This is a genomic window from Thalassotalea algicola (assembly GCF_012932965.1).
Classification (GTDB): domain Bacteria; phylum Pseudomonadota; class Gammaproteobacteria; order Enterobacterales; family Alteromonadaceae; genus Thalassotalea_F; species Thalassotalea_F algicola.
Genome location: NZ_JABBXH010000006.1, coordinates 1 through 57,671, shown reverse-complemented (window position 1 = coordinate 57,671; position 57,671 = coordinate 1). Strand labels below are relative to the sequence as shown.

54 protein-coding genes (1 of these 54 running past the window's edge) are annotated in these 57,671 nt (G+C 38.4%); 41 read left to right on the top strand and 13 right to left on the bottom strand.

The genetic code is table 11. The features are described 5' to 3' along the window. The 10 genes from xrtA to HII17_RS15990 form a co-directional block, all read left to right on the top strand. On the top strand, positions 1 to 1,434 hold the 3' portion of the coding sequence (xrtA, locus tag HII17_RS16035; RefSeq protein WP_169076388.1) for an exosortase A. Its footprint begins 9 nt before the window's first position; 1,434 of the gene's 1,443 nt are visible here — the last part of the coding sequence; the start codon falls outside the window, past its left edge; the stop codon is at positions 1,432 to 1,434. Positions 1,435 to 1,437: 3 nt separating this feature from the next. Continuing rightward, positions 1,438 to 2,580 carry a TIGR03088 family PEP-CTERM/XrtA system glycosyltransferase gene (locus HII17_RS16030; protein ID WP_169076387.1) on the top strand — a complete coding sequence of 381 codons (1,143 nt, stop codon included), beginning with the start codon at positions 1,438 to 1,440 and terminating at the stop codon, positions 2,578 to 2,580. A gap of 18 nt (positions 2,581 to 2,598) precedes the next feature. Beyond that, the gene (locus HII17_RS16025; RefSeq protein ID WP_169076386.1) at positions 2,599 to 4,512 is read left to right on the top strand and encodes an XrtA/PEP-CTERM system amidotransferase; all 1,914 of its coding nucleotides are present in this window, start codon (positions 2,599 to 2,601) and stop codon (positions 4,510 to 4,512) included. Further along, a complete protein-coding gene (locus HII17_RS16020) occupies positions 4,509 to 5,681 on the top strand; it encodes a glycosyltransferase family 4 protein (protein ID WP_169076385.1) in 1,173 nt (390 codons plus the stop codon). The genes HII17_RS16025 and HII17_RS16020 overlap by 4 nt, the downstream gene beginning before the upstream one ends. Before the next feature lie 2 nt (positions 5,682 to 5,683). After that, positions 5,684 to 6,823 (top strand): glycosyltransferase family 4 protein, encoded by a 1,140-nt coding sequence (locus HII17_RS16015; RefSeq protein WP_169076384.1) that lies wholly within the window; start codon positions 5,684 to 5,686, stop codon positions 6,821 to 6,823. 8 nt (positions 6,824 to 6,831) lie between these two features. Then, complete coding sequence (locus HII17_RS16010; RefSeq protein WP_169076383.1) at positions 6,832 to 7,719, top strand: sulfotransferase domain-containing protein; 888 nt, start codon at positions 6,832 to 6,834, stop codon at positions 7,717 to 7,719. Continuing rightward, the gene (locus HII17_RS16005; RefSeq protein WP_169076382.1) at positions 7,719 to 8,987 is read left to right on the top strand and encodes a putative O-glycosylation ligase, exosortase A system-associated; all 1,269 of its coding nucleotides are present in this window, start codon (positions 7,719 to 7,721) and stop codon (positions 8,985 to 8,987) included. The genes HII17_RS16010 and HII17_RS16005 overlap by 1 nt, the downstream gene beginning before the upstream one ends. 3 nt (positions 8,988 to 8,990) lie before the next feature. Further along, positions 8,991 to 10,466 carry a lipopolysaccharide biosynthesis protein gene (locus HII17_RS16000; protein WP_169076381.1) on the top strand — a complete coding sequence of 492 codons (1,476 nt, stop codon included), beginning with the start codon at positions 8,991 to 8,993 and terminating at the stop codon, positions 10,464 to 10,466. A 203-nt stretch (positions 10,467 to 10,669) separates the two neighbouring features. Next, the gene (locus HII17_RS15995; protein WP_169076380.1) at positions 10,670 to 12,367 is read left to right on the top strand and encodes an asparagine synthase-related protein; all 1,698 of its coding nucleotides are present in this window, start codon (positions 10,670 to 10,672) and stop codon (positions 12,365 to 12,367) included. A gap of 55 nt (positions 12,368 to 12,422) precedes the next feature. Further along, the gene (locus tag HII17_RS15990; protein ID WP_169076379.1) at positions 12,423 to 13,517 is read left to right on the top strand and encodes an acyltransferase family protein; all 1,095 of its coding nucleotides are present in this window, start codon (positions 12,423 to 12,425) and stop codon (positions 13,515 to 13,517) included. Positions 13,518 to 13,546: 29 nt separating this feature from the next. Here HII17_RS15990 and HII17_RS15985 read toward each other — a convergent pair whose 3' ends face one another. Then, entirely contained in the window at positions 13,547 to 14,215 is a 669-nt protein-coding gene (locus tag HII17_RS15985; RefSeq protein ID WP_169076378.1) for a tetratricopeptide repeat protein, read from the bottom strand. 80 nt (positions 14,216 to 14,295) lie between these two features. Here HII17_RS15985 and HII17_RS15980 point away from each other — a divergent pair, with 80 nt between their 5' ends. The 14 genes from HII17_RS15980 to HII17_RS15915 all read left to right on the top strand — a co-directional run bounded on the left by HII17_RS15980 (position 14,296) and on the right by HII17_RS15915 (position 30,003). Further along, complete coding sequence (locus HII17_RS15980) at positions 14,296 to 15,561, top strand: glycosyltransferase (protein ID WP_169076377.1); 1,266 nt, start codon at positions 14,296 to 14,298, stop codon at positions 15,559 to 15,561. Between the two features lie 53 nt (positions 15,562 to 15,614). Beyond that, entirely contained in the window at positions 15,615 to 17,429 is a 1,815-nt protein-coding gene (locus HII17_RS15975; protein ID WP_235938872.1) for an asparagine synthetase B family protein, read from the top strand. Continuing rightward, positions 17,419 to 18,363, top strand: coding sequence for a polysaccharide deacetylase family protein (locus tag HII17_RS15970; RefSeq protein ID WP_169076376.1), 945 nt, complete (start codon positions 17,419 to 17,421; stop codon positions 18,361 to 18,363). The genes HII17_RS15975 and HII17_RS15970 overlap by 11 nt, the downstream gene beginning before the upstream one ends. Before the next feature lie 2 nt (positions 18,364 to 18,365). Continuing rightward, a complete protein-coding gene (locus tag HII17_RS15965) occupies positions 18,366 to 19,424 on the top strand; it encodes a DegT/DnrJ/EryC1/StrS family aminotransferase (protein ID WP_169076375.1) in 1,059 nt (352 codons plus the stop codon). Between the two features lie 16 nt (positions 19,425 to 19,440). Continuing rightward, positions 19,441 to 20,463, top strand: coding sequence for a GNAT family N-acetyltransferase (locus tag HII17_RS19345; RefSeq protein ID WP_169076374.1), 1,023 nt, complete (start codon positions 19,441 to 19,443; stop codon positions 20,461 to 20,463). Beyond that, positions 20,460 to 21,470 carry a GNAT family N-acetyltransferase gene (locus HII17_RS15955; protein ID WP_169076373.1) on the top strand — a complete coding sequence of 337 codons (1,011 nt, stop codon included), beginning with the start codon at positions 20,460 to 20,462 and terminating at the stop codon, positions 21,468 to 21,470. Before HII17_RS19345 ends, HII17_RS15955 begins: the two co-directional genes overlap by 4 nt. Positions 21,471 to 21,546: 76 nt before the next feature. Next, positions 21,547 to 21,792, top strand: coding sequence for a phosphopantetheine-binding protein (locus tag HII17_RS15950; protein WP_169076372.1), 246 nt, complete (start codon positions 21,547 to 21,549; stop codon positions 21,790 to 21,792). 2 nt (positions 21,793 to 21,794) lie between these two features. Further along, positions 21,795 to 22,589, top strand: a complete 795-nt coding sequence (locus HII17_RS15945; RefSeq protein WP_169076371.1) for an alpha/beta hydrolase family protein — start codon at positions 21,795 to 21,797, stop codon at positions 22,587 to 22,589. 1 nt (position 22,590) lies between these two features. Beyond that, the gene (locus HII17_RS15940) at positions 22,591 to 23,433 is read left to right on the top strand and encodes a hydrolase 1, exosortase A system-associated (RefSeq protein WP_169076370.1); all 843 of its coding nucleotides are present in this window, start codon (positions 22,591 to 22,593) and stop codon (positions 23,431 to 23,433) included. A gap of 3 nt (positions 23,434 to 23,436) precedes the next feature. Then, positions 23,437 to 24,393, top strand: coding sequence for a sulfotransferase (locus HII17_RS15935; RefSeq protein ID WP_169076369.1), 957 nt, complete (start codon positions 23,437 to 23,439; stop codon positions 24,391 to 24,393). Between the two features lie 53 nt (positions 24,394 to 24,446). After that, positions 24,447 to 26,690, top strand: a complete 2,244-nt coding sequence (locus HII17_RS15930; RefSeq protein ID WP_169076368.1) for a hypothetical protein — start codon at positions 24,447 to 24,449, stop codon at positions 26,688 to 26,690. Then, a complete protein-coding gene (locus tag HII17_RS15925; protein ID WP_169076367.1) occupies positions 26,691 to 27,680 on the top strand; it encodes a right-handed parallel beta-helix repeat-containing protein in 990 nt (329 codons plus the stop codon). It abuts the gene before it with no gap. A gap of 14 nt (positions 27,681 to 27,694) precedes the next feature. Next, a complete protein-coding gene (gene tviB, locus HII17_RS15920; protein ID WP_211185390.1) occupies positions 27,695 to 28,963 on the top strand; it encodes a Vi polysaccharide biosynthesis UDP-N-acetylglucosamine C-6 dehydrogenase TviB in 1,269 nt (422 codons plus the stop codon). 14 nt (positions 28,964 to 28,977) lie between these two features. Continuing rightward, positions 28,978 to 30,003 carry an NAD-dependent epimerase/dehydratase family protein gene (locus HII17_RS15915; RefSeq protein ID WP_169076365.1) on the top strand — a complete coding sequence of 342 codons (1,026 nt, stop codon included), beginning with the start codon at positions 28,978 to 28,980 and terminating at the stop codon, positions 30,001 to 30,003. A gap of 16 nt (positions 30,004 to 30,019) precedes the next feature. On the opposite strand, the gene HII17_RS15910 is transcribed toward HII17_RS15915, so the two are convergent. Continuing rightward, positions 30,020 to 31,027 (bottom strand): NAD-dependent epimerase, encoded by a 1,008-nt coding sequence (locus tag HII17_RS15910; protein ID WP_169076364.1) that lies wholly within the window; start codon positions 31,025 to 31,027, stop codon positions 30,020 to 30,022. 2 nt (positions 31,028 to 31,029) lie between these two features. Continuing rightward, entirely contained in the window at positions 31,030 to 32,376 is a 1,347-nt protein-coding gene (locus tag HII17_RS15905; RefSeq protein WP_169076363.1) for a UDP-glucose dehydrogenase family protein, read from the bottom strand. Between the two features lie 156 nt (positions 32,377 to 32,532). Here HII17_RS15905 and lexA point away from each other — a divergent pair, with 156 nt between their 5' ends. The 5 genes from lexA to HII17_RS15880 all read left to right on the top strand — a co-directional run bounded on the left by lexA (position 32,533) and on the right by HII17_RS15880 (position 38,215). After that, positions 32,533 to 33,147, top strand: coding sequence for a transcriptional repressor LexA (gene lexA, locus HII17_RS15900; RefSeq protein ID WP_169076362.1), 615 nt, complete (start codon positions 32,533 to 32,535; stop codon positions 33,145 to 33,147). Between the two features lie 448 nt (positions 33,148 to 33,595). Next, positions 33,596 to 35,119, top strand: a complete 1,524-nt coding sequence (gene coxB / locus HII17_RS15895; RefSeq protein WP_169076497.1) for a cytochrome c oxidase subunit II — start codon at positions 33,596 to 33,598, stop codon at positions 35,117 to 35,119. 12 nt (positions 35,120 to 35,131) lie between these two features. Further along, complete coding sequence (gene ctaD, locus HII17_RS15890) at positions 35,132 to 36,727, top strand: cytochrome c oxidase subunit I (RefSeq protein ID WP_169076361.1); 1,596 nt, start codon at positions 35,132 to 35,134, stop codon at positions 36,725 to 36,727. A 29-nt stretch (positions 36,728 to 36,756) separates the two neighbouring features. Then, the gene (locus HII17_RS15885; protein WP_169076360.1) at positions 36,757 to 37,299 is read left to right on the top strand and encodes a cytochrome c oxidase assembly protein; all 543 of its coding nucleotides are present in this window, start codon (positions 36,757 to 36,759) and stop codon (positions 37,297 to 37,299) included. Between the two features lie 31 nt (positions 37,300 to 37,330). Continuing rightward, complete coding sequence (locus tag HII17_RS15880; RefSeq protein WP_169076359.1) at positions 37,331 to 38,215, top strand: cytochrome c oxidase subunit 3; 885 nt, start codon at positions 37,331 to 37,333, stop codon at positions 38,213 to 38,215. A gap of 62 nt (positions 38,216 to 38,277) precedes the next feature. On the opposite strand, the gene HII17_RS15875 is transcribed toward HII17_RS15880, so the two are convergent. Further along, positions 38,278 to 38,487 (bottom strand): DUF2909 domain-containing protein, encoded by a 210-nt coding sequence (locus tag HII17_RS15875; RefSeq protein ID WP_169076358.1) that lies wholly within the window; start codon positions 38,485 to 38,487, stop codon positions 38,278 to 38,280. Between the two features lie 18 nt (positions 38,488 to 38,505). Here HII17_RS15875 and HII17_RS15870 point away from each other — a divergent pair, with 18 nt between their 5' ends. From HII17_RS15870 to HII17_RS15850, 5 genes are read left to right on the top strand one after another with little or no spacing between them, the layout of a single operon-like run. After that, on the top strand, positions 38,506 to 39,252 hold the full coding sequence (locus HII17_RS15870) for an SURF1 family protein (protein WP_169076357.1): 747 nt from the start codon (positions 38,506 to 38,508) through the stop codon (positions 39,250 to 39,252). A gap of 1 nt (position 39,253) precedes the next feature. Beyond that, positions 39,254 to 39,814, top strand: a complete 561-nt coding sequence (locus HII17_RS15865) for a hypothetical protein (protein WP_169076356.1) — start codon at positions 39,254 to 39,256, stop codon at positions 39,812 to 39,814. 2 nt (positions 39,815 to 39,816) lie between these two features. Further along, positions 39,817 to 40,809, top strand: a complete 993-nt coding sequence (locus HII17_RS15860) for a COX15/CtaA family protein (protein ID WP_169076355.1) — start codon at positions 39,817 to 39,819, stop codon at positions 40,807 to 40,809. 9 nt (positions 40,810 to 40,818) lie between these two features. Continuing rightward, a complete protein-coding gene (cyoE, locus tag HII17_RS15855; protein WP_169076354.1) occupies positions 40,819 to 41,730 on the top strand; it encodes a heme o synthase in 912 nt (303 codons plus the stop codon). Further along, positions 41,730 to 42,359: an SCO family protein gene (locus HII17_RS15850; protein WP_169076353.1), complete on the top strand. Its 630-nt coding sequence runs from the start codon at positions 41,730 to 41,732 to the stop codon at positions 42,357 to 42,359. Before cyoE ends, HII17_RS15850 begins: the two co-directional genes overlap by 1 nt. On the opposite strand, the gene HII17_RS15845 is transcribed toward HII17_RS15850, so the two are convergent. Next, positions 42,354 to 43,415: a polysaccharide deacetylase family protein gene (locus HII17_RS15845; protein ID WP_169076352.1), complete on the bottom strand. Its 1,062-nt coding sequence runs from the start codon at positions 43,413 to 43,415 to the stop codon at positions 42,354 to 42,356. The genes HII17_RS15850 and HII17_RS15845 overlap by 6 nt on opposite strands. A 103-nt stretch (positions 43,416 to 43,518) precedes the next feature. Between HII17_RS15845 and HII17_RS15840 the strand changes: the two genes are divergently transcribed. Then, complete coding sequence (locus HII17_RS15840) at positions 43,519 to 44,853, top strand: MATE family efflux transporter (protein WP_235938870.1); 1,335 nt, start codon at positions 43,519 to 43,521, stop codon at positions 44,851 to 44,853. A 46-nt stretch (positions 44,854 to 44,899) separates the two neighbouring features. On the opposite strand, the gene nfuA is transcribed toward HII17_RS15840, so the two are convergent. Continuing rightward, positions 44,900 to 45,478 carry a Fe-S biogenesis protein NfuA gene (gene nfuA, locus HII17_RS15835; RefSeq protein WP_169076351.1) on the bottom strand — a complete coding sequence of 193 codons (579 nt, stop codon included), beginning with the start codon at positions 45,476 to 45,478 and terminating at the stop codon, positions 44,900 to 44,902. Positions 45,479 to 45,659: 181 nt separating this feature from the next. Here nfuA and HII17_RS15830 point away from each other — a divergent pair, with 181 nt between their 5' ends. Continuing rightward, entirely contained in the window at positions 45,660 to 48,206 is a 2,547-nt protein-coding gene (locus HII17_RS15830; RefSeq protein WP_169076350.1) for a M14 metallopeptidase family protein, read from the top strand. Here HII17_RS15830 and HII17_RS15825 read toward each other — a convergent pair. Then, complete coding sequence (locus tag HII17_RS15825) at positions 48,203 to 48,913, bottom strand: ComF family protein (protein WP_169076349.1); 711 nt, start codon at positions 48,911 to 48,913, stop codon at positions 48,203 to 48,205. The genes HII17_RS15830 and HII17_RS15825 overlap by 4 nt on opposite strands. Before the next feature lie 80 nt (positions 48,914 to 48,993). Between HII17_RS15825 and bioH the strand changes: the two genes are divergently transcribed. From bioH to HII17_RS15805, 4 genes are all read left to right on the top strand, one after another. After that, entirely contained in the window at positions 48,994 to 49,782 is a 789-nt protein-coding gene (gene bioH / locus HII17_RS15820) for a pimeloyl-ACP methyl ester esterase BioH (protein WP_169076348.1), read from the top strand. 140 nt (positions 49,783 to 49,922) lie between these two features. Beyond that, positions 49,923 to 50,201, top strand: a complete 279-nt coding sequence (locus HII17_RS15815; protein WP_169076347.1) for a hypothetical protein — start codon at positions 49,923 to 49,925, stop codon at positions 50,199 to 50,201. A gap of 2 nt (positions 50,202 to 50,203) precedes the next feature. Further along, on the top strand, positions 50,204 to 51,199 hold the full coding sequence (locus tag HII17_RS15810) for a putative metalloprotease CJM1_0395 family protein (RefSeq protein WP_169076346.1): 996 nt from the start codon (positions 50,204 to 50,206) through the stop codon (positions 51,197 to 51,199). 14 nt (positions 51,200 to 51,213) lie between these two features. Next, positions 51,214 to 51,573, top strand: coding sequence for a hypothetical protein (locus tag HII17_RS15805; RefSeq protein WP_169076345.1), 360 nt, complete (start codon positions 51,214 to 51,216; stop codon positions 51,571 to 51,573). Here the strand turns inward: HII17_RS15805 and HII17_RS15800 are convergent. The 3 genes from HII17_RS15800 to HII17_RS15790 all read right to left on the bottom strand — a co-directional run bounded on the left by HII17_RS15800 (position 51,570) and on the right by HII17_RS15790 (position 54,688). After that, positions 51,570 to 52,070: a SixA phosphatase family protein gene (locus tag HII17_RS15800; protein WP_235938868.1), complete on the bottom strand. Its 501-nt coding sequence runs from the start codon at positions 52,068 to 52,070 to the stop codon at positions 51,570 to 51,572. The genes HII17_RS15805 and HII17_RS15800 overlap by 4 nt on opposite strands. 2 nt (positions 52,071 to 52,072) lie before the next feature. Further along, positions 52,073 to 53,494, bottom strand: coding sequence for a Si-specific NAD(P)(+) transhydrogenase (gene sthA / locus HII17_RS15795; protein WP_169076344.1), 1,422 nt, complete (start codon positions 53,492 to 53,494; stop codon positions 52,073 to 52,075). A 75-nt stretch (positions 53,495 to 53,569) separates the two neighbouring features. Then, on the bottom strand, positions 53,570 to 54,688 hold the full coding sequence (locus tag HII17_RS15790) for a fatty acid desaturase (RefSeq protein ID WP_169076343.1): 1,119 nt from the start codon (positions 54,686 to 54,688) through the stop codon (positions 53,570 to 53,572). 183 nt (positions 54,689 to 54,871) lie between these two features. Between HII17_RS15790 and fabR the strand changes: the two genes are divergently transcribed. Then, complete coding sequence (gene fabR, locus HII17_RS15785; RefSeq protein ID WP_169076342.1) at positions 54,872 to 55,492, top strand: HTH-type transcriptional repressor FabR; 621 nt, start codon at positions 54,872 to 54,874, stop codon at positions 55,490 to 55,492. A 1-nt stretch (position 55,493) separates the two neighbouring features. Here the strand turns inward: fabR and trmA are convergent, their stop codons facing one another. From trmA to HII17_RS18970, 3 genes are all read right to left on the bottom strand, one after another. After that, positions 55,494 to 56,588, bottom strand: a complete 1,095-nt coding sequence (gene trmA / locus HII17_RS15780) for a tRNA (uridine(54)-C5)-methyltransferase TrmA (protein ID WP_169076341.1) — start codon at positions 56,586 to 56,588, stop codon at positions 55,494 to 55,496. 80 nt (positions 56,589 to 56,668) lie between these two features. Then, positions 56,669 to 57,424: a hypothetical protein gene (locus HII17_RS15775; RefSeq protein WP_169076340.1), complete on the bottom strand. Its 756-nt coding sequence runs from the start codon at positions 57,422 to 57,424 to the stop codon at positions 56,669 to 56,671. A 37-nt stretch (positions 57,425 to 57,461) separates the two neighbouring features. Next, on the bottom strand, positions 57,462 to 57,671 hold a 210-nt coding region (locus tag HII17_RS18970), incomplete at its 5' end, for a hypothetical protein (RefSeq protein WP_211185389.1).

Genomic DNA, 57,671 nt, shown 5'->3' with positions numbered 1-57,671 from the left:
ACCAGTACACGATTTCTTGGTTTTCTGTCTCTACTAATTTGCGGATGGTTAGTGCTCTATTGGCAAGGCGTCGTGGCTATGGAAGAGATTTGGCGTCGCTCTGATACCTTCGCACACGGCTATTTCATTCTACCTATTAGTCTTTGGTTAATTTATCGCGATCGAGCTTTTCTTAAAAGTGCAGTTGCTGCTCCTACTGCGATAGCACTATTGCCTTTATTCGGCAGCTGTTTTATTTGGTTGTTCGCTTATGCTGCAGATATTAATGTGCTGTTGCAGCTGGCTACGGTATTTTCGCTTATTTCGATATTATGGATGTGTTTAGGACACCAATTAACCTGGCGTTATAAATTTCCTTTAGCTTATTTGCTTTTTGCAGTGCCGATGGGAGAGAACTTAATTCCATTACTGCAAGATGTGACGGCGTGGATTACCGTATTCTTACTGAAAGTGCATGGCATTCCAGTATTTAGGGACGGTTTATATATTCAAATCCCTAACGGTTTGTTTGAAGTAGCCGTAGCATGTTCTGGTATTCGTTATTTGATTGCTTCGATGGCGGTTGGTACCTTATTCGCCTATCTAAGTTATAGCTCATTTAAAAAACAGATTATTTTTATCGTTTTTTCTTTTGTATTACCGATTATAGCCAACGGTATTAGAGCTTATCTTATTGTGATAATTGCTCACTACTCAGACATGAAGTATGCAACAGGTGCCGATCATTTAGTCTATGGATGGATCTTTTTCGGTTTTGTAATCATGTTGATGTTTTGGGTTGGCGGTAAATTTGTCGACTCTGAAGCTAATAAGGCAACGTTTACTTCAAATGAAGCCGGCAAACATTTTAATAGCAAAGTGCTTCCAACTGGGCTAATAGCTGGTTTGTTTCTTATTGGTACTTGGTCAATTCAACATAATTTACCGGTAATTCAGGCGCCTGAAGAGCCGCAAATAGATATTGCAGGATTAAAAAATGTAGAAAGTTCGAATTGGGGTATTAATTTCGAACAGCCAGTTAGAAAAGCTCATGTGAAACTCGAGCAAGGCGAAGAGATTTTTTATGCAAAATATGGCAATAAGCAAAATAGTGGTGAACTAGTTAATCATGCAAATAAGCTTTATAACCATGATGCATGGACTGTCGTAGAGCGGGTAACCTTTGAACTGGAGAGTCGTAAAGTAAGATTCTTATTGCTAAGAAATACTGCTGGAAGAGAACGTGGCGTAATTTACTGGTATAAAGTTGGGGATTTAACTTTTGTTAACTCAGCGTTCACTAAGCTTTATCAAGCCTTTAGCTTATTATCAGGACAAGCTGATGTCGCTGAAGTATTCGCATTTTCTACTGAACAATTTGATGGCGCGGAACCTATAGAAAAGCTTAAATCTATTGCTCGTACTGGACAATTGCAGTTAGAGGCGATTAGGTAATTTATGTCATCCAATCAAATCCATATCGCGCATGTTGTATATTCATTTGCTACTGGAGGCTTAGAAAATGGCATGGTTAATTTGATTAACCATCTACCTGAAGATCAATATTTTCACAGTATTGTCTGTATAACTGATCATGACGCTGAATTTTTACAACGAATAACAACCACAAATTTCAAAATTTATGATTTAGAAAAGTCTCCAGGACATGGACTCAGTTGGCTATTTCGCTGTTGGAAGTTATTGCGTCAATTAAAGCCTGATATATGCCACTCACGTAATTTGAATCCATTAGAAGCGCAATTGGCAGCGTTTATGGCTGGAGTGAAAGTGCGTATACATGGCGAACATGGTTGGGATATAAATGATTTAGGGGGGAGTAATACTAAGTACCAAAAGCTAAGGCGTTTGCTAAAGCCCTTTATATCTCATTTTATTGCATTGTCGAGTGAAGCTAAGCAATATTTACATAACAAAATTGGCGTGCGATCAGAGAAAATTAGTCAGATTTGTAATGGTGTCAATGTTGAGAAGTTTTCGACAGAGAACAGACCAGCTGTTTTGCCTGAAAACTTTGCTTCTCAAGGCTCTATAGTCTTTGGTACCGTAGGTAGATTAGCCGCGGTTAAGAATCAAACACAATTATTAGAAGCATTTCTTAAGCTGTGGTCTGCGGAAGATAAATATAAAGACACAATAAAGTTGATTATTGTCGGTGATGGCGAACTAATGCCAGAACTAGAAAGATTGGTGGAAGATTATAATGCCCAGCAAGTGGTTTGGCTTGCTGGTCTAAGAAAGGATATACCGGAACTTATGGCCGCAATGGATGTTTTTGTTTTACCTTCGTTGGCGGAGGGTATTTCAAATACCATTCTAGAAGCCATGGCGAGCGGTTTGCCTGTTGTCGCAACCAATGTAGGCGGCACTAGCGATTTGATTTTCCCGCAGCACCAGACAACGCATTTAGTTGATGCAAACAATGTTGTTGCTTTAGCTGACGGGTTAAACATTTATGCGAGCCAGCCAGAAAGAGCGTCAGATGAACAAGCAATGATACGAGATTATTGCGTGGAAAATTTTAGTATTGAGCATATGGTACAAAGCTACCATAGCGTATATCAGCAAACTGCTGGGAAATAATAAACTAAGGACAAAAAAATGTGTGGAATTGCAGGAATATTTCATTCATCAAATGAAGTTGCAGTTGAGCAAAGCCTAATTCAATCGATGAACGACCGACAAAAACATCGTGGTCCTAATGCTGGCGACTATTATTTTGCAGATGGCTTAGCACTAGCACATCGACGCTTATCTATTATTGATTTAGAAGGTAGTCCACAGCCAATGACTAGCGCCTGTGGTAAAGCGGTCATAGTTTTTAATGGTGAAATATATAACTTTAAAGGGTTACATGAAGAATTAAAGTCCAAGGGCTATCGATTTAATACGGTCGGTGATACTGAAACCATTTTAAATGCCTACTTAGAGTGGGGAGAAGAGTGCGTTAGTCATTTACGCGGCATGTTTGCTTTCACTATTTGGGATCTTGAAAAGGAAAAACTCTTTATTGCACGCGATAGGTTAGGTATTAAGCCATTTTATTATAGTATTTTAGATGGTACTGAGTTTATATTTGGTTCTGAATTAAAAGTACTCACAGAGCACCCTAAGCTTGATAAAACAATAAATGAATTAGCCGTTGAAGACTTCTTTGCCTTAGGATATATACCAGATCCAAAATCTATATTTAAATCCGTTCATAAATTACCACCAGGTCATACGCTAACTATAGATAGAGTTTCATTTAAAGCAGAGGTTAAGCAGTACTGGGATGCGACATTCGCTAAACAGTCGAATGAGTCATTTGAATCTTTGCAAGAAGAGCTTATAGAAAAACTTAAAGAAGCGGTAGATATCCGCATGGTAGCAGAGGTGCCACTAGGCGCTTTTCTATCAGGTGGCGTAGATTCAAGTGCGATTGTTGCTTTGATGGCTAACCTATCAAAAGATCCTGTTAATACTTGTTCGATTGGTTTTGACGTTAAAAATTTTAACGAAACTGAATTTGCAGAAATGGTAGCAGACCGATACAAAACTAATCATGAAGTAAAAACAGTCGCGAGTGATGATTTTGATCTTATTGATACATTAGTGGGGGTTTACGACGAGCCTTTTGCTGATAGCTCAGCAATTCCTACTTACCGTGTTTGCCAAATGGCAGCCGAGCAAGTGACTGTGTGTCTATCTGGCGATGGTGGTGATGAATTATTTGCCGGTTACCGTCGTCACCGTTGGCATATGCTTGAAGAGAAAATACGCCAGTTTGTGCCACATAGCTTAAGAAAGCCAGTATTTGGTTTCTTAGGTAAATACTACCCGAAGCTAGATTGGGCACCAAAATTTTTGCGCGCTAAATCGACTTTTCAAGCATTACAACGTAACTCGATAGAAGCTTATTTACATAGTGTATCCGTAACAACTGACGAATTACGCGATAATTTATTTAATAACAAATTCAAGCAAAAATTGGCTGGCTATCAGGCTATATCTGTCTTTAATGAACACGCGAAAAACTTTGATGGCAAAGATCCATTATCGCTCATTCAATATATTGATATGAAAACCTACTTACCAGGCGATATTTTAACAAAAGTAGATAGAGCGAGCATGGCTCATAGCTTGGAAGTGCGTGTGCCAATTATCGATCATAAGTTCTTAGAGTGGTCGAATACCATTCCCGCAAAGTATAAACTGGTTGATCGTGAAGGTAAGTTTGTTTTTAAAAAGTCGCTTGAAAAACATTTGCCGGAAGATGTTTTATACCGAGATAAAATGGGTTTTGGTGTACCCGTGAGTAAATGGTTTAGAGGGCCACTTAAAGAGTCGCTTCGTCAACGAGTGCTACACGGTAAATTAGTAGAACTTGATATTTTTAATCAGGTATTTCTAACCAAGATCGTTGAAGAGCATATTTCCGGCGTGAAAGAACACAGTGCGGTGCTTTGGTCACTGATGATGTTTGAAGGCTTTTTAACAAATATGCTTGGTAAAAGTGAAGACTTAGCTGCATGAAATTGCTTACAGTAACATCGCTTTTTCCGAATCATATTGAGCCAAATTTGGGTATTTTCATCAATACTCGTCTTAGATATTTACGTACTAAGTATCCAGATATTGAGCATACGGTGATAGCACCCGTTCCTTGGTTCCCTTCGAGTAATGAACGTTTTGGGCAGTATGCTAAATATGCGCAAGTAAAGTCGCAAGAAGTGCGTGAAGGTGTGGATGTTTATCACCCTAAGTATTTAGTTATCCCTAAAGTTGGGATGTTATTTACGCCTTTTACTATGGCATTTGCTATTTGGCGGCAATTAAGGCGTTTAAGAAAACAAGGCAAGCAATTTGAACTCATTGATGGTCATTATTTTTACCCTGATGGTGTGGCCATAGCATTAGCGATGAAGCTTTTGAAATTACCTTTTACTTTGACGGCTCGCGGCACGGATTTAAACTTAATCCCACAATATAAATTGCCAAGAAAATTAATTAATTGGGCAGCAGAAAAAGCGGCACATTCAATTACTGTATGTGCGGCTTTAAAAGATGTCCTGATTGAAATGGGGCATGCCAAAGATAGCGTTACGGTGATGCGCAATGGTGTTAATTTAGATTTGTTTTCTCCTGCAAGCAATCGCCAAGCATTAAGAGAAAAGCTAGATATTACTGGCACTACGTTAATTAGTGTTGGTTATTTAATCGAGCGAAAAGGGCATCATTTAATCATTGAAGCGTTAACTGAACTGCCCGATGTTAATTTAGTGATTGTCGGAAACGGACCATGGGAACAGAAGTTACAGCAACTTGCTCTTAGATATAATGTGGCAGAGCGTGTGAAATTTGCAGGTTCATTGCCTCAAAAGCAGGTAGCCGAATACTTTCAAGCTGGTGATATAGGCATGCTAGCTTCTAGTCGAGAAGGTTGGGCTAATGTGCTTTTGGAATCGATGGCTTGTGGTTCTCCTGTTGTCGCGACAAAAGTGTGGGGCACACCTGAGGTTGTTGCTAAACCAGAAGCCGGAGTATTAGTTGAACGAAATGCCAAGGCATTAGCAGATGGCATAAAGCAATTATTAGCACAAGGCATAAATAGAGATAATACACGCGTTTATGCAGAACATTTTAATTGGGATGAAACTTCAGATGCCCAATATCAGCTATTTAATAGGATTTTAAGTTCGTAGCTATGAAAATTTTATATCATCACCGTGTAGCTTCAAAAGATGGCCAATTTGTTCACATTGAAGAAATAATCAAGTCATTGAAAAAACATGGCCACGAAATATTACTAGTTGCACCGAGTATGGGAGAAAACCAGGATTTTGGTGGTGATGGAGGTATCGTAGCCAAGCTAAAAGCGAAGCTACCTCAATGGCTATATGAAGTAGTTGAGTTTAGCTACAGCTTTTATACATTTTTAAAGTTAGCCAAAACAATCGTCAAAGATAAGCCTGTGTTTATTTATGAGCGCTATAACCTTTTTAACCCTGCTGGCATTTGGGCAAAGAAAATATTTAAACTGCCGCTTATTTTAGAGGTAAATGCGCCTTTATTTGAAGAACGGAGCAAATACGACGGGATAAGTTTAAAAGGTTTCGCCAAGTGGACTGAAAATTATACTTGGCGCAATGCTGATATGGTATTGCCTGTAACCAATGTATTAGCTGAACATATACGTAGTGCTGGTGTTAAAGAAGACAATATAGAAGTTATTGCCAACGGAATTAACACCGACGCATTCTTGGGAGAGCCATTGCCTTCGCCACTACTAATAAATACTGACAATAAAGTGGTTATTGGCTTTGTTGGTTTCTGTAGAGAGTGGCACGGCTTAGACAAAATTGTTCGTTTACTTACAATGTCTGAAAACCAGAACTTATTTTTCTTAATAGTCGGCGATGGCCCGGTAATACCTTCCATTAAAGATTTAGCAAAAGAGTTAGGTGTAGAAAAAAGAGTGCATATTACTGGATTAGTAGAGCGCGACGACATGCCTGCTTGGTTAGAACCAATGGATATAGCCTTACAACCCGCAGTTGTTCCGTATGCATCACCGCTTAAAATGATTGAATACCTCGCGAAAGGCAAAGCAATAGTCGCCCCTAGCCAACCAAATATCAAAGAATTGCTAATCGATGAGGAGAATGCTCTGTTGTTTGAGGCAGAAGAGAATGAGCAGTTTATTTCGTGTATTCAACGATTAGCGGCAGATGATGAGCTAAGAAGTCGCTTGTCTGCTAATGCAAAGGCAACAATAGAGCATTTAAACCTAACATGGGATGAAAATGCTGAACGAATTGTAAATCTAGCGATAAAAAAGGTTTAGTAAACACTATGGCTGACTTAAAAGGATTTCCACCGAAAACATTTATTATTGGTGCGCAGAAAGCGGGCACAACTCAGCTTTCTGCTTTGCTTTCTCAGCATGACGAAATTTGCTTGTCTGAACCTAAAGAACCAGACTTTTTTACTCGTAACTATGATAAAGGATTTGATTGGTACAAAAGCTTATTTAATAACCCTGATAAATGTTTAATTGATGCATCAACCAGCTATACAAGCCGTCCATTACCTGAACTTTATGAAAAAGACCAAGCAGAAAGCAATAACCCACTGGTTGGTGTGCCAGAACGAATTTTTAAAGCCTCGCCTGATGCGAAACTTATTTATATTGTGCGCAACCCAGTAAAGCGTGTTTATTCAGGCTATTGGCATCAGGTAACAGCAGGGTACGAACAAAGACCTCTAATACAAGCGATTGAGGAAAGCTCATATTACAAGAGGTTCTCGAAATACGCAGAGCAGCTTCAGCATTATCTAGAATATTTCCCTAAAGAAAATGTACTAGTCGTAGAGTTTGAAGAGCTCATCGAAGAGCCTAAAAAAGTAGTTAACCAATGCCTGTCGTTTATGGGGATACCTGAAAAAGAAAATATCGAGCTAGGGTTACATAAAAATAAGTCATTTCAATTAACAGGTGTCTTGGGCTTTATTAATCAACGACTATTTCGTGTAAAGCCTGTTTTGAAAACGATTAGAAAGCTAATGCCAGATGTTTTAGTTGGATATCTCGGCGACAAGGTTACTGCCAAAGTGCCAAAAATTACTGAAGATGAACATCAATTTATTGCGCAGTATTTCGAAGACGAAATCTCACGTGTTAGGGCACTATCTAATAAAGGCGACATGTTGAAAGAGCCATTAGATAAAGGGCAAAATTAGTGGATCTTCGTAGTATAGTTATAACTTTGGTTATTTTCGTTTTGCTTGCTAGGGCGCTGAAAAAGCCCTATGTGGGAGCACTAGCTATGGTATGGATAGGTTATATGAACCCTCATCGCCTAGTACCATGGGGTTTCATTTATTCCTTGCCAATAGCTTTTTGGGCGTTTCTTGCTACCTTAACTGGCCTCGCTTTTGCTAAAGAAAAAATCCAACTGCCCGAAAGTAAAATGAAAGCGCTGTTGCTTATTTTTTGGTTCTGGTGTGCGGTTTGTACCGTATTTGCGTTTGATACACAACCCGCTTTACGAGAGTTTATTCGCTTCACTAAAATTCTCATAGGTGTCTTCCTATGTTTAGCCTTATTGCAAAGTAAAAACCGTATTGTTCTGTTAGTTTGGGTCATTGCGTTATCAATTGGCTTTTACGGTATCAAAGGTGGTGTATTCTCAATCGCAACACTGGGTAGTTTTCGTGTTTGGGGGCCACCTGACTCATTTATCGAAGGGAATAACGAGCTGGCACTTGCTTTGCTCATGACAGTTCCTTTGTTATATTTCTTGATGACTTATGTCGATAATAAATGGATTAAAAAGGCGTTATTAGGCGCAATTCTTCTATGCTTGATTTCCATTGTAACCAGTTATTCGAGAGGTGCTTTGCTAGGCCTTATTGCGATGTCGGGTTTTTTCTGGTTGAAAAGTAAACATAAGTTACCTATTGCCTTTGCTGGTTTTATATTAGTGGTTGCTGCATTACCTATGATGCCAGATCATTGGTTCGAACGCATGGATACAATTCAAAGTTACGAGCAAGATGCTTCAGCTATGGGAAGAATAAATTCGTGGACACTAGCATTTAACTTGGCTAATGATCGCATTACATCTGGTGGTTTTAATCATTGGGGGCCTACAACATTCGCTTTATATGCGCCAAATCCCGATAAAATTCATGATGCCCACAGTATTTACTTTGAAGTATTAGGTGAACAAGGTTGGATAGGCCTAATGTTATTTTTAGGTATTCTATTTGGTATTTGGCGCCTTTGTAATCACACCATCAAGTTAGCTGATTCCAATAAAGCAATAGAATGGTGTAGTAATTTAAGCCGAATGCTGCAAGTTAGTTTAGTTGCGTATATGTCAGGTGGTGCTTTTCTTGGGTTGGCTTATTGGGATTTACCCTATCATTTATTGTGTTTAGCAATCTTAGTTAATCAGTATGTACGTAAACAGGAAAACTCTGATTTAGGCAAAAGGATTGATTAGTACATGAACGCTAATATAGGCAAGTTGATTGCAAAAGGTGCCTTGTGGACAGTGCTAATGAGAATGTCTATTAGAGTACTTGGTATTATCAGCATTCTGATTTTGGCTAGAATACTTACGCCAGAAGATTATGGTTTGGTCGCCAAAGCGGTGTTAGTTGGTAGCTTTTTGGACTTGCTTACTCAGTTTGGCTTAAACGCTGCTTTAATTAAAAACCAAAATGCCAATAAATCACATTACGATACAGTTTGGACGATTAACATAGTTAGAAACTTGTCGTTAGGGGTAATATTGATGTTGGCAGCGCCACACATTGCTTACTACTTTAATGATTCAAGAATTGAACCTCTAATTTATTGTTATTCACTGGCTACTATAGTCGCTGGTTTTGAAAATGTTGGGGTTGTTGACTTTCAAAAATACATGAAGTTTGACAAAGACTTCAAATTTAACTTTATCAAAAAAATTACTTCTTTCTCTATTACCATTTTTGTAGCCGTTATATGGAGAACATACTGGGCTTTTCCAATTGGAGTATTAGCAGGAAAGCTAATGGGAGTAGTGGTTAGTTATTTTAACAATGACTTTCGTCCTACAATAACATTTAAGGAATTTTCATCAATCTTTAGGTTCTCTAAATGGATGTTTTTATATGAATTAATTTCTGCGGTATCTTTGAAGTTAGATGGTTTTTTGTTGAGTAAATTTGGTGAAACCAAAGATTTAGGCCTTTATACCATTTCTTATGAGGTGTCAGGGATACCGTCGACTGAAATCGCTATGCCAGTTGCAAGAGCTGCGTTACCCGGACTCTCTAAACTAAATCATAATATTGTCGAATTTCAGAAAATGTACTCAAATATTTTGGCAACGGTACTATTAGTCGCAATACCAACGTCTGTTGGTCTATCTTTAGTTGCAAAAGAGTTTACTTTAGTTTTTTTAGGTGAAAAATGGCTAGGTGTTGCGCCTATTATTTCAATTTTAGCTTTTTTCGGCATTTCTCGAGTTGTTTCCGCAAGTGCTGTTACAGGATTGATAGCCTTTGACAGACCTGAGCTATTAGGTAAACAATCGTTTTTTATGTTAATTATCAAATTAATACTTTTACCGCCAGCAACCATTTATTTTGGTTATTTAGGACTTGCTTACGGTGTAACAGTTTCCGGGTTTTTGGGAATTATAATTTTACTGCTAATTCAACATTACATTGGCATGTTAAATATTAAACTGTTTTTGTCACAAATATGGCGAGTTGTTCTTTCGTCATGTGTCATGGCATGGGGAGTCCAGTTTGCCTTCACATATTGGTATGCACATAGCGACTATTCTATTTATACTTTGTTATTAATCAAGGTTTTAAGCGGTGCCCTACTATTTCTTGCGTCGTTAACCTTGCTTTGTAGTATGACAAATTGCAAAAACGGTCCCGAGGAAAAAATATTTTCGCAGATTAGAAAAAAAATTGGCTCTAGATAAGTTTTTGGTTTGTTAATTTATAATTGTATAAGTGTAAACAATTGATAATACCGTCTTTGATAATTTGCAACGAGCCAAGGCAATTTGGGTCAGTTTTGATTGTCTATGAAAGTCAAAATAAGGGCAATGCTATATTATGAGCTAATAAAAAGTGTATAGGTCTATTTAAAGCTATATAAAATATGTTTGAGGAGTGATTGAAGGTGACTGTTTTTGCAGGAATAATCAAGAAAGATGGAAATACGATTGGTGATGAAGAGAGTCTAGAATTCAAAGCCTGTCTTGAAAGAGTTAGCAAGAAAGTCATTTCTTTTGAATTTAAAGAAGGCAGTAAGTATCTATTAACGATTAATTTTTCAAAAGAAAAAAATTACCTTACCGGCCAAAATGGATGTACTTCTATTGTTTCAGGCGCCCCAATACTAACTAGCTCTAATTCTCTATATGACGCCTTATCTGAGTTAAATTGTGTTAATTCTCGAGACGAGCTAGAAAATACGTTGGGCTTGGCTAGAGGAGTATTTTCTGGTGTATCAATAGACAGAAAAAATTCAAAAACATATGTGTATACAGATAAGTTAGGCGTACGTCCGGTTTATTATTACGACTTCAATGGCCACATAATATTTTCATCGCTTTTGTCCTTTTTGGAAGAACTTCCAACCGCCAACCTAGCTATTGATGAAAGCGGTGTAGCTGAGTTGGTTTCTTTTGGTTATTGCTTATCTAATCGGACTCAATATAGATATATCAAGAGGCTTGATGCTGGGCAATATCTAGACATAACTGATGATTACGAAGACGTGCTTGTAAATAACTATTGGGATTATTCTTCCATCCCAGTGAAAGAAAGTTTACAAGATATTGATGTAAAAGAGTTATATGAGATATTTATAGAAGCAATTAAGGTGAGAATTGATGCTGATAAACCTGCGGTAGCTTTTCTTAGCGGGGGGTTGGACTCTAGAGCTTTGACATCTTGCTTAAGTAAATATACGAAGGATATTTCTACTTTTAATTTTGGCACTCAAAAATCGCAAGATAATGATTATGCAAAGCAGTATGCAATAAAAGCTCGGTTTAATCATCATGAAATTATTCTTCCGAAACTAAAATTTCCCAATTGGTCGAAATTAATTTCAGAATCACTAGATGAGAAAACCGATAGTAAGTTTAATAATTTGCATAAGGTTGTTTGGTCAGGAGATGGTGGAAGTGTTTCTTTAGGTGGAGTATATATCGATGATAAACTAATTAAATCCTTGAAAAATCGAGATGAAAAAGAGTCAATTTCTTCTTTCTTGTCACAGCTAAATGGAGCATTTCCTGAGAAATTATTTCAGAAGCGTCAACTTCGTAGATTCAAAGGTAAAGTTGAAATAGGTACTAGAAATGAGCTGCAGTCATATCCTCAAGATACAACAAAAGCGATATATCATTTTCTAATGAGAAATGATCAAAAAAGGCATTTAGAGCTGCATTTTGAGACTATTTGTCAACATGAAGTAGAACTTGAATTACCTTTTTTTGATAGCGTATTTATTGAAAAACTCTATTCATTACCAGCGAAAGAGCTTATGTATCATAAGTTATATATGGATTGGTTTAAGAATTGTCCTGAATTTAGCAGGCTAACTCCGTGGCAAACATACCCGGGCCATATTCCATGCCCGATAGAGAGTAAAACAGAATTAAGTTATCAGTGGGATAATGGTCCTATAAATAAGGCAGAGTTGAAGGAAATATTTTCTGATTATTTGTCTTTATTAAATAGCACTGCATTCGACTATATAGATAAAGCAAAAAGCTTCTTTTTTATGGGGGCGCATCGCTTAGGGTTGGGAAACTATAGCTATATAATGAATGTGATTAATCGATTAAATAAAATTAAAAATAAATAGCGTATTTCAAATTGATACATGTTTAGTGGATAACCTTTAAGTAGCAACGAACCTTATGAATAAGCAACTATCTATCTATCTGGATATACTAAGATTTTGTGCAGCAATTATGGTTTTTATATCGCATGTACCAAGTTTTTCTGGAGGATGGTTGTGGCAGTTTTCAGGCCTCGGTCATGAGGCTGTTGTAATTTTTTTTGTTTTGTCCGGATTTGTAATAGCCTATGTAGTATTTGAAAAAGAAGAAAGTGCCTTACAATACGTCACTAATAGGGTTTCTCGAATATACTCTGTCGCTATACCTGCGCTAATAATTACGGTGTTGTTATATTATGTGGGAAAACAAATTGATAAATCAGCTTTTATTATATTAGATGAGCGATTACAGAACCCTGTCTGGACAATTATCTCAGCGCTTAGTTTTACCAATCAAAGTTGGATTGCCAGTCCTACCTTTCTTAATCTACCTTACTGGTCACTTGGATATGAAGTTCTTTATTACGCATTTTTTGGCATATTAATGTATATGAAAGGGCGAACGAAAATAGCCTTTTTATGTATACTTGCTTTGATCATGGGCCCAAGTATCTTACTTTATTTACCTATTTGGTTCTTTGGGGTCATTTGTTTCAAAAACTTACATGCAATAAAGTTAACTTTTAAAGCTTCTTTATTAATCTATTTAGTTTCAATTGGGGGGTTTATTACAGTTTCAATTAAATCTGTTCAATTATTTATAAATACTTCTTTCCAAAATATTATAGGGAGTCAAATATACGAGGTATTGCTGGAGCCTGCAGATAAGTTCGCGTCTGATTACATTTTAGCCATTTTCGTTTCAATACACATTTTTAGTAGCTTTCATTTAGCTGTCAATTCAAAATTTTGTATGATAACCAAAAAGTTAGAGTCAATTATAAGGGAGTTATCATCCCATACGTTTTCACTATACTTGATGCATATGCCTTTACTTTATTTCATTTCAATCATAGTTCCTTACGAGTCAAATCAGTTAGTAAATTTACTATTTTGCTGGCTATTTATACCGTTTATTATTTATTTGCTTAGTAGCCTTATAGAAAAAAACAAATACAGGCTTAAAAAGTCAGTTAAAAATTATTTAAATAATTCGTTGTTTCTTATTAGATGATGATGTCTATTATTTCACTAAATAGAAAATTACATTTTTTCAAGCTTTTTAATTTTGTTTGCCAAGCCAGGTAACGGGTAGTTATGAGAATAAGCAATCTCTGCATGTTCTTTTGCTTTCTCTAGATCACCTAAATCTGCATAAAGCAATCCAATGTTGTAGTGAAACTCCGGGTTATTAGGGGCAATCTTTATGGCACCTTTATATTGTTGTTCAGCGAGTTTTAGTTTTTTACTTTGATGCAAGTGAATAGCAAATAGCATTCTACTGACGGCATCTCTCGGTTGAAAATATATTGCTCGCTTGAAATAGCACGTTGCAGTGTACCTTTTTGGGTATATCGCCGTAAAATCATGTTCACTGCTATATCTTTTTTGTAATTTTGACATGGCTAGCAAAGCTTTATGGTGATTCGGAAAAGCATGTAAAGTATATCCAATATCGCCAGCTAGTGATCCCGTCATTCCAGAAACAAGTCGCTCTACGTTTTTGTTAAAATGGGCTACCTCTACTATTGGTAGCTTTTCTTTATAATGAATAGAGTTGGTATAATCAAAAGGACCATAAGCTCTTGCATACTTTTTACTATCCAACTCTTTCAAGTCACATGTTCGATTATCAACGGCTATTGCGCTTTTTGATAAACAGGCCAGAAAAAACGTAATTACGATCAAGAAAGATTTTTGGGCAAAGTGCATAATCAAATATATCGTTTTATTAGAAGAGAAGATATTATACAAGTTTTGTTTATATAGTGAAGAAACAAAGGATTAGACATTTGGAAAAATCAAGTTTGCTATACATCGCCTACCACTACCCGCCAGTACTTGGTAGTAGTGGTGTACACAGAACTTTGGCATTTACAAGGCATTTAGCAGAGCATGGTTGGCAAGTTAGGGTGTTAACAGTATCGTTAAAAGCCTATGATAAATGGTCTCCAGAGCAGTTGTCATTTATTCCTAAAAATATCAAGGTTGTCAGGGGGTTTGCGCGAAATGTCGCTAAACACTTTTCTTTAAAAGGAAAATATTGGGGCGGAATGTCACTCCCTGATAATTGGCAAAGTTGGATTGTAGGTGGAGTAATATCTGGCCTAATTTCAATTATTAAAGAGCGCCCTAATGTAATGGTTTCTACTTACCCTATAGCGTCGGCTCATTTTATTGCTTACTTGTTACATAAAATAACAGGTGTGCCATGGGTAGCAGATTTGAGAGATCCAATGGCTCAGAGTAATTACCCTGCTAATCAAACTAAGAAGAAATGGTTTCAATGGATTGAACGTAAAATGGTGAAACACTGCGATAAGGTGATGATTACCTGTCCAGGAGCGCAAATACTGTATCAAGAAAGGTTTCCTGAAACTTCCAAAGATTTCTGGCAAATTGTACCAAATGGTTATGACAAAGTGATTTTCGACGGACTTGACGCTAGTGAGCAGCAAATATCGGCTGTCGATAAACCATTAACAGTTTTGCATAGTGGTCTTATTTATCCTTATGAACGCGATCCAAGCCATTTTTTTGCTGCATTGTCGGAGTTAAAAAAAGAAGGTGTGCTATCTGCGAGAGACATCATTTTTAAATTAAGAGCTACTGGGCATGATGGCATTCACCGAAGCAAACTTATTCACTATGGTGTGGAAGACTTGGTGTCACTAGAGCCGACTGTTCCCTATAAAGATGCGTTAAAAGAAATGATGGCAGTAGATGGCTTATTGCTACTGCAGGCAGCAAATTGTAATTATCAAATCCCTGCCAAAGCTTATGAATATATAAGAGCTCAAAAACCAGTGCTTGCTCTTACGCCTATTGAAGGTGATACAGGCCAGCTACTCGATAAAGCTGGCAATAGCTACATTGCAGCACTGGATGATCAGCAAGCAATTAAAACAGCGATTATTAACTTTTATCAAACGTTACAAAGTGGCGAAGTTCAGTTGTTAAATTCAGACGAACTTGATAGTTATTCACGTCAAAGCCAAGCGTATAAATTAGAAGAAACTTTAAATACAGTAGTCAGTTCACAAAAAACTAGAAATTAACCGTCAGCAAGTATATCGACAGCTTTGCTAAGAGGGCTGAATAAAGTAATATAATGCCCCCAAGGAAGAGAGAAAATAATTTTATGAACATGATGGGTTCAACAGCCAGCGTACAGCATTTCACAATCGAAAGACAAGATTGTGCACCTGTCTACGTAGCTTCTAAAGCGCAATATCAACACTATGAAGATGAAGCGCTAGCTGTTTTTGTCTGGGGACGTTTACTCGTTGACAATGAAAGCGCCAATGCTCAGCAACTGGCGGATAAAATAAAACAGTCAGCGAGCTTAGATAGCCTATATTCGAGTTTTAGTGGCAAGTTCTGTATCGCCTGTTTTGACCAATCATCTCAATCATTAGCTGTAGTTAATGATCATATGAGCATTCAGCCATTTTTTTATAGTCAGCAATCGACAGGTTTATATTTGTCAGATTCTCTTGATTTAATAGAGGGCAATAAAGCGACGGTTTGTACGATATCTAAGCAAGGTATCTACAATTATTTTTATTTTCACTGTATACCAGCGCCTCTCACTATTTATCAAGAATGTAAAAAACTAGAACCAGCCTGTAGATTGACATTCGTTGCGGATAAAACACCGGTTAAGCAAAACTTATATAACCCTGAATTTAGTAAAACCTTAGCAGATGGTGGTCAAGCAGAAGCAGAATGTTTAGATGTTATCGCACAAGGTGTTGAGCAATGTTCAACACAGAACTGTGGTGCATTCTTAAGTGGTGGTTTAGACAGCTCTACTGTTGCAGGGATGCTGGCAAATCAGCAAGAAAACGCAAAAACTTTTTCTATTGGCTTCAAAGTCGATGCCTATGATGAAACGCCATATGCTGAAATAACTGCTAAACATTTCAATACAGACCATCAAGTCTTGTATTTAACCCCAGAAGACGCAGTTGAAGGCTTCACTAATGTGGCACAATATTTTGAAGAACCGTTTGGTAACTCTTCTGCTATGGCTGCCTATTTCTGTGCTAAATTCGCTAAGGAAAATGGCGTTGATACGTTATTAGCTGGTGATGGAGGCGATGAGCTTTTTGCTGGAAATGGACGCTATGCCAAACAAAAAGTATTTGAAGTGTTTGCCCAAACTCCATCATTAGTACAAAGTGTTGCGCGAGGCGTATTTGTTAATGATTTTATTGGTAAATTACCAGTGGCTAAGAAAGTTGCAAGCTATATATCACAAGCGGATGTCCCACTGCCAGGGCGTTTAGAAACCTATAATTTCATCAATCAGTTTGGTGCTGACAATATGTTTGATGAAACTTTTTTGCAAGAAGTTGATACGCAAGCGCCTTTAATGCAACAGCAAGATAGGTACAAAGAATGCCGTGATGACGACTCTGTTCACAAAATGCTTTATCTTGATTGGAAATTCACACTTGCAGACAACGACTTAGTTAAGGTAAGTAAAATGTGCGAAATGGCCGGTGTAAATGTTGAATATCCGCTGCTTGAAAAGTCGGTTGTTGACTTTAGCTGTACAATTCCATCAGAAGTAAAATTGCCAGGAAGTAAGCTGCGAGATTTCTATAAACGTGCCTGCAAAGGGTTTTTAGCCGATGATACCTTAACAAAGAGTAAGCATGGCTTTGGTTTACCATTCGGTGTTTGGATGAAAGAAAATGAGCAACTAAAAACGCTGACAATGGATTGCTTAAACGCTTTCAAAACCCGAAATATCGTAAAACCTTCTCTGATTGACCAAGCACTGGAATCCCATCAAAGCGTACATGCGGGTTATTACGGAGAACTTATCTGGATCATGGTCATTTTAGAACTGTGGTTTCAGGGTAAGGACATACAAGAACAACCGGTCGGTGGTGAAGAGCAGGTCGATGTTGCATAGTATTTGTAAACTACTAGGTAGACTTGGTAGTAAAAACAAACTCAGTATTCTTATTTATCATCAGGTGCTTGAACAAGCTGAACCTATGCATCCTTCTGAGCCAGATAAAGTAAGATTTCGCTGGCAGATGAAACTGCTACGTGACCATTACAACCCTCTGTCGCTAAGTCAAGCAACGAGGTTATTGAAAGAAGGTAACTTACCAGCTAATTCGGTATGTGTAACTTTCGATGATGGTTACCTTAATAACTTAGAGGTGGCGTTACCAATCTTGAAAGAGTTTGATATTCCTGCAACGGTATTTGTCGCGACTCGGTTTTCTGAAGGTGGTAATATGTGGAACGACCGCCTTATCGACTTGGTTGGTAATCAAACACTTTCAACAATTGATTTATCAGTACTTAATTTAAGTATCGAAAACTTAGGCAACTGGCAAGCTCGAAATCAACTGGTCAAAAAGCTTATTCCAATGATTAAGCATAAAGACTATCAAGAACGACAACGAATAGTTGACCGCTTATATAAAGCTAATCATGTTGAAGAGTCACCAGCAAAAATGATGACACCTGCACAAGTTAAGGAGCTCGCTGAAGCGGGTGTTGAAATTGGTGCCCATACAGTTGATCACCCTATTTTAAAATCTCAAACGGTAAACGAACAAAAGCAACAAATTGAAGAGTCGAAACAAACAATTGAAGAGTGGATTGGTCAATCAGTAGCAGGCTTTGCCTATCCAAATGGACAGCCAAATAATGACTACACCGAAGAAACTGTTGAGCAAGTAAAGCAAGCTAGTTATAACTATGCAGTATCAACTCGTTGGGGTATATCAACACCTGAAAGTGATATGTTGCAACTGAATCGCTTTACACCATGGGATCGAACACCTACTAAATTTCATTTAAGATTGACCAGAAATCAGCTGGGAATTTAACATTGATTGAATTCTCAAAACCGTTAGCTGATGCTCGAAATTATCCAGCCCCGACAATATTTGGGTTACCATCTAGTCAGCACTTAAGCGAGAGTGTTCCACGTGTTTTCCCCCAGGGGGTGAGTAAGCATTGGCATTTAGATCGTGGTCGAAGTGCTTTATATGTACTAGCTAAAAGTATTAGCGCAAACAAAGTTTGGTGTCCCGCTTATCATTGCCCTGCATTGGTTGAACCGTTTTTAGCTGCAGGCAAGCAAGTCAATTTTTATTCGATAACTGAAGAGCTTAACCCTGATTTTTCACAGTTGGAACAGGAATTAAAAGCTGGTGATGTAGTGATAAATATTCGTTATTTTGGCTTTGATTGTGGCGTACAAAAGCTTGCGGAAATATGCCAGCAAAAGAACACTGTTTTAATTGAAGATCTCGCTCATGCTATGTATACAGGTAAAGTTTATGGCAAGGCGGCTATTACTAGCATTGTTAAATTTTTACCCGTAAAGACGGGAGCAGAGCTATTGGTTACTGATGCTTTTCAGAACAAAAGTGAGGTACAAAATTTTATTGATAATTTGCCCAGTGTAACATTTGAACGAGTACTAAGCTTTTTTCGTAAAGTAAAAAATAAGCTTGGTATTAAAGACCCTCTTTCTACATTTCGCTATTTTTCTATGCGTCGCATTTCTAAAAACGTAGTAGGCAGTGACAAAGCCGTTATTTCAGCCTACTCCCATCAGGCGAACAAGCAAAAGCGTCGTGAAAATTATCAATATCTGGCTGAACGTCTCGTTGAAAGTGGGCTAGGTGAAGTAGTTTTCCCATCGTTACCTGACGATATCGTTCCTTACGTTTTGCCCTTTAAGCTAAATGATGCAGCTTCATTTGACGATATTAGAAAACAAGGATTGCAGATTTATCGATGGGAAGAGCTAGCACCTACGAGCTGTGAAGTTAGTCAAAAATTTCGTGATTCGCTTATCCAGCTGCCTGTCCATCAATCACTGACTCGAGAAGATTTAAATTGCATCATATCTATCATAAAAAAAGCTAAGCGAGGCTGATTACATGGAATGGCAAGTGAGCAATTTAGATAATTATGATGGCGATTTATGGCAAGATTGGCAGCAGCTAGCTGAAAAGGCTCATAACAATAATCCTATGTTGCACCACTTATTTGTTCAGAAAATCGCTAAATATTTTCCTGCAAACATCTTTGTTGCCAAGGCAACTAATACGCAGAATGACATCATTGCTTTGATGTTACTTGAACCTTGTAGAAAGGGAAAGTGGCGAATTTTTAAGCCTAGCCAAGCGCAGGCAGCTTTAGTGGTGGTATTAGCAGGAGAACGGCTACAGCTAAAAGGCTTATTTTCATTGTTGCCTGATTTTGTATATCAGATTGATATGCACTCACTCGATCCTAGAGAGCACAAAATTTTAATTGAAGCATTGCCTGAACATGCTGTAAGCATTGCAGCAACTAATATTACTATTGAAGTACAAGGAAATTTTGATAGTTATTGGGAAAAACGTATAAAAGTACTCAAAAAAAATATGCGTAGATATCACAATCGGATAGATAAAGAGCAAGGCACTTTAACGGTAGATATTTATTCTTTGGTTCAAGATGTGAGTGATGGTGTTGATAGGTACGGCATGATTGAAAGCCGAGGCTGGAAGGGGAAGATAGGTACAGCGTTACACCCAGGAAATACACAAGGAGCATTTTATCGTGAACTGATGAAGGATTTCGCGAAGGACAAAAATGCGCTTGTTATTGAGTTGAAGCTTGGTGGCAATATCGTTGCGAGTAGGCTGTGTTTATTTAATCAAGATATTTTGGTCATTTTAAAAACAACTTACGAGGAAAGTTATAAACGATTTGCTGTCGGGAAAGTACTGCTGTATCACCTAGTTAAGTATATTTTCGATCATAAACTGACGAACACGATTGACTTTTACACTAACGCTAATCGAGATCAAGTTGATTGGAGTTCAGAACAGCGCACAATGCTAAATGCAACACTATATCGTTATAAGTGGTTAGATGCTTTAGTATCGACAATAAAAAAGGTGCGTTTTAAGGTGAGAAAGGCGTGATATTTAGAGAGCTAACGCAAAACGTATTGTGCCAAAATGGAGTAACTTACTCCAACTGTTGCTGGCAGTCTATAGAATGGTACGAGGCGTTTTATCGTTATGTGTGTTTTGGTGATAAATCAGTTCGAATATTGCATACACTAGAGCAAAGCTATTTACCTGTTCAAATTATTAACAGCCCGAAGAAAACGTGCTTTTTAAATAGAAAACTTGTTGGCTTAAGTAATTTTTATACACCATTTTTCCAAATGGTTTCAAATAACGAAGCTGATAATTACGCAGCGTGCTTTAATCATTTTCAACGTTTTTTGCATCAATTTGCCCAAATCGAATTTACGCCAATGATTTCTTCAGAGTTGGATAAGTGTCGTGAAGCGCTTGAAAAAATCGGTTTTTTCGTTGCCAGTCACCAATGTTCAGTTAATTGGTATGAGGATAACATCAAAAGCGTAGATGATTATTGGGCTAAACGACCAAGCAAATTAAAAAATACCATACGACGTAAGCGAGAAAAATTAGTCAAAGCCGGTGAATTTCATACTGTCATTCATCATGGAGATAACTTAGTAAAAGCATTGTTAGACTTTCATCTAGTTTACTTTAAAAGTTGGAAAGTTAATGAGCCTTTTCCTGCCTTTATCGATGAAATAGCTAAGAAATTTAGTCAGTTAAACCAATTGCGTATGGGTTTTGTGTATAAAGGTGAAGTGCCTGTTGCTGCTCAAATGTGGTTTGTTTCAAACGGTGTGGCGTCTATTTTCAAACTTGCCCATACGCCTACCTATGAAAACCAAAGTGTTGGCTCTATTCTAACAGCCGATATGTTTAACTATGTCATAGATAAAGATGGCGTTAACAAAGTGGATTTTCTTACTGGCAACGATGCCTATAAAAAAGAATGGATGAGCAGCTCTCAGCCGCTTTACACGCTAAATGCCTTTAATCGAAAAACAGTTAATGGGATTGTTGGCATGTGTAAAAGTATTCTCGATAAAGATCAGCGCTAAGTCAGGTTTTTTTAATCTATACGAAAGGTGATTAGCCCGTTAAACTATGGGTGCAAAATAGAACTAAGGAAAAAAAATGTCGTTAGCAGTAGAATTAAAACAATTACTTCAAGAATGCCTTCAATTAGATGAAGTTGAGAGCTGGGATGTAGATACTGAAATATTAGGTGCCGTACCTGAATTTGATTCGATGGCAATTGTTACTGTGTTAACTATGGTGGAAGAAAACTACGGTGTAGCTATTGAAGACGATGAAGTTAGTGCGGAAATTTTTGAAACCTTAGGCTCTCTTACTGACTTTGTTGCAGAAAAAGTCGGTTAATTATGATTATTCAGGGACACTTTGTACCAGCTAAGCTGGGAAGAGTATTTGTCAGCCAGTTTGGTGACAAACAAGGAAGCACTGCGATTCTTTGTCTACCTTCTATAACAGAAGAGCTTAATCTAGCGCGAGCTATATTAGCAAAACAATGCCAAGCTTTTGCTAACAAAGGTCATCCAAGCTTTATTATGGACTATTACGGTAGTGGTGATAGTGAAGGGGAATTTGAAGACGCAAGCGCTAATCAATGGTTAGATGACGTTATTTCAGTGGGTCAATGGTTGGTCCAACAGGGCTATAAAAACATTATCTTATTAGGTGTGCGAGTGGGTGCTTTATTGCTTGCCACCAATCAAGAAAAGCTACATCAAGCCCTCCCCATCCAAGCGTATATACTATGGAAACCTGTGACAAACGGTAAACTTTTTGTCAATCAGCTTATCCGTATTAAACAAGCAAATGCGATGATGAGTGGCGAAGGCGAAAAGATTAATTGGCGCAACGAGATTCTAAGCGGTAATAATACTGAAGTTGCGGGCTATTTATTAACCGCCGGTTTCATTGAGCAGTTAGAAAATTTATCCATTACTCATGACACACAGTGGCAGGCGCCAACATACTGGTTAGAGCTTGCCAGTTCAAACGTTTCACCTGCTACAAAACGCATTGTTGAAGGTGTAGAAGAGATCATGGTTCATACGATGACAACGCCTGCATTTTGGCAAGTCCCTGAAATCTTTGATTTACCTGAGCTAACTGAGCTTGGCTTGGTTTTGCTTTCGGAAATAGGTAGCTGACATGGAATACGCGAAAACCTTTGATTCTCGAGGCAATCAGCTGCTTTCAATTATTCATCCAAGTGAACATAAGAGCAATGTCGGTGTACTTATTGTTGTAGGTGGTCCTCAGTACCGAGTGGGTAGTCATCGCCAGTTTGTACAATTAGCACGAGCAGTTGCCAATAGTGGCTTTACCTGTATGCGATTTGATTACACTGGTATGGGTGATTCATTTGGTGAAAAAGCAGAATTTGATAATGTTTGTGATGATATTAAATCGGCTATTGATGCACTCTTAGAGCAACAGAAAGAAGTTGAAAAAGTAGTTGTTTGGGGCTTGTGTGATGCAGCTTCAGCATCATTAATTTATGGTTACCAAGATCCTCGAGTTGCAGGAATGGTGTTACTCAACCCTTGGCTTAAAAGTGAACAGGCGCAAGGAAAAACCATGCTTAAGTATTATTACTGTCAGCGTTTATTTTCAAAAAGTTTTTGGAAAAAATTGTTGACGGGAAAGATCAGTCTATTTAACAGTGCCAACGAACTTACCGGGCACTTAAAAAGTAGTGTAGCGACTTTGGAACTGGAAAAATCAAGCTACCAGCAACGTATGTTAAATGGCTTGAGCCAGTTTAAGGGTAAGCTCTGTTGGATCTTAAGTGAAGATGATTTAACTGCAAAGGAATTTGAACAACAAGCACTTTCTGAAAGGCGCTGGCATGCAATAAACAATGAAAATTCGTCAATTCATCGGGTAAAAAATGCCGATCATACGTTTTCATCTCGTGAATATAAGCGTCAAGTTGAAGCGATTACCATTGAGTTTGCTAAAAGCTTTTCGGGCAAAATAGGAAAGGAGTAATTTGTGCGCGAACAAAAAACGATATTACTATTTGGGATGCCAAGATCTGGCACTACTTGGATAGGCAAGATATTTGATAGTCATCAAGACACATATTATCTTCATGAGCCAGACAGTGCTCAACCGATTAAAGGGCTTCCTTTAGTTGTTCAACCGAACTCTGCTGACGCCGAAAAAGTGTATCAAGCAACTAATGAATGGTTAAAAGTTAATGACGAAAAAGTAACAGCATCAAGACCTTTCTTCGAGAAGTCTTATATGAACTTTTGGCAATTTAAACTGTATTTAGGGAGTGCCTATCTATCGAAATTGGCTCATAAGCTTAATTTACCATTTTTTAAAAAACCGATTAGAAAACAATCGACTCCTCCAGTCATTGTTTGGAAGAGTATTGAATCGTTAGCACGCATAGGAGCAATTCAAAAACACTGCGATGCAATGGCGGTACAAATACTTAGACATCCTTGCGGTAACATTGCCTCTACATTGAGAGGTGAAAAGCAGAGAAAATTCGATAGCTCTATACCAGTTTACGAAGATTGGGACTTATTTGATAAGCTACTTAAGCAAAGTGGTGAGACTCGCTTTAATTTGGCTGATTTAAAAGCAATGCCACCTGAAAAGCGTCTAGCAATTCGCTGGGGAATAATGAACGATTTGGCGTTAAAGCAAGTTAATTCAGATAAATCAATTGTATTAGTTTATGAAGATATTTGTCGCTCCCCAAGATCTGAAGTGGAAGCACTTTTCGAAAAGTTAAATTTAAAACTTGGAAAAGAAACTATTCAATTTGTAGTTGGCTCAACTGAAAAAGAAGATGAAGCATATTATGCTACAAATAAAAAACCGTTGGTGGCTGCCTACAAATGGAAAGATGAATTAACAGAACTCCAGCAAAAGGCCATTTTCGAAACAATTAGCTTATTCAGCTCCGGGAAATATTATCTTGACGATTTCTAAAGGTAATACTATTGATATAAAGCCTACTTCGAATGCTGTCCAGGCTTCAAATCATGAGTAACCTTAAAAATATTAATTTAATGAGCTTCGCGATAAGCGGAGTCGGCCTTTTAGCCATTTTTATCTGTCTAGTAATCACTCTTTATTTTCCTGCTAGCAAATTGTTTACATATATCGCAATGGTTTCAGTGGTGGCTCTTTATTTGCTCAAACCATACGCTTGGCTTACAACGTTACCTATTTTTATTGTATTGATTGACTTGGCGCCCTGGACTGGGGCGTTTTTATTTAATGAGTTCGACATATACATTTTGATGTCTATTGGTGTTCTATATTTGCGAAACGCACCTTTAATGAAGCTAGGAATATCGATAAAAATAATAGTACCGCTATTATTCATACTTCTAGTAATCATAAATATTGATTGGCAAGGAGTGGTGAACTATTTGTTGCGAAATGATGCACTTAATAATCCTTACTACTCTGAAGCTTATACCTTAAAAGTTGGAAAAGGATTTTTATACGGTTTTTTGCTCTCTTTAGTTTTTTCTCATCAAGTGCGAGAGAATGCTTATTCTACTTTGTCGAGCTTATTTTGGGGCGGCATTGTTGCCTCAATATTATTATTTGTTATCGTTTTATGGGAACGAGGGACATTAGCTGCGATTTTTCAGTTTAATTCTATATGGTCAATTGCAAACTCCCTTCTAGATTTCACATCTTCTTATCGTGTAACTGGGTTATTTTCGGATATGCATACTGGTGGTGAAGCATACGATGGCGTTGTACTTCTATTAATACCATTGAATCTGTGCGCACTATGTTGGTTTTCAACAAGAAAATCAAAATTGTTATCGTTAATGGCGCTGTTTAGCGTTAGTTATTGTGTTTTAGTGGGCTACACACGAACTACATATTTTGCTGCTTTTATAGAGGTCGTTAGTGTTCTATTTTTATATAGCCGCTTTATTGGTAATCAAAAATTTTTAGGAAAGAAAGATTTTGTATTTTTGTCTGCAATGATAGTAGGTGCTGTTATAGCTTTTAGGTTGGGAGGATATATGTCGCTCTTAACATCATCTGTACTCATTTTAGGAATTTTAAGTTTAGTTGTTTTATCTAATAAAGGCTTAATTAGCTTATCAATGAATAAAGGACTTATTGCTATGGGTAGCATTATGCTAGCCATTATATCCTGGCACTATGCTTCTGAAAGCAGGTGGGTTGAACATTCACTTTTTAGTGAATTAGCTTTAGTGTTAATAGTTTTTATTAATAGTGTTGTTGCATACGGATATTTTGCGTCAAATAACTTTAAGGACGCACAATCTAACTTATATGCAGCACTTTCGGTAATTGCTTTGGCTTTCGTTTTTAGTGTGATATTCGGGTCATATCAATTTGGCGAACGCATGAAGACGATAGAAGATGATATTCAAATACGGTTGTCACATTGGACAGATGTGTTGCGTTCATCTCAAGAACATCATGTCAGTACTGTTTTAGGTAATGGGCTTGGAAGTTTTCCAATTAATTATGCAATTGCATCTCCTGAAAGTGTCGTAGATATAGGTAGCTTTAAAATTTCTAACTCAAAGTTAATAATAGGTAAAGGGAGTGATTTAATTTTAGGGCAACGGTTAGATATTGAACCTAATACAGAGTATCAAGTTGTTGTTGAAATCGAGAATAATAATCAGGTCTCTTTGAATCTAGGTTTTTGTGAAAGAAACTTAATTTATGCGAGTAACTTTACTGCTACTTGTTCATTGAAATATCTTAAAAATACAATAGGTAATTATAAGATAGAAACAAAAATTGAAAGTAAAGCAGTTGGTAAGGGAATGTTATCTTGGCCTTCGATGTTAACTATTAGTAATAGGTATAGCGAAGAGCCTTTGATTATCGATGCTATTTCTGTAACAAAGTTAGGAAGCAATGTTAATCTAGTAAAAAACAATCGCTTTGAAAAAGGTATAAATCATTGGTTTTTTTATAATGACTTTTCACATTTACCTTGGCATATAAAAAATACCTATTTAAGTGTTTATTATCAATTAGGAGTAATTGGCTGCATTTTATTGTTTTTACTTCTTAGCTGTTTGCAAAATAAAAAAGATCTTTTTGATGAATTGAAGATTTTACGAATAATGTTGCTAGGAGCTATATTGGGATTTGGTGGATTTGGTTTTTTTGGGGATCCTTTTGACTCTGCGAAAGTCAGTTCGTTATTTTTTATGCTACTCCTGTCTTTTTATCAGCTAACATATTGCCCTCAAGTAAAACCGGGCAGATAAATGCGGCTAGAATGTACATTTGTTATAAGCTTTTTTTTAGTCATTGTAAATTGGCCAGCAAAAGCAAGTGAAAAAATAACTGGTTCTGGCGTATTTTTGAATAATGAGCCTGTGCCATCAATTTCTTACGCTTTGAAAAGAGCGTTTGATGGTAGTGAAATCCTTATAAAGGCTGGAGTATACAACGATGGTGGTGTATTAAATGCAAATTCTGTCACCATTCGGGGTGAAATTGGTACACATTTAAAAGGATATGCGGCAGAAGGTAAGGCTACCCTCATTATCAATGGTAACGATACTCAAATATTGAATATAGAGTGCTCAGGTGTACGTGTCAGTGATGGAAATGGAGCATGTATTCGCTTAAAAGGCGAAAATTTAACAATTGAAAATGTATTTTTTCATGATAGTGAGCAAGGAATGCTGTCAGGAAAAAACTCAGGTACGGTAACAATTGAAAATAGTCGATTTGAGAGGCTTGGTTTTGCGGGAAGAGCCCACGCAATCTACGTTGGTGGTGGTGAGTTATATATTCACAATTCGAAATTTTTATCCTCTAAAGATGAAGGTCACGAGATAAAATCGAGAGCAGAGAAAACAATTATTTCAAACTCAACGATAGCCTCATTAAATGAGAAAGACAGCCGTTTATTAGATATTCCTAATGGTGGGGTGTTATCAATTAAAAACTCAGTATTACAGCAAGGTAATAACACGAGTAATTGGAATCTGATTGGATATGGCTTAGAGGGAATTAAGCATAAGAAAAATACCGTTGATATCAAGCGTAATATATTTATATTGGATAGAGATGGCGGCAGCTTAGTGTTTCATAAACGAGGTAACGTTGAAGATATATCTCTAACAGAAAACATAATTGTTGGGAAATTTCACGATACTAATTTGATAGAGGACAACTTTGTTTTTGAAAATAGAGGAGTTGCGGGGATAAAGGCGTTTCCTTTTTTACCTGAACGTCAATTGGATTAATAAGAGTGGATAAAATGGAATCAATTAAAATAGCTGTTGTCGGTTTAGGCTATGTTGGCCTGCCGCTGGCGGTGGAGTTTGGCAAGAAGTATAAAACTATTGGTTTTGATATTAACCAACAACGTGTTAATGAATTGAACGAAGGTTTTGATCGTACTTGTGAAGTCGAAAGCGAAGAGTTGAAAGAAGCAAGTTTATTAACTTGCGTAACTGATAAAGATGCGCTTAAAGGTTGTGATTATTATATCGTCACTGTTCCAACTCCTATCGACAAGCATCGTCAGCCAGATTTGACGCCACTTAAAAAAGCTTCTGAAATGCTTGGTAGTGTAATCGGGAAAGACTCTATTGTAATTTATGAATCAACAGTGTATCCAGGAGCTACGGAAGAGGACTGTGTTCCTATTCTTGAACAAGTTTCAGGGCTGAAACTGAACCAAGGTTTTTATGCCGGATATTCTCCAGAGCGCATAAATCCAGGTGATAAAACCCACCGCTTGCCAACTATCTTAAAAGTTACTTCTGGCTCTACGCCAGAAATCGCAGATAAAGTCGATGCACTCTACGCGTCGATTATTACGGCAGGTACTTATAAAGCTTCATCTATCAAAGTAGCGGAAGCCGCGAAGGTAATCGAAAATACTCAACGAGATGTCAATATTGCATTGATAAATGAACTATCCGTAATATTTAATAAATTAAATATAGATACTTTAGAAGTGCTAGAAGCTGCAGGTACCAAGTGGAATTTCTTGCCGTTTAGGCCTGGTTTAGTGGGCGGTCATTGTATTGGTGTCGATCCGTATTATTTAACTCACAAAGCACAATCTGTTGGCTATCACCCCGAAATGATTTTAGCGGGTCGTCGTCTTAATGATGGTATGGCACATTACGTGGTTTCTCAGCTGGTTAAAGGCATGCTTAAAAAGCGTATTCAAGTAGATAATGCTAACGTATTGGTGATGGGTCTAACGTTTAAAGAAAACTGCCCCGATCTTCGAAATACTAAAGTTATCGATATTGTCGAAGAGCTAAAAGAATATAACGTGAACGTTGACGTGGTAGACCCGCTTTGTGCTAGCGAAGAAGCTGAACATGAATATGGAATTTCATTAACTAAAGAACCAGCGAAAGGTCATTATGACGCAGTTATTCTTGCTGTTGCTCATAGTGAATTTAAAGCAATGGGTGTTGATGGAATTCATGAACTAGGTAAAGCTACACATGTGCTTTATGATTTAAAATGCATTTTACCTAAAGATGCTGTCGATATGCGTTTATAGAAGAAAACAAAAACATGCGAACTTTTGAACAAGTTAAAAATGAATTAATTCAATCACCTAAAATATGGCTAGTTACTGGCGTAGCTGGCTTTATTGGCTCGAATTTATTGGAAGCTTTGCTTAAGCTTGACCAACAAGTTGTTGGGCTGGATAACTTTGCGACGGGCTACCAAAAAAACCTTGATGAAGTAAAAGGTATCGTAACAGAATCACAATGGCAAAAGTTCACTTTTATTGAAGGTGATATTCGTGATTTTGATACATGTCATCATGCGTGTTCGGGTATTGATTATGTGTTGCACCAAGCTGCATTAGGTTCGGTACCTCGCTCCATTGCCGATCCCATAACGTCGAATGCTGCGAATGTGACAGGCTTTTTAAATATGTTGGAAGCAGCGAAACAAGCCAAAGTGAAAAGCTTTACTTACGCTGCAAGTAGTTCTACTTATGGCGACCACCCAGCGTTACCTAAAGTAGAAGAAAATATCGGTAATCCACTTTCACCATATGCAGTGACTAAATATGTAAATGAGCTTTATGCTAACGTTTATGCACGCACTTACGATTTCAAATGTATAGGCTTACGTTATTTTAACGTCTTTGGTAGACGCCAAGATCCTGATGGTGCTTATGCCGCTGTTATTCCCAAATGGACGGCATCAATGATTAAAGGTGAGGATGTATTTGTTAATGGTGACGGTGAGACTAGCAGAGATTTTTGTTATATCGATAATACTGTTCAAATGAATATATTAGCAGCCACAGGCTCAGAAGAAGCAAAAAATGAAGTATATAATGTCGCTTTAGGAGATAGAACGACGTTGAATGAGTTGTACGCTTCTATAAAGGCAGCATTAGTAGATAACGGCATTGATATTGACAAAGAACCTGTGTATCGCGATTTTCGTGCCGGCGATGTTCGCCATTCTCAAGCTGATATATCCAAAGCAAAAGAAAAACTACAATTCAATCCTCAACATCGTGTACAGCAAGGCATTTTAGACGCTATGCCTTGGTACATGGACAATGTTAAAGTTTAGCTTTTAACAAAGCTTTCTAAACTTTATAAAACGACTTATACCAGTCAACAAAGTTATTGATTCCAAGCTGAATGTCCGTATTTGGCCTGTAATCAGTAACTTTGAATAAATCTTCGACATCGGCAAATGTTTGATAAACATCACCAGGTTGCATAGGCAAATAGTTTTTATTGGCTTCAATACCAGTTGCTTTTTCAATTGCCTCAACAAACGACAGTAATTTAACAGGGTTGCCATTGCCTATATTAAATACTCTATAGGGTGCTGAACTCGTTGCAGCGGAACCTTGCTCCACATTCCATTTGTTATTAGGAGTTGGTATACAGTCTTTTATTCTAATAATGCTTTCTACAATGTCGTCGACGTAAGTAAAATCTCTTTGCATGTCGCCATTATTATAAATATCGATAGCTTTTCCTTCGAATATGGCTTTGGTAAATTTAAAAAGTGCCATATCTGGTCTTCCCCAAGGACCATAAACTGTAAAAAATCTTAGGCCTGTGGTTGGTATACCGTAAAGGTGCGAGTAGGTATGAGACATCAACTCATTTGATTTCTTTGTCGCGGCATAAAGTGAAATTGGGTGATCAACAGTATCAGATGTTTCAAATGGTACTTTAGCATTAAGACCATAAACAGAACTGGAAGAAGCATAAATTAAATGCTCGACGTTATTTTGTCTACACCCTTCTAATATCGTCAAGTGACCGACTAAGTTAGCGTCTGCGTAAGCCATTGGGTTGTCTATTGAATAACGCACACCCGCTTGTGCTGCTAAATGAATGACGCGGTTAAATTGCTGAGCAGCAAAAAGTGCTTTAATTCCTTCCCTATCTGCTAGATCTAGTTTTTGGAAACTGAAATTGTCTAATGACTCTAGTAGCGCTAATCGTGCTTGCTTCAAATTTACGTCGTAGTAGTCATTTAAATTATCGATGCCGACAACTTCGTGCCCTTCATTACAAAGCCTTTGAGCAACATAAAAACCAATAAAGCCAGCGGCACCAGTGACTAAATATTTCATGATTAGTTACCTTGTTTCTTTACGCTTTCGCCACGACCGATGCCATAATAACTAAAGCCTTTTTCTAGCATTAGCTGTGGGTCATATAAGTTTCTGCCGTCCACTATCACCTTGTGATTTAGCTGGTCTGCAATTAGATTGAAATCAGGCGCTCTAAACTGACTCCATTCCGTACAAACGACTAGGGCGTCAGCGTTGTTAAGCGCTGATTCTTTGGTACCAACTAACAGTAAGTCATCTCTTGAACCGAAAATTCGCTGGCACTCTTCCATTGCTTCTGGGTCATATGCTTGCACTTTTGCACCTGCTTCCCAAAGTGCTTTCATTAGTACAATAGAAGAAGCTTCGCGCATATCGTCTGTTTGCGGCTTAAATGATAGTCCCCACAAAGCGATAGTTTTGCCAGCGAGTTCCCCTTTAAAATAATCATTTAGGTTACTATAAAGTTTTTGTTTCTGCGCTACATTTACCGTTTCTACAGCGGTAAGCAGAGAAGGGCTATAACCTATTTCATTGGACGTTCTAATCAGTGCCTGAACATCTTTAGGGAAACATGAACCACCATAGCCACAGCCGGGATAAATGAATTGGTAACCAATACGACTATCTGAGCCAATACCATGTCTAACCGCTTCGATATCAGCACCTAGTCGTTCGGCTAAATTTGACATTTCATTCATAAATGAAATTTTGGTTGCTAGCATACAGTTGGCGGCATATTTTGTAAGCTCAGCCGAACGTACATCCATAAATATCATTCGATCGTGATTTCTATTAAATGGTGCGTATAATTCTCGCATTGAGCTTTTAACGTGCTCGTTATCTGTACCTACAACAATACGATCTGGTTTCATGCAGTCACTAACGGCCGCACCTTCCTTTAGGAATTCTGGGTTAGAGGCAACATTAAAATCAATTGTCTCTCCACGATCTAAGAGTACATTGCTTATTTTATTAGTGACTTTATCTGCGGTTCCTACAGGTACAGTAGACTTATCGACGATAATTTTAGGTGTGTTCATGTAGGTAGCAATTGTTTCTGCTACAGCGAGCACATATTTAAGATCTGCTGAGCCATCTTCATCTGGAGGGGTGCCGACAGCGATAAATTGAATGTCACCATGTGTAACACCCATTTCAGCATCAGTAGTAAAGTTTAATAGCCCATTTTGATAGGTTTCTTCAACCAAGGGCGTTAAGCCTGGTTCATAAATTGGGATTAGGCCTTTTTTTAAGTTTTCAACCTTAGCTTCATCGACATCGACACAAACTACGTCGTGTCCGACTGATGCTAGAACTGCAGCTTGCACAAGCCCAACATAACCTATACCAAAAACGGTAACTTTCATTAAACAATCCCTCTAAATTAAGCAATACCGACAATAGTAACACGACAGTTAAAAACGCTAAAAGTGTTCATTGAACTTTATCGGGCTATTTTTTTATTGCACTATAATATAAGCTGTATATACTTCCAGTAATACTGTATGAATATCAGGGGCATTATGAAGCCATTAACCGCGCGCCAATCACAAATTTTTGATTTGATAAAAGAAAAAATAGCCGAAACAGGTATGCCGCCAACACGTGCAGAAATTGCTGATTTTTTTGGTTTTAAGTCTGCCAACGCTGCTGAAGAGCATTTAAAAGCGTTAGCAAAAAAAGGTTATATAGAAATGTTACCGGGTACTTCGCGTGGTATTCGATTAGCGGAGGAGTTCCTTGAAGAAGAGGGGTTGCCATTGATTGGTCGAGTGGCAGCAGGTGAGCCAATATTAGCGCAAGAGCACATTGAAGAACGTTATCAAGTTGATGGTAGCTTATTTCATCCAGCTGCAGATTACTTGCTACGAGTTAACGGTGAAAGTATGAAAGACATCGGCATTTTAGATGGTGATTTATTGGCAGTACATCAGACAAGTGACGTACAAAATGGACAAGTTATTGTAGCTCGTGTCGAAGAAGATGTTACCGTTAAACGATTTAAACGCGAAGGCAATGTTGTCTACCTTCATGCGGAAAATGAAGATTTTTCACCAATTAAGGTGGATTTGGCGTCTCAACATTTCAATGTAGAAGGAATTGCTGTTGGCGTTATTCGAAACGCTGATTGGATGTAAACATTATCAATAGGTTGTTTTTTAACCAAACGATCACTTCTTGTTAAAATAAAAAACCAGCAATAATTGCTGGTTTTTTTGATCTTAATCAAAGTTTGTCAAATCTCTCAAGCTCAATACCCATGCCTTGTTGCTGAATATTTAACCAGACCTCGGCCTCAGTATTAGAGTTCATACTCTACTGATATATAAAGAAAAATTTATTTAATTTCAAAATAAAGCACTAGATCTTGGTTAAATTTTGAGTAATTCTAGGGTGGTAAATATACAAAAATAATAACAAAAGAATAATAAGTGGTGTTGGTGCGCTAAGCCTTTTAAACACCATAAACAAAATTAACAAAGCCAGTGCTGTTAGTGAGTTTGCTCATTAACCTTTTTGCGTCTTTGTTATTCAACAGGGTAGAGGAGATGTCGAGTGAAGAGACGTAACCTAGGTTGGCTGTTAATGGGGACTTTGCTTTCCAGTTCAGCTTGGGCAGAAATGGAGTTAAACCTTACCAAAGGTGTTACTGCAATTAGTAATGAGGTTTATGACCTTCATATGCTGATATTGTGGATTTGTACCATCATTGGTCTTGTAGTGTTTGGCGCTATGTTTTGGTCGATGGCATTCCATCGAAAATCTAAAGGGGTAACTCCCGCAACTTTCCATGAAAGTACTAAGGTCGAAATCCTTTGGACTGCTATTCCCATCGTTATCTTAATTGCTATGGCAGTGCCTGCGACTAGCACGCTGATTAAAATGGAAAACAATGATAACTCTGACATTACTATTCAAGTCACGGGTTCTCAATGGAAATGGCATTATAAGTATTTCGATCAAGACATTGAGTTTTTCTCAGTACTTTCAACGCCTCGAGAACAATTCGATAATCGCGATGGCAGTACCATAGCTAAAGGTGAGAATTACTTACTGGAAGTTGATAAACCACTCGTTATTCCTGTTAATAAAAAAGTACGCTTTTTAATTACTTCAGACGATGTAATTCATTCATGGTGGGTGCCGGCTTTTGCTGTTAAACAAGATGCAAACCCTGGCTTTATTAATGAAGCATGGACAATAGTTGATGAACCAGGTGTCTATCGCGGCCAGTGTGCTGAGCTTTGTGGTAAAGACCATGGCTACATGCCGGTTGTTGTGGAAGTTAAATCTGAAGCAGACTACGCTGCGTGGATTGCCGAGCAGAAACAACTGATTGCCGATGCCAAAGCTGCTGAAGCTGCTTCGCTAAATGCCTCTATGTCAATGGAAGAGCTAATGCAGTTGGGTGAAACAACTTACACAGCGTATTGTGCAGCTTGTCATCAGCCTACAGGTATGGGCTTACCGCCAGCATTCCCCGCGCTTAAAGGCAGCGCCATTGCAACAGACCCTGCTCAAATTGCAAATCATGTCGATATTGTTGTTAAAGGTAAAAACGCAATGCCTCCGTTTGGTAAGCAATTGTCGCTTAAGGAAGTTGCTGCTGTAGTGACTTATGAGCGTAATGCTTGGGGTAATGATACAGGTCAAATGGTTCAAGCAAGCGATGTTAATGATATCGCAAACAGTGCAAAAGGCGACACAAGTACTCAACCTGTTGCACCTGCAGCTGCAGAACCTGCTCCTGCTCAAACTTCTGCTGCGGTAGAAGAAGATTTGACCAAGGTCTATACCCTTGATGAATTAATGACTAAAGGCGAAGAAGTTTATATGAAGGCTTGTGTCGCTTGTCACCAACCTACTGGCGCAGGTATGCCGCCAGCGTTCCCTTCATTGATCGGTAGCCCAATTATTGCCGGCGATGTAAGTGGTCATATTGATATGGTTTATAACGGCAGTAAGAAAAATCCTGCTATGCAGGCATTTAGTGGCCAGTTAACCAAATCAGAAATTGCAGCTGTAGTTACTTATGAGCGAAATGCTTGGGGTAACAATTCTGGCGATGTTGTACAGCCAGCAGATGTTGATGCAGTAAGTGCGAAGTAGGGAGGATTGAATATGACAACTGACGTAATTCAAGATACTGATCATCAACATGATGAGCATCATGATCATAAAATGACTGGCTTAAAACGCTGGTTATATACCACAAACCACAAAGACATTGGTTCAATGTATTTATGGTTTTCTTTTATCATGTTCTTGGTTGGCGGTGCGATGGCGATGGTTATTCGTGCCGAGCTTTTCCAACCAGGTTTGCAAATTATAGAGCCTGATTTCTTTAACCAGATGACCACGGTGCATGGTTTGATAATGGTATTTGGTGCCATTATGCCTGCATTCACAGGTCTTGCTAACTGGATGATACCTATGATGGTAGGTGCACCGGATATGGCACTACCTCGATTAAATAACTGGAGTTTTTGGATTCTTCCTTTTGCTTTTAGTATTTTATTGATGTCGTTCTTTATTGGTGGTGGTGCACCAAACTTTGGTTGGACATTCTATGCGCCACTTTCAACAACTTACAGTAATGGTAGTACCGCATTCTTTGTTTTTGCTGTGCACATCATGGGTATTTCTTCAATTATGGGGGCGATTAATATCGTAGTAACCATAATGAATATGCGCGCACCAGGCATGACCTACATGAAAATGCCTCTATTTGTGTGGACCTTCTTCATTACTGCTTACCTACTTATTGCTGTAATGCCTGTATTAGCAGGTACAGTAACTATGGTATTAACGGACACCTATTTCGGTACCAGCTTTTTTGATGCGGCCGGTGGTGGAGATCCGGTAATGTTCCAGCATATATTCTGGTTCTTTGGTCATCCTGAAGTATACATCATGATATTGCCGGCATTTGGTATCGTTTCGACAACCATTCCAGCATTTTCTCGCAAGCCTTTATTTGGCTATAGCTCAATGGTTTACGCCACAGCATCAATAGCGTTTTTATCGTTTATTGTATGGGCTCACCATATGTTTACGACAGGTATGCCATTGTTTGGTGAATTGTTCTTTATGTACTGCACTATGTTAATTGCTGTTCCAACTGGCGTAAAAGTTTTTAACTGGGTTGCAACAATGTGGCGCGGGGCGATAAGTTTTGAAACACCAATGCTATTTTCACTAGCATTTGTAATCTTATTTACGATTGGTGGTTTTTCAGGGCTAATGCTGGCGATGACACCAGTGGATTTCCAGTACCATGATACTTACTTCGTAGTTGCGCATTTCCATTACGTATTGGTGACAGGTGCATTGTTCTCAATCTATGCAGGTGCTTACTATTGGCTGCCTAAATGGACTGGTTACATGTACGATGATGCATTGAGTAAGTGGCATTTCTGGTGTTCACTAATTTCGGTGAATTTACTTTTCTTCCCTATGCACTTCTTAGGTTTAGCAGGTATGCCACGTCGTATTCCTGACTATGCATTGCAATTTGCAGACTTTAATAAGTGGGTCAGCATAGGCGGCTTTGCCTTTGGATTATCGCAGTTAATTTTCTTAGCTGTTGTAATTAAATGTATTAAAGGCGGTAAAAAAGCAGAAGCGAAACCGTGGGATGGGGCAGAAGGACTTGAGTGGACTGTGCCTTCACCTGCGCCGTATCACACGTTCGAAAAGCCGCCAAAAATTGATTAAATAAAATAGAAAAATAAAGAGGAAACGCAATGACAAAGACACCTGATCAAAATGTACAGAAAACCGTAAAAAAGCTAGTACTTGTTGTATTTGCTATGTTCGGTTTTGGTTTTGCTATGGTGCCTTTGTATGACGTGTTTTGTGATATCACTGGGTTAAATGGCAAAACAGCCAACACAGCTGCACAGGTTAACGACAAAGGCGTTGATGAAAGTCGCATAGTTACTGTGCAGTTTATAAGTCACTTATCGAAAGGTATACCTTGGCAATTTGAGCCAATGGTTCGAGAAATAAAAGTGCACCCTGGTGAAATGAAATTAGTGAAGTTTTACGCCAAAAATGAATCAAGCAAAGATATTATCGGACAAGCAGTACCGTCAGTATCTCCAGGGCAAGCCGCATTATATTTTCAAAAAATAGAGTGTTTTTGCTTTAATCACCAACCGTTAAAAGCAAGAGAAGATGTTGAAATGGCATTACAGTTTTATGTAGATCCTGAGCTGCCAGAACATATCTCAACTTTAACTTTGTCGTACACTTTGTATGACGTTACGGAAAGTGTTGAATCATAGGCGTTGTGCACGCTAGAACAGAGGAATAGCGATGACTACTAAAGAATATGAAACTTATTACGTACCGGCCCAAAGCCATTGGCCTATAGTGGGTGCGGTAGCGTTATTTTTTATCGCGTTGGGAGCAGGCAAATACGTCTCAATGTTAGAAAGTGGTGAATCCAGCTGGGGAGGCTGGATGTTGTTAGCTGGTCTCGCCATGTGTATTTATATGGTATATGGCTGGTTTAGCAATGTTATACAAGAGTCAATGTCTGGAAAATATAGCCATCAAATGGACAACTCATTTAAGCAAGGTATGAGTTGGTTTATTTTTTCGGAAGTAATGTTTTTTGCCGCATTTTTCGGCGCATTGTTATACGCACGTGTATTTTCAGTACCTTGGTTAGATGGCGCGGGAAATAATTTTATGACTGGAGAAGTATTGTGGCCAGAATTTACTGCAACTTGGCCACTAATTAAAACTCCAGATGGTACTGAAACAACAGCAATGGGTTGGTATGGTTTACCGTTGCTAAACACCATTTTGCTGTTAACTTCTTCTGTTACTGCGCACTTTGCCCACGTTGCGTTAGAACAAGATAAGCGTAAGCAATTGAAGGTATGGTTAGGTTTAACCATTTTATTAGGTCTTACCTTCTTGTTCTTCCAAGTCGAGGAATATGCTCACGGTTATTCTGAAGAGATGAAGCTTTATTTAGATAGTGGCATTTATGGGAATACCTTTTATATGCTAACCGGCTTCCATGGTATGCATGTAACCTTGGGAACCATTATGCTTATCGCAGTATTCTTTAGGGTACTTAAAGGCCATTTTACGCCGAAGAATCACTTTGCATTCCAAGCTGCTAGTTGGTATTGGCATTTTGTTGATGTCGTTTGGGTGTTGCTGTTTTTCTTTGTGTATATCATTTAAGAGCAAAGAGCAAAGAGCAAAGAGCAAAGAGCAAACATTACATTGCTCTTTGCTTAACTTCTTTAAAAAGGTCGGGGATTAGGTGTAATTAGCCCCGTTAAAATACCAACTAATAACAATAGAACAATAACAACAGAAGTCATGACTCGGCGCCCGATAAATTTTGACATGGGTGGCTGGTTTGGGTCGTTTTTATTCATCATCATTAATGCTTTAAATAAGTTGTAAATCATAAAGCCAAGTAGTCCACCAATGATCAATTTAATCAGCATAAATACTCCGAGCGTGTAATGGGTGTAAATCGACTCTCTTCATTATTTAGAGCCGTTAACATAATTTGGTTAGCTATTACCTTGCTGGTTTTTTCTGGCTTAATCAAGTTAGGACTTTGGCAAGCTGAACGAGCTTCAGAAAAAGAAGTGCGCTTAAGCCGAATTGAACAATTACTAGGTTTAGAACATCAACCTTTAGAGAATGTTTTAGCAACAATAAAAGAACAGGAAATTTTGAATGACCAGCCAGTAATACTTAATGGACAATTTGATCCTGAAGTATTAATAGTGCTTGATAATCAAAGTTCTGACGGACGCTTAGGTTATCGAGTATTTCAGCTTTTTCATCATCAAGAAGAATTACCTGTACTCGTTAATTTAGGCTGGGTATCTGGTAGTCGAGACCGTTCTGTACTACCTGATATTGAAATTATTAAAGGAACACATCAACTAAAGGGCAACATTCGTTATATAGAACCGGGTATCGTTTTAGCTGAGCAAGCCTATAGTAAAAACAGTATTCCATTGCGAGTTCAACAGGTCGAAATTGAAAAACTAGGACGATTATTTTCTAAACAGCTATTGCCCTTTGCTGTGTACTTAGATAAAAATGAAGTTGTTGGTTATAAAAAGCACTGGCAACCTGTAGTTATGCCACCAGAGAAGCATAGGGGATATGCTTTTCAGTGGTTTAGTTTAGCGATTGCCTGGCTAGCCCTTATGATTTGGGCTGCATGGAAAAATAACAATAAAAAGGCCAATTAATATGAGTAGTCCTGAGCAACAGGTAGAAACTAAAAAAAGTCGCCGCAATTTCTTACTTGTTTGCGCAGCATTTCTGGTACCTATCGTAATAGCGAAAGTCGCCTTAGAGCAACAATGGTTCAATTATGGTGTTACTAACCAAGGGCAGTTACTTGATAACCCTGTATCACTTACCGATCTTTCATTAACTGAAATACAACCAGAAAAACAATGGTTAATGGTCTTCAATTCACCTGATAAATGCGGCTTAAGCTGTCAAAAATCGGTAAACGCACTAGCTAATACTTATGTCGCGCTTGGTAAAGAAATGCCGAGAGTGCAATCAGTGCTATTGAATAATGGCATTGATAACGAGCAATTTAACTTATCTAAATGGAAGCAATATCAAGTACCAGCGCTATCTCATCCTCAATTAGTACCGGGTACAATGTTTGTAGTAGATCCATTGGGAAATATTGTGCTAACTCACCAACCTCCCAAAGATGCCGAACAGTTAGCTGTATTTGGTAAGGCGGTATTGGCAGACATGAAGAAGTTACTTAAATATTCGAGGGTTGGTTAAGTATGTTTAATGTAAGACGCTTAGTGCTAGTCAGTATCTTGCTTGCGATAGTCGTGGTGAGTTTAGGGGCTTATACGCGATTAACTCATGCGGGTTTAGGCTGTCCAGATTGGCCTGGGTGTTATGGTTTAATTGATGTGCCAGAAACATCCGAACAAATAGCTAAAGCAGAGCTAGCTTTTCCTGAACGTCCAGTTGAGCCAGAAAAAGCGTGGAATGAAATGATTCATCGATATTTCGCCGGTTCATTAGGATTGTTAATTTTGCTGATTACAATTTTATCAATTAAAAATCGGCACCAAGGCCAACCTTTATTTTTACCGATATTGATTTTGATGATAGTGACGTTTCAAGCAGCTCTAGGTATGTGGACGGTAACCATGAAGCTAATGCCAATTGTGGTTATGGCGCATTTGTTAGGCGGGTTCACTACGCTTTGCTTGCTGTTTTTGCTCTACCTGAGGCTCACTCCATATCGGATACCAGGCTCTGACTGGTCGATCAAAAAATATGCAAAGTTTGGCGTGGTTGGCATAGGATTACTGGCTGGCCAAATTGCTTTAGGTGGCTGGACTGCGGCAAATTATGCCGCGCTTCATTGTACAGAACTGCCAATTTGCCAGGATGGCTGGATTGAGCAAATAACTTTTGATGAGTCGTTTGACTTAATCCCTCCAGAAAGAGATACCTATGAATTTGGGCATTTAGGCCACGATCAACGCGTCACTATTCATGTTATGCATCGTATCGGTGCAATCATTACTTTTGGTTATTTAGTGTGGTTAGCATTGGCGATCATGCGGCGTGCGCAAACATCATTTTTCCAAACTGTGCCGAGTGTGCTTATCGCCATTCTGTTGGTTCAAGTTGGATTGGGCATTAGTAATATCGTGATGTCACTGCCCTTGGCAATTGCGGTTAGCCACAATGTGGTGGCGGCCTGCTTGATGATGGCGCTCATCACATTAACATATAGTTTAAAACGTAAAATTTAGGAGGCTTAAATGAGTAAAGCAGCTGTTATATCAAACAATGCCGTTATCACTCAGCCATTATGGCGAGATTATTATGAAATTACCAAGCCTCGTGTTGTCGCTTTATTAGTATTAACTGCTTTAGTTGGTATGTGTTTATCAGTGCCGGGTATTGTGCCTTGGCAGTTACTTATTCCAGCGATGTTGGGTATCGGTATGCTGTCGTCAGCTGCAGCTGCAATTAATCATATTGTTGATCAGCGAATAGACAGCGTCATGGGGCGCACTCATAATCGTCCGTTGCCTAATGGCCGCATTAGTCAAAGTGGCGCAATATTGTTTGCAAGCGCGTTAGCACTTATTGGCTTTATGATGTTGTATGCATTGGTTAATCCATTAACTGCTTGGCTGACACTTTCTGGCTTAGTGGGCTATGGCTTTATTTACACTATGTACTTAAAGCGCGCTACGCCGCAAAATATTACGATTGGTGGATTAGCGGGTGCTATTCCGCCTCTGTTAGGTTGGACAGCGATGACCAATGAAATTCACTCGCATGCATTGCTGCTAGTGTTGTTAATTTTCACTTGGACGCCACCGCATTTCTGGGCCCTGGCTATCCATCGAAAAAATGACTATGCAAAAGTGAATATTCCAATGCTGCCAGTAACACACGGCGTAGAATTTACTAAAACACAAATTTTGCTTTATACCGTTCTGTTATTTGTTGTTGGCTTGTTACCTTACTTAGTAGGGATGAGCAACTGGCTATATTTGATTGGTGCTGTGGCACTGAATTTGATTTTCTTTGTTTATGCTTGGCAGCTAAAATTCAATGCCAATGAAAAAACCGCGATGGCGACATTTAAGTTTTCAATAATTCACTTAATGTTGTTGTTTATTATTTTACTGTTAGATCACTACTTATTACCGATTGCCTAATGAACAAATTGCTTTATGTTATTGTCGCCATTGTTTCAGTTGCCTGTGGCGTTTTTATTTATTCAGCGATGTCGAAACCTGAACTACCCAAAACCGCGCTATATTATCAAGCACCAAGAGTAGTTGAGCCGTTTACTTTAACTGCTCATACAGGTGAAGCATTTACAAATAAAGACCTTGAAGGTAAGTGGTCTTGGGTATTTTTTGGTTATACCTCGTGTCCAGATGTCTGCCCAACGACATTACAAAAGCTTAATTTTGTTTACGATGAACTTAAAGTGGTTGCCGATACGCAAGTATTGCTAGTGTCTGTTGATCCTATGCGGGATAAAGTAGAAAAGCTCTCACAATACATCGCTTATTTTAATTCAGAATTCCTAGCTTTAAGAGCAGATCATGGCGTGTTGTTTCCTTTTGCTCGTAATCTAGGCTTAATGTATGCCATCGCTGATGATCCTGAGCAGGAAAACTACTTAGTTGACCATAGTGCATCAATTGTTTTGATCAATCCTAATGGTAAAATTGCCGCTATTTTTAAACCGCAAGAAGTGTTGGGTCAAATTCCTTCAATTAACGAAGAAGACTTAGTGGCTGACTTTAAGCGGGTAGTTACCTTGGCTGATTTATAGCGGGTACCAACTGCTATCTGAATTCAGTACAAACCAAGGTTTTGAGTACCAATAAAAGCGCCCAGGCTTTTCGATACTTGGTGCGGTGCAGTTGCATCGCACTCTTCCTACGGGTAAGTCTCCATTAAAATCAATTTTAAATGCAGTGTCGTTAAGCCACTGTATCTTTTGCTTACCTAGACCAGAAATATAACAATTGAGCTGACGTTTATTGAAGTCTTGAACTTCAACATTAAACGTTACCGATTTTTTCGCTTGATAAGTGAATATAGTTTTAGCATTGTCTTCATCCGTCGAAATACTAAAAGGTAAAGCGTTCAACTTATCTCTTAAACTGGCAATTTTGTCATATGGCTGAGAAGCTGGAAATCTCGGAATAGCGGAAGTATCTGTAGAGATTCCTACCGCTCCAGATTGTTGTGAAAAACCAGTAAATTGATTTTGTTTCAGCCATTGTTGAATAGCTGGCGTGTACTCGCCATATGGATAAGCAAAATAACGATAACTTTGTCCGACGTTTTCTTTTAGTAGTTTCTCTGCCCGCATTAAATCGTGTTCATATTGTGCTAGCCACATATCTTCAGATAAACCTTGCTTAGGCCTAGTTAACGAGTCGTGGTTGTAGCCATGATTAGCAATAATGGCACCTTCATCAGCCATTACCTTTAATTGTTGCCATGATAGGTAATTTTGTCGCTGTGCTTCGATAATGCCTGGGTTGACAAAGATGGTGTATGGATAGTCATATTTATCTAATATAGGTTTCCCTTGGGTTAAAATATCTATGTAAGCATCATCGAAAGTAATTGCCACCGTCTTGTCGGCAAGTGGTTGGTGATTTGAAATAGCATCGACTATGTCAGACAAGGGCACCACATGAAAACCTTGCTGCTTTAAGTATTGCATGTGACGTTCAAATTGCTCAGGTGAAATGCTTGTACTGGGCGGTGTTTCAGTGCTGATGTGGTGATACTGTAAGATTACCGCTGCCAATACTTGTGGGCTAGCTAGGAAAAGAGCAAAACAAAATAACAAGGTTAACTTGAATACTTTCATGAGATATTTAAGCACTGGTAGCAAGACAGCCTATAAAGTAGCGTGTTTTTTGGTTTAACACCAAGTAAACTTCGTTTAAATAAACCAGTTATTTGATCTACATTTGAAAAACTTAGATCGACAGATTGTCGCCCTCGCTATTCCCATGATTCTGTCCAATATTACCGTGCCGCTACTTGGTTTAGTCGACACTGCAGTAATTGGACATCTTTCGCATGCATATTATCTAGGTGGTAGCACTGTCGGAGCAATGATTATTACGTTCATTACATGGCTTTGCGGCTTTTTACGTATGTCTACCACTGGTCTTTCTGCTCAAGCATTGGGGCAAAATGATCGACAGCAGAGCCTTTTAGTACTCACGCGAGGAGTATTTGTTGGTTTAACGATTGGTTTGTGTTTGATTTTACTGCAAGTCCCTTACTTACAGTTAAGCCTATGGCTTGCTGGTGGAAGTGAGCAAGTACAGTTTTACGCACAACAGTATGCTGAAATTCGAATCTGGGGTTTGCCTGCGGCGTTAGCCAATATCGTCGTTATGGGGTGGCTACTGGGTCAGCATCGTGCCAAAGCTGTAATGTGGTTGCTGATATTTACCAACCTAGTAAACCTTTCATTAGATTTACTGTTTGTACTTGTTTTTCAGTGGCAAGTACAAGGTGTGGCAGCTGCGACTTTGATTGCAGAATATAGCGGCTTGCTAGCTGGTGCGGTGATAATTATCAAGGGCAGGCTGCTTCCCGATGGGATTTATCATAGCTTTATAAAATTGAGAACACGGGTTTTTAGCAGCAATGAGCTTTTGAGTTATTTCAAATTGAATCGAGATATATTAATTAGGACGCTGTGCCTGGAAGTGTGCTTTATATTTATTACATTCCAAGGTGCGCGACTTGGTGACAATGTCGTGGCGGCCAATGCGATATTAATGAATTTTCTATTACTCATTTCATTTGGTTTAGATGGTATAGCCAATGCTGCAGAGGCATTAATTGGAAAAGCATGGGGCGAGAAGAAAACGCAATCAATTAACTACATCTTGCGCCGCTGTACAATGTGGACTGTAATATTTGCCATCATTTACAGCCTAATTTTTTGGATTGCAGGTGAGATGTTGATTAGCACGATATCGAATATTGAAGCGGTCGTTGTTATGGCAACTCAGTACCTTCCGTGGATTATATTATTGCCAATAATTGGCTGCTGGTGCTATCTGTATGATGGTGTGTATGTCGGGATTACTCGGGCAGACATAATGCGCAATAGTATGGTTATTGCAACGTTTGGTGTATTTTTTCCGCTTTGGTTGTTATTTAGTGATTATCAAAACCATGGCCTTTGGTTTGCTTTCACAGGGTTTATGGCAGCGCGAGGAGCAACACTTGGCTGGCATTATTATCAGCACATAGCTATAGATACAAAAAAGCCGGCTAATTAGCCGGCTTTTTATAAAGAATTACTTATTGGTTCTTATTCATCACGTCTTAATAATAAGAATGTTCACCGCGCTCATGTTCAGTAACATCACGAACACCTTTTATTTCACCTGCCATCATCTCTAACAGTTGCTTTTCGATACCGTCTTTAACGGTTACATCAATTTGACTACAACCGTTACAACCGCCACCAAACTGTAATACGGCAAATCCATCTTCGGTAATTTCCATTAAATTACATTCACCGCCATGGCCAGCTAGCTGTGGATTTACCTCAGCTTTAATAAAGTAGTCTACACGATCAAAAAGAGGAGCATCGTCTGCTACTTTTCTTAATTTTGCATTGGGTGCTTTGAGGGTAAGTTGAGAGCCCATTTGGTCAGTTACAAAGTCGATTTCAGCTTCTTCAAGAAACGGCTTGCTTTCAGCATCAATGTAAGCAGAGAACCCATTAAAAGGTATACTAATATCGGTTTCTTCAACGGCATCAGCAGGACAGTATGAAACGCCACATTCAGCATTAGCAGTGCCAGGATTTACAACAAAAACACGAATACTTGTTCCTTCTGCTTGTTGAGACAGTAGGGTGGCAAAATGCGCTTGTGCTGATTCAGAAATGGTGATCATGATTAACTCACTTACAATTAATTAAATACATACCCGAGTAATTTAGTCAGGTATGGTTATTTTACTCTGCTCGTATCCATTAGGCTAGCGTTAGCCATATAAATTGTCTTTTTTAATAATACTACTAGTGCCAACGGCGAGAGTTTGGTAATTTTGACTCCTGTTATTTGGGGGCAGATAAATGTTTTTTCAACGATTTTTTAGTGCATGCTGTTTATTTGTAGCATTTACGTCTTTTTCAGCCGATTTAGAGTATTACCTGCAATCAATTGATAATTATGAAGCGAGTATTGTAAAGCCAAAGGAAACGTTAGGATTTGGCGTTGGTGAACGACATGCAAGACATGATCAGTTAGTTGATTACTTATCAAGGTTAGCTGCAGGATCTGAAAGAGTGGCGATTAGTGAAATAGGTCGTACTTATCAGCAACGAAAGCAATTATTATTGACCATTTCGTCACCAGAGAATTTAGCAAACTTAGATGAGATTTTAACTAAAAGACAACTTAATAGCGATAATACCGACTTACCTATTGTAGTGTGGCTAGGTTACAGTGTTCATGGCGATGAGATTAGCGGCGCAAATGCTTCTATGGTTGTGGCCTATCATTTAGCCGCTAGTCAAGACGAACAAGTTAAGCAAATGCTTGAAGAAGTTATTGTTGTTATCGAACCTAGTATTAACCCTGACGGTATGGATCGTTTTGCAAACTGGGCTGCAACCTATCGTGGTAATGCGGCTAATAGCGACCCTAATCACATAGAGCATCATCAAGATTGGCCGACTGGTCGAACGAATCATTACTGGTTTGATTTAAATCGAGATTGGTTGCTACTTAGTCAACAGGAAAGTGTAAATCGAATAAAGCAATATCACCGCTATCAGCCTAATGTATTAGGTGATTTTCATGAAATGGGCGCTAATAGTAGTTACTTTTTTCAGCCAGGAGTACCGAGTAGAACTAACCCCATTACACCAGCTAAAAATGTTGAATTGACAGAAAAGATCGCCAAGTTTCATGCTAAGGCGCTTGATGCAGAGCAACGATTGTATTATAGCCAAGAGAATTTTGATGACTTCTATTATGGTAAAGGCAGCACATACCCTGATGTAAATGGTGCCGTTGGTATTTTGTTTGAACAAGCCAGCAGTCGAGGTATGCAGCAAGATACAGTTAATGGTTTGCTTACTTTTGAATATGGTATCAAGAATCATGTACTTACCTCGCTTTCGACTATTGAAGGAGCTTGGGCAAATAGTAAGGAACTAGCCGCTTATAGAAATGAGTTTTTTAGGCAAGGAATCAAGCTGGCTAAGAAAGAAAAATTTGTCGGTTATCTAGTTCATGAAGGACACGACAAAACACGTTTAGAGATGTTTTTATCTAAACTGAAACAACATCAAATTCAAGCGTATGCGTTAACTGATGATTTTCGACTTAATAATCAAGTTTTTCCTGCGGCTAATAGCTATTTCATTCCGCTTGCTCAACGTCAATATCGTTTAATTAAGGCACTGTTTAGTCAACAAACTACCTTTGACGATAATACATTTTATGATGTGTCTGGTTGGACTTTGCCGTTGGCAATGAATATCTCTTTTAGTCAAGTTGAGCGAAAATGGGGATTAAAACTAGCCAAGAATGAATGGCAGCAAGAACCAAAGGAATCGTCAGCGATAGTACAAGACGCCTACGCCTACGCCATAAAGTGGCATGATTATAAAGCGCCTAAACTGTTGAACAAATTATTAGCTAAAGATGTGAAAATTAAAGTGGCAACTAAGCCATTTAGCAGCATTATTAATGGCGCAGAACAGCAATTTGATGCAGGCACTTTAGTTGTGATGGCAGGCATCCAAACTAATTTGGATTGGCAGTCAATTTTGCAGCAGGAAAGCTTAAAGCAAAATTTGAGTGTTCATGCTTTAGCAACAGGACTTACACCGACAGGAATTGATTTAGGCAGTAATTCACTCAAACTAATTAACCCTGTTAATGTGTTGTTAGTTGGCGGTAAAGGTGTATCGCAATATGAAGCTGGCGAAATTCGATATTTCCTTGACCAAGAGCTGGAAGTTCCTGTAACGGTCATAGAACATCAAAGGTTAGCCAAAATCGACTTTGCTGCATACAGTCACATGATATTGGTTGATGGAAACTATGCCAGTCTTTCAAAAACGTTAACAAGCAAACTAGTTAATTGGTTGCGAAAAGGCGGTGTTGTTTTTGCGCAGAAACGTGGCGCTAAATGGTTAGCGGATAAAGAAATTTTAAAAGCTAATTTTGCTAGTAAAGCTCAAATTAATCAGTTGTTTGATAGCGAAGGCTTATCTTATCAAGACAAGAATGGGTTAGCTGCTAGAAAGCGCATAGCGGGTACCATATTTGGGACTAAGTTAGATATAAGTCACCCGCTCGCATATGGTTATCAAAGTGCATTTTTACCAGTATTTAAAAATAGTACGCTGATCATGGATAAGCCTAAATTACCTTTCGCGACGTTAGCAGAATTTAAAGAGTCACCTTTATTGAGCGGTTATACCGATCAAAATCTAGTTAATCGTTTGTCGCACAACGCATCAATAGTGGCCCATAACGTTGGAAATGGCCGTGTAGTCGCAACCACTGAAAACTTGACCTTTAGAGGTTATTGGCAAGGCACTTCAAAAATATTGGCCAATACGCTATTTTTTGCCAAAGCATTTAGTGTATCAACCAAACATTAAAGACTTATTGCCAATGTTATTAAGGTGATTCTTTGGGCATTAGCCGTTTGTAATAAGCGGCTAATTTCATTTGCAGTCGCCCCAGTCGTTACAACATCATCTATCAACCAAATATGTTTTTTTCTTAAATCAACTGTATTGGTAAAAGCAAAATTATTTTTAAGAGACTTGCGCCGCTGAGCTCCAGACATAGTAACTTGTGCCGCATTAGATTTAATTCGGTAAATTAAGTCATCGGAAACTGGCAAATCATACAATTTAGCAGCTGTTTTTGCTAAACCAAGGCATTGATTAAAGCCTCGCCCTTGCCATTTTTTGATATGAATAGGGACAGGAATGATGATGTCTGGTTTATTGATAAACGGCATACTCTTTAAAATGTTTAATTGAAATTCAAGTAGTTTGCTGCAAAGGTGTTGAAACCTTAACTGTCGCTTGTATTTATAATTAGTAATCCATTGGTTGATTGGGTATTGATAGGGGCAAATTGACACTAAATGATGAAAATAACGGCGCTTAAATATTTGATGTATTTCAGGTCGGTTAAGTAAATCACTATCAATTTTTAGCAAGTCAAATTTAGGTAAAGTGTTAAGACAAAACTGGCAAATAAATGAATCTTCATTTAACGTTTCGTCACAAATTTCACAACAGCTAACTTGGCCAAGCAACTGTTTAGCCTGACGTACTATTCCTTGCAATAACATTTACCTATTCCTTTGTTTTACATTTTCAACCACGTGTAATTTCGCTAAAATGCGTCTTTGGATTGAAAACCTTATTAAGCATGGCACAAAGTTTACAAATTTCGAGTATAGGCGAAGGACAACCTTTAGTTTTATTACATGGCTGGGGGTTAAATAGTGGTGTATTTAAACCATTAGCTCGTCAGTTATCCAAAGACTTTAAAGTGATGCTTATTGACCTTCCGGGCTATGGGAATAATGTCAATTGTTTGCCCGAGCCATATACCTTGCCGGTATTGGCAGACTTAATTCTACAAACGGTTACTGAACCAGCTGTATATATCGGCTGGTCGTTAGGCGGGCTAATCGCAAATCAAATAGCATTATCTGCAAAAACTAATGAAGTATTGGGTTTGGTTAATATTGCAAGTTCGCCATGTTTTGGCCAACGTGATGATTGGTATGGCATTAAACCTGAACTACTTAATAGCTTTCATCGCCAAATCTCAGGTGACATTGGCAAAACACTTAAAGGCTTTTTAAAAATTCAGGCAATGGGTAGTGCACATATAAAAGAAGATATTAAGTTAATTCAGGAGTTAGTGATGGCTACCTCTTTACCTGAGCGCTATGCATTAGACCAAGGGTTGAATTTACTTGAGACGGTAGATTTACGAAAGCAACTGGTTGATATCAATGTGCCTTATCTGCGAATGTATGGGAAAATGGATGGCTTAGTGCCAAAAAAAATTATAGAAGAAGTAAATATACTCGCACCTGAAAGTGAATCTGTAGTATTTGATAAAGCTTCACATGCGCCTTTTATCTCAAACTTTCAAGAGTTTATAGCTACATTAACGCTATGGCTTGGGCAAATCAGAGCTAAATAGCTATCTGGCTAAGTCCCTCGTGTTTATTGACTTACAGCTTGGTTTGTTCGATAATTGTACAGAGGATGGTTTGATTGTTTGATGTAATGTTTTTAAGGTGATTTATCATCTGTATTAAAAACTAAGGCGAGGAGATGGTTATGGAAATTCAATCGGCATTTAACACCGGTGTACAAGGCTTCCAAGATGCGACACGTCAGGCGTCTGATGCGGCTGCTAATATTGTTGATGCAACAGTAGTAACTCAAGAGCAAGTAAGTGAAAATCCAGCTCAGCCATTGGCTGATTCGCAAAAGTTACCTAACTTAAACCAAGAGCTTGTCGATTTAAAAGTTGCTGAGTATCAAGCTAAGGCTTCTGCGGAAGTCATAAAAACAGCTGATGAAACGCTTGGTACTTTGCTTGATGTGACTGCTTAGTTATGAATATTACGCCGCATGCTAACAATCTACCTTTAGCAACTGTCGTTAATCCGCCGACAGACAGCTTGCGACGTGATAATGTTCAACGAGAAGTGATAAGCCAAACAGCTGCAATGAATCCTAGTGCAGCTGAAAAAGGAGTTGCTTCAGAAAAAGAACGTGTTAAAACACCTGCGCAAAATATCGAAGAAGGTGTAGATTTTTCGGCTATTCAGGAACAAGCAGAGCTAGAAAACTCGACAATAAATGAGCGAGAACAGCGGCAAGGAAATGAGCAAGAAAGTGCTCAGCAAAATTCACAGCAAGAAGATCTAGAGCCGGAAGCGCAAAGCGCTGAAACATCAGATAGTACACAAGCTTCCCCAAGTAGTGAAGGTTCAGAAGACTCAACTTCACCTACCCCAGAAGAACGAGCGATAATTCGTGAGTTAGAAGCGCGCGATTTAGAAGTTAGAACGCATGAACAAGCTCATGCCGCAGTTGGAGGTCGATATACTGGTGCTCCGAGTTATAGCTATGAAACTGGCCCTGATGGTAAGCGTTATGCAGTAGAAGGGGAAGTTTCAGTTGATTTATCTAAGCCAAGCTCCCCCGAAGAAACCATTGCTAAAATGCGGAAAGTTTATGATGCTGCATTGGCGCCTGCTAATCCTTCTACACAAGATTTAAGAGTAGCAGCTGAAGCATCTCGTACTATTGCCCCGGCACAATCTGAACTATTGCAACAGCAACTTTCAAAAGAATCTGACGAGAATGATTTATCTAAGCCGCTAGGTGGCGGTGGTCCCCAAATTGAATCATTAAATTCTGATGAGTCGATAGAAAGCGGAGAGTTTGATAACCTTATCGACTCAACTATTGCTGCACAAGAAGCAATATCACCAAGCAGAGATCAAGAAATTGATCGCCGTGCCGTGAGAATAGAAACATTTTATCTTAATATTAATCAAGCGTACGAACGCCCATCTAGATCTCAATTCGAATTAACTGCTTAATAGAGTAATACACAATGAACTCGATACTAAAACATATCGTGCTACTCTTTGCGCTTATCTCCCCTATTAGCAGCTGCAGCACTACAAACATACGAGAAAATGAAGTGACTGTAGAGCAATTAAAACAACAAGGCTGGCAAATTGGTACGGTAACCTATCAGTCATTTGAGGGCGGATTTTACGGAATTACCAGCGAAAAGGGTGATAAGTATTTAGTACTAAATTTGCCGAGTGAAATGAAGGTTGCCAATAGCCTTGTGGCATTTAAAGGCCAATTAAATAAAGATATTATGACGATTCAACAATGGGGAACACCTTTTAAGTTAAGTGATATTAAAATGTTGAAAAAAGGTCTCCCTAATAATGCTTTCTAATTGCAGCGCAACGGCTGTGTGATATCAACTGCTGTAACTTTTTTACCTGATATTTGTATTTGAAAAAAGTGCTGATATTCCTTTTCTGTCATCGGCACTATGTTATTTCCCGTCAGTAATGCAACCAATTGAGGCGTAGTATTACTGTGGCCTACAACTAATGCGTTTTGTTGCTTTGCCTTGAGCGTTCTAACTAATTGTTCTAAACCGTTCGGCGCGTATTGAATTACACTAACATTTTTAGCATTCGCTGTTGGTCTAGCAGTGGCCATTGTTCGTTTATAGTGCGTGCTATAAACAGCGTTTATTTCAATGTGCTTTAACATTTCAGCTAATTGATTGGCACGGAGCATTCCGCAACGAGTAAGCGAGGGATCTTTTCTATCAGATTGCTTCTCTGCGTGTCTGACTAAATACAAAGTGAAGTCTTCTGCCAAACTTGTTGTGGTTGTTAACGATGTCGTTAACATTAATAGCGCTAATATAATTTTGTTCATGATTAAAACAGTCTATTTAAACCATTTAGCGCTGCAACCCGATAAGCCTCAGCCATTGTAGGGTAGTTAAAAGTAGTATGAATAAAGTATTCAATAGTGTTAGCTTCACCTTTTTGTTGCATGATTGCCTGTCCGATATGTACGATTTCAGCTGAACGCTCACCAAAGCAATGAATACCTAAGATTTCTTTGGTATCGCAATGGAAGAGTATTTTAAGACTACCTACTGCACTTGCACCAATTTGAGCTCGAGCCAGATGCTTAAATGAAGCACGACCCACCTCGTAAGGTATTTTGGCGGCAGTTAGTTCTTGCTCTGTTTTCCCAACAGAAGACATTTCTGGAATGGTATAAATACCCGTTGGGATGTCTTCTATTAGCTGGCCTTCTGTTGATATATTTAGGATATAATCTGCTGCAATTCGGCCTTGGTCATAGGCAGCACTGGCTAAGCTAGGGTATCCAATGACATCACCTACAGCATATATATTGTCGACTTCCGTTTTATAGGTTTTGTCTATTGCTAACGAACCACGAGAATTTGCCGTTAGGCCTACTTTATCAATATCTAGTTTATCGGTGTTACCGGTTCTGCCGTTGGCAAATAAAAGACAATCAGCTTTCATGCGTTTGCCTGATTGTAATGATACTACGACACCGTCGTCTTTCCCTTCGATGGATGAATACTCTTCGCCATGGCGAATGACAATGCCACTATTCCAAAAGTGATAGCTTAAAGAGTCAGTCATTTCTGCATCCATAAATGACAGTAGGCGGTCGCGAGTGTTGATTAAGTCGACCTTACAGCCTAAACCTCTAAAAATAGAGGCGTATTCACAACCAATCACACCGGCACCATAGATAATGATCGACTTTGGTTCGTGTTTTAACGACAAAATGGTATCTGAGTCGTATATTCTAGAGTGAGTAAAATCTACGTCGTCAGGGCGGTATGGTCGAGATCCGGTAGCGATAATAATAGTTTTGGCAGTGACCTGCTCATGAGAACCGTCAGGGTAATTTATATGTAAGGTATGTTTATCAATGAAACTGGCTTCGCCATGAAATACTTTTACTTCGTTTCTGTTATAAAACCCGCCTCTTAGTCTAACCTGGTCTCTGATTACCTTGGTGGTATGTTGAAGGATATTCTCAAAGGTTAACGTCGCCGCTTTTTCCGACTTATTGAATAGTGGGTTGCTATTATATTCAACTAAACGGCTAACTGAATGTCTGAGTGCTTTGGAAGGTATTGTACCCCAGTGTGTACAGCCACCTCCTACTTCTGAATGCTTTTCAATTACAGCTACTTTGTTACCTGCTTTAGTTAGGTTCATTGCAGTACCTTCACCGCCAGGGCCAGTACCAATAACTATTGCATCAAAGTCGTAAGATTTTTTTGAAGTGGATTTTGTCTTAGCCAAGATAACCTTCCTCTATTTACCGCTATATAAAAAATAGTAGCAGGAAATAGAGGTTAGGTAACTAGTTAATTGTTTTTAAGCGAGTTTTGCGGTTAGTAAATTCCAGTGTTTGCGTTGCTCTGCAAGCGATTCTTTCAACTCTGAAAATTGCTTCATTAACTCTGAATTTTCTACCTCAGTAAGTAGCTTCTCTTTTTTATTGACCAGCACTTGTTTCTTCATAGCATAAAATTCATTTACACGAGCAATTAAAGCTTCATATTCCGCTTCTAGCTTCTGTTTCATTTCTTCCGCTTGAGGGTGCGAAATTAAACGCTGTTGGCTACGTTTTAAGGACATCGCTAACTTAGCTTTTTCTACTTTATCTTCTGGGCTAATACGTAGTTTCGATGTTAAACCAAGATATGCACATCCTTTAATTAACCATTTAGTTGGATCGAATTGGTACCAACGAATACCATTGCGATAGTCATTTTCAAAAATATGGTGATAGTTATGGTAACCTTCGCCAAAAGTAAAAAATGCTAGAACTCCATTATCACGGGCAGTATTTTTGTCGGTATACGTTTGTTTTCCCCAAATATGAGCCAACGAGTTAATGAAAAATGTTGTGTGATGACTAAGTACCAATCTCAAAAAGCCAACTAATAATAAACTGCTAATAATATCGCCATGCCAGATGCCAAATGCTAACGGTATACCGAAGTTGGTTAATATAGTGAGTAATAAATAATTCTTGTGTTGCCACATGACGATTTTATCTTTTTGCAAGTCTCGGCAATTATCGTAATCAGTATAGCGGTGTGCTTGATACTCTCGTAACATCCAGCCGATATGCGAATACCAAAAACCACGCTTTGCTGAATAAGGGTCTACATCATTGTTATCTACATGCTTGTGGTGAACACGGTGGTCAGAAGACCAATGTAAAATACTATTTTGCAGAGCAAATGCGCCACCTACTGCAAAAATGAACCTTAAGCTCCAATGTGCTTGATATGTTTTGTGAGACCATAAACGATGGTAGCCAGCCGTAATTGACATACCACAATAAGTAAAACAGATAATAGCCATGATAATTTCAGTGCTATCAAAACCGTGGGTAATCGCACGATAAGGCACTGCGATGGCGGCAAAAAGAAACGTAATAAGAAAAACTAAAACGTTTAGCCAAATAAGACGAGGTTTATTCATTAATTTTCCAAGCTAAAAAATTTGAGCGTACAACTGTACGCTATTTTAGCTGGCTATACTGGTGAGTCAAGCAACGCGTTGATTAATTCTTTAATCTTAATCAATATGTCATCTAGCCTGACAAGCATTTTAGAATCCAGTATTATGGCTAAGCGTTGGAAAAGAAAGGTAATTGGAGTTTGCATGACAGGTATTCGCGCCCAGCAAAAAGAAAAAACAAGACGACAACTTATAGAGGCTGCTTTAGGTCAGCTTAGTGCCGATCGTAGTTTTTCTAGTTTGAGTTTGCGTGAGGTAGCTAAAGAAGCGGGGCTTGCACCAACCTCTTTTTATCGTCATTTTTCTGATATGGATGAACTAGGGTTAACACTAGTTGATGAAGCGGGTTTAACGTTGCGTCAACTAATGAGGCAAGCAAGACAGCGCATTGAAAAAGGTGGCTCTGTTATAAAAATATCAGTTCATACGTTTATGGAGTTTATTGATAATAATGCCAATATATTCCGTTTGTTATTACGTGAACGTTCAGGTACTTCGGCTGAATTTCGCGCTGCAGTAAGTCGTGAAATACGCTATTTCACTATGGAACTGCGCGACTACATAGAAAAAGCAAACAAACTTGATCGCGATATTGCTTATTTACAAGCTCATGCTGCAGTAACATTAGTGTTTAGTGCTGGCGCCGAAGCATTAGATTATGACAAGAAGGAGCGACTAGAATTAGCAGAACGTACAATTGAACAATTACGGCTAATTGCAAGAGGCGCTCTAGATATGAACGCCAAAAAACAAATAGCTTCTTAAGTTATTTTCGTTTCAATATAACTCCGGTTTCTACATGGTGTGTATAAGGAAATTGATCAAATAGCGCAAATTGCTCAATACTGTGTGTTGTTGTTAATGCCGCTAAATTGTCTTTTAAAGTTTCAGGGTTACAAGAAATATATATGATCATTTCAAATCGTCGAGCCAGTTCTACGCTATCTGGGTCAAGTCCTGCTCTAGGTGGATCGACTAACACTGTATCGAATTGATAACTAGTTAAATCAAATCCTTGTAGACGCCTAAACGTTCTTTCGCCATTCATCGCTTGAGTAAACTCTTCACTCGACATACGCACAATATCTACGTTTTCTATATTATTTATATCTATATTGTATTGTGCGGAATTAACCGATGTTTTAGATATTTCAGTTCCCAATACACGTTCGAAGTTGTCAGCAAGCGCTAAGCTAAAGTTGCCATTTCCGCAATAAAGCTCAATTAAGTCACCACCTCTATTAGCGGTAGCCGCTTTTGCCCAGCTCAACATGTGTTGATTCACAACACCATTTGGTTGAGTAAAGCTATTTTCTATCTGTTGATAGTGATATTGCTTGTTATCAACGGTTAAAGTTTCCATTACGTAGTCTTTGTCTAAAATTACTTTTTGCTTGCGCGCGCGACCAATTATGTCGGTTGGTGCAATAGTACTTAATTTAGCCTTTAGTAAATTAGCTTGTTCAATCCAGTCGTCATCTAGTTGCTTATGGTAAAGCATGCTCACTAGTAACTCTCCGCTTAACGTAGAAAGAAAATCGACCTGGAATAATTTGCGTCGTAGTGATTCATTTGTTTTAGCAAAATCAATTACAGTGCTCATGGCTTCATTAATAAGGGTGCTGGCGACAGGAAAAGATTTAACTTTGTACTTTTCCTTTGTCTCACTATTAAACATGATGTAATCGAGGTCATCACCATCATGCCAAACACGAAACTCCGCACGTAGTCGATAATTTAAAGGCACTGATTCAAATATAGAGAATGTTGGCAACTCAAACTGTGCAAACATTTCCTTTATTTGCTGTTCTTTGTCAGATAGTTGTCTTGAGTAATTTTCTGGATGGATGTGACTAAACATAATAGGCCTCAATTTCAGGGAGCGCAGATTTTAACCATATCTGCGCATATGTCTAGTATAGAGCGAGTATATATATGCGGTTAATTACCTTTTCGAACTTGTACGAGTGCTAATTCTTCTGGGCTTGCCCCCCCCGCAAGTGCAGCGTCAATAGCAACTGATTGTTTCATGCCTTGTTTAATAGCGGCATTGACAATATCCGAATTGTCGTGAGACTGATTATTCTGTACGGCAGTTGAGACGACTTCTTCAGCTTGACTAGGGTAAAGCTGCAATGCTGACGACAATAAATTAAGCAACTGATCTGGCAATGCTTGCATTGCTGCAGACAATATATTGGTAACTTGATCTGGAAATGACGTCATTGTTGACTCGATAAAACTGTTTTTATCTAAGGAATCACTGGCAATTGCAACTCGAACGATACTTTGTATCTCTTGAATATCACTAATAGCAGCACTTTCTACTATTTCATTTGCATAAGCAGGATCAGACGCTATCGCGATACGAACGATTTCTTCACTTTTAATAACATTACTTTCAATAGCTGCGGTTACAACATCACATGCTAATGCAGGCTCAGCATTTATTGCACCAATGATTATTTGCTCGTATTGTTCTGGATATAGCTCCAACGCTACTGGAATGACAAGATCTACTTTTTCAGGGTAACGGCTTAGAATCGTACTAATACTTCTACCAATACTTATATTGGCACGAGTTTGTTGTTTAATGAAGTTTGCGATTAACTGCTTTTTATCAGTTTTATGGCTTTCAATAGCATAACTACTAAAGCTAGCAGAAATGAATAGACAAATAAAAATTACACTACGCATTATTATTCTCTTTATTATGTTTGCGTTTATTTTGGGGTTACAACACATATGCCGCTCTCTGACTATAAATTAAACTTATTAAAAACGCTCCTGTAAATTTATCCAGAGGATCCTTAAAGATCGTACAGGGTTTGACCACAAAACACCTGCTTTGTTCAATAAATCGTCGAACAGTAAAAAAGTTGCAAATAGTGCTTGATCCTTTCTCAAAAATCCCTAAAATGCGCTCCACTTCTTCAGGGAGACC

Bases quoted from the DNA above. Each gene is read 5' to 3' on its own strand.
- HII17_RS16030 (WP_169076387.1), top strand. From the start codon at position 1,438: ATGTCATCCAATCAAATCCATATCGCGCATGTTGTATATTCATTTGCT.
- HII17_RS16025 (WP_169076386.1), top strand. From the start codon at position 2,599: ATGTGTGGAATTGCAGGAATATTTCATTCATCAAATGAAGTTGCAGTT.
- HII17_RS16020 (WP_169076385.1), top strand. From the start codon at position 4,509: ATGAAATTGCTTACAGTAACATCGCTTTTTCCGAATCATATTGAGCCA.
- HII17_RS16015 (WP_169076384.1), top strand. From the start codon at position 5,684: ATGAAAATTTTATATCATCACCGTGTAGCTTCAAAAGATGGCCAATTT.
- HII17_RS16010 (WP_169076383.1), top strand. From the start codon at position 6,832: ATGGCTGACTTAAAAGGATTTCCACCGAAAACATTTATTATTGGTGCG.
- HII17_RS16000 (WP_169076381.1), top strand. From the start codon at position 8,991: ATGAACGCTAATATAGGCAAGTTGATTGCAAAAGGTGCCTTGTGGACA.
- HII17_RS15990 (WP_169076379.1), top strand. From the start codon at position 12,423: ATGAATAAGCAACTATCTATCTATCTGGATATACTAAGATTTTGTGCA.
- HII17_RS15985 (WP_169076378.1), bottom strand. From the start codon at position 14,215: ATGCACTTTGCCCAAAAATCTTTCTTGATCGTAATTACGTTTTTTCTG.
- HII17_RS15975 (WP_235938872.1), top strand. From the start codon at position 15,615: ATGCCCCCAAGGAAGAGAGAAAATAATTTTATGAACATGATGGGTTCA.
- HII17_RS15970 (WP_169076376.1), top strand. From the start codon at position 17,419: ATGTTGCATAGTATTTGTAAACTACTAGGTAGACTTGGTAGTAAAAAC.
- HII17_RS15950 (WP_169076372.1), top strand. From the start codon at position 21,547: ATGTCGTTAGCAGTAGAATTAAAACAATTACTTCAAGAATGCCTTCAA.
- HII17_RS15945 (WP_169076371.1), top strand. From the start codon at position 21,795: ATGATTATTCAGGGACACTTTGTACCAGCTAAGCTGGGAAGAGTATTT.
- HII17_RS15940 (WP_169076370.1), top strand. From the start codon at position 22,591: ATGGAATACGCGAAAACCTTTGATTCTCGAGGCAATCAGCTGCTTTCA.
- HII17_RS15930 (WP_169076368.1), top strand. From the start codon at position 24,447: ATGAGTAACCTTAAAAATATTAATTTAATGAGCTTCGCGATAAGCGGA.
- HII17_RS15925 (WP_169076367.1), top strand. From the start codon at position 26,691: ATGCGGCTAGAATGTACATTTGTTATAAGCTTTTTTTTAGTCATTGTA.
- tviB (WP_211185390.1), top strand. From the start codon at position 27,695: ATGGAATCAATTAAAATAGCTGTTGTCGGTTTAGGCTATGTTGGCCTG.
- HII17_RS15915 (WP_169076365.1), top strand. From the start codon at position 28,978: ATGCGAACTTTTGAACAAGTTAAAAATGAATTAATTCAATCACCTAAA.
- HII17_RS15910 (WP_169076364.1), bottom strand. From the start codon at position 31,027: ATGAAATATTTAGTCACTGGTGCCGCTGGCTTTATTGGTTTTTATGTT.
- HII17_RS15905 (WP_169076363.1), bottom strand. From the start codon at position 32,376: ATGAAAGTTACCGTTTTTGGTATAGGTTATGTTGGGCTTGTGCAAGCT.
- lexA (WP_169076362.1), top strand. From the start codon at position 32,533: ATGAAGCCATTAACCGCGCGCCAATCACAAATTTTTGATTTGATAAAA.
- coxB (WP_169076497.1), top strand. From the start codon at position 33,596: ATGGGGACTTTGCTTTCCAGTTCAGCTTGGGCAGAAATGGAGTTAAAC.
- ctaD (WP_169076361.1), top strand. From the start codon at position 35,132: ATGACAACTGACGTAATTCAAGATACTGATCATCAACATGATGAGCAT.
- HII17_RS15885 (WP_169076360.1), top strand. From the start codon at position 36,757: ATGACAAAGACACCTGATCAAAATGTACAGAAAACCGTAAAAAAGCTA.
- HII17_RS15880 (WP_169076359.1), top strand. From the start codon at position 37,331: ATGACTACTAAAGAATATGAAACTTATTACGTACCGGCCCAAAGCCAT.
- HII17_RS15875 (WP_169076358.1), bottom strand. From the start codon at position 38,487: ATGCTGATTAAATTGATCATTGGTGGACTACTTGGCTTTATGATTTAC.
- HII17_RS15870 (WP_169076357.1), top strand. From the start codon at position 38,506: ATGGGTGTAAATCGACTCTCTTCATTATTTAGAGCCGTTAACATAATT.
- HII17_RS15865 (WP_169076356.1), top strand. From the start codon at position 39,254: ATGAGTAGTCCTGAGCAACAGGTAGAAACTAAAAAAAGTCGCCGCAAT.
- HII17_RS15860 (WP_169076355.1), top strand. From the start codon at position 39,817: ATGTTTAATGTAAGACGCTTAGTGCTAGTCAGTATCTTGCTTGCGATA.
- cyoE (WP_169076354.1), top strand. From the start codon at position 40,819: ATGAGTAAAGCAGCTGTTATATCAAACAATGCCGTTATCACTCAGCCA.
- HII17_RS15850 (WP_169076353.1), top strand. From the start codon at position 41,730: ATGAACAAATTGCTTTATGTTATTGTCGCCATTGTTTCAGTTGCCTGT.
- HII17_RS15845 (WP_169076352.1), bottom strand. From the start codon at position 43,415: ATGAAAGTATTCAAGTTAACCTTGTTATTTTGTTTTGCTCTTTTCCTA.
- nfuA (WP_169076351.1), bottom strand. From the start codon at position 45,478: ATGATCACCATTTCTGAATCAGCACAAGCGCATTTTGCCACCCTACTG.
- HII17_RS15830 (WP_169076350.1), top strand. From the start codon at position 45,660: ATGTTTTTTCAACGATTTTTTAGTGCATGCTGTTTATTTGTAGCATTT.
- HII17_RS15825 (WP_169076349.1), bottom strand. From the start codon at position 48,913: ATGTTATTGCAAGGAATAGTACGTCAGGCTAAACAGTTGCTTGGCCAA.
- bioH (WP_169076348.1), top strand. From the start codon at position 48,994: ATGGCACAAAGTTTACAAATTTCGAGTATAGGCGAAGGACAACCTTTA.
- HII17_RS15815 (WP_169076347.1), top strand. From the start codon at position 49,923: ATGGAAATTCAATCGGCATTTAACACCGGTGTACAAGGCTTCCAAGAT.
- HII17_RS15810 (WP_169076346.1), top strand. From the start codon at position 50,204: ATGAATATTACGCCGCATGCTAACAATCTACCTTTAGCAACTGTCGTT.
- HII17_RS15805 (WP_169076345.1), top strand. From the start codon at position 51,214: ATGAACTCGATACTAAAACATATCGTGCTACTCTTTGCGCTTATCTCC.
- HII17_RS15800 (WP_235938868.1), bottom strand. From the start codon at position 52,070: ATGAACAAAATTATATTAGCGCTATTAATGTTAACGACATCGTTAACA.
- HII17_RS15790 (WP_169076343.1), bottom strand. From the start codon at position 54,688: ATGAATAAACCTCGTCTTATTTGGCTAAACGTTTTAGTTTTTCTTATT.
- fabR (WP_169076342.1), top strand. From the start codon at position 54,872: ATGACAGGTATTCGCGCCCAGCAAAAAGAAAAAACAAGACGACAACTT.
- trmA (WP_169076341.1), bottom strand. From the start codon at position 56,588: ATGTTTAGTCACATCCATCCAGAAAATTACTCAAGACAACTATCTGAC.
- HII17_RS15775 (WP_169076340.1), bottom strand. From the start codon at position 57,424: ATGCGTAGTGTAATTTTTATTTGTCTATTCATTTCTGCTAGCTTTAGT.